Source organism: Rathayibacter tritici, assembly GCF_002932875.1.
In the GTDB taxonomy this organism is placed as follows: domain Bacteria; phylum Actinomycetota; class Actinomycetes; order Actinomycetales; family Microbacteriaceae; genus Rathayibacter; species Rathayibacter tritici.
In genome coordinates, this window is sequence record NZ_PSWS01000057.1 from 1 (window position 1) to 57234 (window position 57234).

Below are 57234 nucleotides of genomic sequence, written 5' to 3' on the forward strand. Positions count from 1 at the left end.
GGTGAGGAGGCGGCCGACGGGCGGGGCGGTGTCGGGGGTGATGCGGCGGCCACCGACCCAGGTGGCGGCGATGGCGCCGCGGAGGACGCGACCCTCGTAGGCCGAGACGGGGTTCTTGTGCGCGAGGGCGTCGACGTCGACGCGCCACTGCGCCTCCGGATCGAAGGCGACGAGATCGGCGTCCGAACCGGCGTGCAGCAGGCCCTTCTGCCCCAGCCCGGCGAACGCAGCGGTGGCCGTCGACATCCACGCCACGACCTGCTCCAGCGGGATGCCGCGTTCGCGCGCCCCGGTCCACACCGCGCGGAAGCTCAACTCGAGGCCCGAGATACCGCCCCACGCGACGCCGAAGTCGCCGCCCGCGGCGACCTTCAGCTCGGCTGTGGCGGGGGAATGGTCCGAGGCGATGATGTCGATCGTGCCATCGAGCAGGCCCTTCCAGAGCAGCTCGCGGTTGCGCTCGTCGCGGATCGGCGGGCAGCACTTGTACTGCGTGCCGCCGTCGGGGATCGAGCCCGCGTCGAAGGTGAGGTAGTGCGGGCAGGTCTCGGCGGTGATCCGAAGCCCCTCGGCCTTCGCCTCCCGTAGCAGCGGCAGTGCGTCGGCGGAGGAGAGGTGCAGGATATGCGCTCGGCAGCCGGTCTCGCGGGCCGACTCGATCACGTGCAGGATCGCGCTGCACTCGGAGGCGGGCGGCCGAGAGTCGACGAAGGCGCCGTAGGAGGTGCCGGGCTCGTTCGCGCTGGCCTCCAGCTCGGCCGGGTCCTCCGCATGCACGATCAGCAGTCCGTCGAAGGCGGCGATCTCGCGCATCGCCTCGACCAGCTGCTCGCGGTCGAGGTGCGGGAAGTCGTCCACTCCGCTCGGCGACAGGAAGCATTTGAAGCCGAAGACGCCCGCGTCGTGCAGCTCGCGGAGGGTGCCGAGAGTGGCGGGGATCACACCGCCCCAGAATCCGACGTCGACCTGCGCCTGCGGTCCCGCGGCCGCGCGCTTCGCCTCGAGCCCGGCCACCGTGGTGGTCGGCGGGATGGAGTTGAGCGGCATGTCGATGATCGTGGTGACACCTCCGGCGGCGGCGGCGCGGGTGGCGGAGGCGAACCCCTCCCACTCCGTGCGGCCCGGCTCATTGACGTGGACGTGCGTGTCGACGACGCCCGGGATGAGCACCTGGCCCTCGGGGAGGACGACCTCTTCCCTCGTCCGCCACGGGGCGTCCCTCTCGCCGACCGCGACGATCAGACCCTCGGCGATCGCGACGCTGGCGGGGCGCCGGCCGTTCTCGGTCAGCACATTGGAGGCGCGGATCACGAGGTCGAGGAAGGGAGCGTCGTCGGGCATGGATCGACCCTATACTCGGCATGTTTCCTGCGTGTGTGCGCCCGTCGGCGGCTCCGCCCCTCCGCCCAGCAGCCCCGGCGCCGTCGCCTTCCGACCGAGAAGAGGAGGCCGCCGTGCTCGAACTCGCCGCCGCCCTGCTCGAGCGCGTCGAAGCGGACGGGAGCGTCGCGGTCGTCACCGTCACGCACGTCTTCGGTTCGGCTCCGCGCGCGCTCGGCTCGTCGATGGCGGTCGACGCCCAGGGCTGCGCGATCGGCTCGATCTCGGGCGGTTGCGTCGAGGCGCAGGCGTACGCGCTGGCTCAGGAAGTGCTCGGCAGCTCGAGCAGCACGGCCGAGCACTTCGGCTTCGACGACGAGGACGCGTTTGCCGCGGGTCTCTCCTGCGGGGGCCAGCTGCGGGTGTTCGGCCAGGTCGTCGACTCCGGGTCCACCGCGGTGCTCGCCGAGCTGCGCGCCGCCCGGGCCGGTCGCTCGGCCGCGCTGGCGATCGTCGTCGGCGGCCCCTCCGAGCTGGTCGGCCTCGTCCTCACCGGAGCGACGCGCCTCCAGGATGTCGTCGGCCCGCACCTGGACGAGGACATGGCTCGGCGCATCCTCGCCGAGCGGGCCGGGCGCCTGGCCTCCGGGCGCTCAGCCACCGTCGAGATCCTGTGTCGTGACGCGGAACTCGAGATCGCGTACATCGTGCAGGCGGAGCGACCGCGGCTGCTGATCTTCGGTGCGGTCGACTTCTCGGCCGCGCTCTGCTCCGCCGGAGCGCTGCTCGGCTACCGGGTCACCGTCTGCGACGCGCGGCCCGTGTTCGCCACCGCCGAGCGCTTCGCCGGCGCCGACGAGGTCGTCGTCGCGTGGCCGTCCGACTACCTCGCCGCGACCGTCGTCGACTCCCGCACCGTGATCGCGGTGCTCACCCACGACGAGAAGTTCGACGTGCCGCTGCTCGAGACCGCGCTGGCCCTGCCGGTCGCCTATGTCGGCGCGATGGGCTCGCGGCAGACGCACGAGCGGCGGCTGGGGCTGCTGCGCGACGCGGGCGTGACGGAGGAGGCGCTGGCCCGCCTGCACTCGCCGATCGGGCTGGACATCGGCGCGTCGACCCCGGAGGAGACGGCGGTATCGATCCTGGCGGAGATCCTCGCGGTGCGCACGGGGACGACGGGGGAGCCGCTCGCGGGGCGTACGGGGCCGATCCACGCGGGGCGCTGACCGGGGGGCGTGCGCTGTGCAGGCCTTCGTGCGCTGTGCAGGCCCTGCTCGGATGTGCAGGACCTGGCGCGCTGTGCAGGCGTGCGATGTGCAGGCGTCTGTTCGATAAGCAGGGGATGCGGCCGGTTCACCGTCGATTGAGCGGGCAGACGGGCAGTCCGCCGCGGATCCCCTGCACATCGCACCTCGGTAGCCGCGTCCCGACCGATCGAGCCCGGGTAACGGCCCAGAAACACCGCCCTGCCATGCTCGAGCCATGCAGCGCTACGTCCTCACCGGAGCCCACGTCGCGACGGTCGACGAGCACGGCACCGAGCATCCCGCGGGCCACGTCGTCGTCGACGACTCCCGCATCGTCGCGGTGGGACCCGGCGCTCCGCCCGCGTGGGCCCTCGACGGCCGCGCCCCCACCGGTCTCCCCCCGCAGGAGCCGGTCACGCTCACCAGGGTCGACGGCCGCGGCCACCTGCTCACCCCCGGGCTCGTCAATACGCACCACCACCTCTACCAGTGGCTCACGCGCGGCTGGGCCCAGGACTCGATCCTGTTCGATTGGCTGGTTGCGCTCTACCCCGCCTGGTCCCGGATCGACGCCGATCTCACCCGCTCCGCCGCCCTCGGTGCGATGGGCGTCCTCGCCCGCTCGGGGTGCAGTACCGTCGCCGACCACCACTACGTCTTCCCGCGCGGCTCCGGCGACATCGTCGGCGGCATCGTGGACGCGGCCGGCACGCTCGGGCTCCGCCTGCACGCGACGCGAGGGTCGATGGACCTCGGGCAGTCGCAGGGCGGTCTCCCGCCGGATTTCGCTGTCGAGACCACGGCGGCGGCGATACAGGCGAGCGGAGAGGCTGTTGAGCGGTACCACGACGCCTCCGACGACGCGATGGTGCGGGTCGCGATCGCGCCGTGTTCGCCGTTCTCCGTGACCGCCGACCTCTTGCGCGAATCGGCCGTGCTCGCGAGGTAGCTCGGCGTGCGGCTGCACACCCACGGCTCCGAAACCCTCGAGGAGGACGCCTACACGCGGGAGGCGTTCGGCCTCTCGCCCACCGACTACCTGGAGTCCCTCGGCTGGCTCGGGGAGGACGTATGGATGGCGCACGGCGTGCACCTCGATTCTGCGGCGATCGCGAAGTTCGCCGCAACGGGCACCGGAGTGGCGCACTGCCCGTCCTCGAACGGCCGCCTCGCCGCGGGGATCGCGCCGATTCCGCAGCTGCTGGCCGCCGGGGCGCCGGTGGGGCTCGGCGTCGACGGTGCCGCCTCGAACGAGTCCGGCCAGCTCGGCTCCGAAATCCGCGCCGCCGTGCTGATGAACCGCCTCCGCGCCGGTGCCGACCGGATGAGCGCCCGGCAGGCCCTCTCGATCGCCACGATGGGCGGCGCGCGGGTGCTCGGCCGGCAGGACGAGATCGGCTCGATCGAGGTGGGCAAGCTCGCCGACCTCGCGCTGTGGCGGATCGACGGGATCGAGCACGCGGGCAGTGCGGACCCGATCGCGGCGCTGGCGCTCGGGGCGCAGCCGCCAGTGAGCCTCCTCCTGGTGCAGGGGCGACCGATCGTCCGGGAGGGGCGGCTGGTGAACGCGGACGAGGACGCGATCGCCCGTGAGGTGGCCCGCGCGAGCGCGGAACTCGCGTCGCGGCTCTGAGCGGCGGGCGGGTACTGCGCCGGATGGCGCCTCGACGACGACGCGCTCAGCCGGGCGGCGCCTCCGACTCGACGGTTGCGACCGGTGCCGCGTTCGGGTGCAGGAGTCGCCAGATACGGTCACGGGAGAGCGGCAGCTCGGTGGGACGGATGCCGATCGCGTCGCGGACGGCGTTCGCGAGCGCGGGAGCGACCGGGTTGTAGGGCGCCTCGCTCATCGACTTCGCCCCGAACGGGCCGAGCTCGTCGGCGGTGTCGGCGAAGTAGACCTCGGTCTCGGGCACGTCCGCCATCTGCGGGATGTGGTAGTTGCGGAGGATCGCCGTGGTGACGGTGCCCCCGCCGTCGAGGATCACCTCCTCGTAGAGCGCCGAGCCGATCGCCTGCGCAACCCCGCCCTCGACCTGCCCGCGGCACTGCGCCGGATTGATCACGAAACCCGCATCGGCCGCCTGCACCGACTGCAGGATCCGCACCTCGCCCGTCGGCTCGTGCACCGCCACGCGGAAGCCCTGCACGTTGAAGGCGAGCGAGCGCTGCGCTCCGTCTTCGCTGCCGGTCGCGGTGACCGGTCCCCCCGCCGCCCGCACCAGATCCGCGAAACCGACCCGGGTGCCGTCCGCGGCGAGCAGGCCCTCGTCGTCGGGTTCGAAGGTCTCGTCGTGCCCCGTGAGCCGCTTGGCGAGCGCCTGCAGATCGGCGAGCAGGCGTGTCGCGGCCGAGTACACGGCCTTGCCCGCCACGACCGTCCCCGCGCTGCCGAATGCGCCGGTGTCGTAGCGGGCCGCGTCCGTGTCGGACTGGCGGATCCGCACCCGGTCCGCCGAGGCACGGAACGCACTCGCGACCAACTGGGTGTGCACGGTCGTCGTCCCGTTGCCGAACTCCGCCGTGCCGACGCCGACACTCAGCACGCCCTCGGCATCGACGGTGACGCTCGCCTCCGAGAAGTGGCCCCGCGGAGGGATGGTGGCGATCATCGCGAGCGCGGTGCCCTGTCCCGTCCGCCAGCCGGGGCCCGCGGGCATGGGGGAGCCGGCTCCGCTGGCGAGGGCCGCCTCGGTGAGGTCGAGGCACTGGTCGAGCCCGTAGGAGGCGAAGCCGATGTCGTCGCCCTCGACGTGCGTGACCACCAGCGGCTCGCCCGGGCGCACCGCGTTGATCCGCCGCAGCTCGAACGGGTCGATCCCGAGCTCGCGCGCCAACTCGTCCATCGCCGACTCGATCCCGAAGATCACCTGCCCGAGCCCGTAGCCGCGGAAGGCGCCCGAGGGCAGGTTGTTGGTGTAGACGGCCTGCGCGTCGACGCGCTTGTTCGGCGCGCTGTAGACGGCGACCGACTCCGAGGTGCCGTGGAACATCACACCGGGGCCGTGGTTGCCGTAGGCGCCGGTGTCCGAGAGCACATCGACCGCGAGAGCAGTCAGCCGCCCGTCGCGCCGCGCGCCGAGGGTCACGCCGACGCGCATCGGGTGGCGGCAGGGTGCCATCGTGAATTCGTCGCTCCGAGTGAACTCGAACTGCACGGGACGGCCGGTGGCGAGCACGGCGAGGGCGACGACGTCCTCGGTCAGGATCTCCTGTTTGCCGCCGAATCCGCCGCCGACGCGCGCCGTGAAGACCCGGACGGTCGACGGGTCCCGGTCGAACAGCCGAGCGATCTCGTCGCGCACCAGGAAGGGAACCTGCGTCGAGGTCCGTAGCACCAGTTCCTCGCCCTCGAGCCAGCCGATCGTGCCGTGGGTCTCGAGCGCCGTGTGCGCCACCCGCGAGGTCGAGTAGCGCCCCTCCACGACCACGTCCGCCTCCGCCAGACCGCCGGCCAGATCGCCGTATTCGCCGTGCAGCTCGGCGACCACGTTCGCGTCGGGTCGGGCAATGCGCGAGGCGATCGGGTCCTTCTCCGCGTGCAGGAGCGGAGCGCCGGGCGAGCGCGCCTCCTCCGGGTCGAAGACGGCGGGCAGCACCTCGTAGTCGACCTCGATGGCGCGGCAGGCCGCCTCCGCCACAGCCACCGACTCCGCGACCACCACGGCCACCCGCTGGCCGCGGAACCGCACGACCGTGTCGAGCATGCGGGTGTCGTCGGGGTCGTCGAGCCGCGACTCGTGGCGGGCGGTGGAGTAGAGGACGTCCGGCACGTCGGCTGCGGTGAGCACCGCGACGACGCCCGGCAGAGCGCGGGCGGCCGCGGCCTCGATCGAGCGGATGCGTGCGTGCGCGTGGGGACTCTGCAGCACCTTCAGGTGCAGGAGGCCGGGGACGGCGACGTCGAGGGTGAAGGGCTCCCGGCCCTGCACGATCCCTCGCCCGGCCGGTGCGCCGAGCGACCGGCCCACCTGCGACTGCTCGACCGCGGGGCGCCCGGTCCTGCGCACAGGGGTGAGCCCTGCCGGCTGGGCCGCGTGCCGGCCGGCGCCCGACGCCTGCGGCCGGTCCGACCCCGACGGCTTAGCCGCGTGTGCCCCGTGCTCGGCGATGCACGCTCCGGTCACCGCCTCGCGGATCGGCCGGTAGCCCGTGCACCGGCAGAGGTTGCCCTTCATCAGCCGGGGCACGTCCTCGGCCCGTGCTCCCTCCAGCGCCGTGGCCGTGACCACCATGCCGGCCGTGCAGAAGCCGCACTGGAACGCGCCCGCCTCGACGAACGCCTCCTGCACCGCGCTCGGCTCCTCGAGCGAGCCCAGGCCGGCTGCCGTGGTCACGTCGCGCCCCTCGACGCGGTGGGCGGGGTAGAGGCAGGAGTGGAACGGCGTCCCGTCGACCAGGACGGAGCAGGCTCCGCAATCGCCGGCGTCGCAGCCCTTCTTGACCTCGAAGTGCTCGTGGTCGCGGAGGAGGGTCCGCAGCACCTGGCCGGGCCGAGGGGAGGCGTCGATCGGCTCGCCGTTGACGGTGAACCTCACGGGGTGCCTCCGCTCAGCTCGGCGCGGATCTCCTCGGCGAGCACACGGACGACGGCGTGCCGCCAGTCGGCGGCGCCGTGCGGGTCGGTGAACCAGCTGAGGACGCCGTCGATCGCCGCAGCGAGCTCCTCCGCGTTGGGGGCGGCGGCGAACCGGAGCAGCTCCGGTCGCACGGTCGCCGCGGTGATCGTGAGGACGAACGCGCCGTCGGTGTCCAGGCGGCCGATCACGACGGCCCCGGAGCGCCCGAGCGGCGAGAGCGCCGTCTTGCGGAACGCGGTCCGCGCCCGCAGGGAGGACCGCGGGACTTCGATCGAGCGGATGACGTCGTCGCGCGCGAGCGTCGTCGTCATGTTCCCCGTCACCAACTCGGCTACCGGCACGAGCGCGTCACTCCCGTCGGCCCGCCAGAGGAGGGCGGAGGCGTCGAGCGCCGCGGCGAGGCTGATCATCGGTCCGGCGGGGAGGGCGTTGGCGATGTTGCCGCCGACGGTCGCGACGTTCCAGATCTTGAAGGAACCCAGCAGTGCCGTGCAGCACTGGAAGAAGAGCGGATGCGCGGTGTCGCCCGTATCCGGCATCGCGGCGAGTTCGCTCAGCGTGCAGGTCGCCGCGATCGAGAGTCCGTCGTCCGTGCGGACGATCGGCTCCCACCCGAAGCCCTGCAGGTCGAGGAGCTCGTCGAGGTGGTCGTGGGGGAGGGAGAAGACCCAGGAGCCGCCTCCGATGACCGCGGATCGAGGCCCGCGGCTCGCCAGCTCGGACCGCTCACGCACCACCCGGACACTCTGAATCGTGTTCAGGTCCATGCCACCCTCCTGTCCTCCGCGCCCCCGCACTGCCGTCCCCTAGTGAACCCCACACCTGTGACACTCGTGTTTCTCCACCTGGTCCGTCCGGCACTTCCGCGCAGGTCGCGGACCCGACCAGGCTCAGGCTCAGGAGGGCGTGCTGAGCAGGAGCAACCCTTCGGTCACCCCACGCTCGCGACCCACTCCGAGCTGCCGTCGACGAACGACTGCTCCTTCCAGATCGGCACGCTCGCCTTAATGTCGTCCACCAGCGCCGCGCAGGCCGCGAACGCCGCCGCCCGATGGGCCGAGGCCACCGCGCAGGCGAGCGCGAGGTCGCCGACGACCAGTTCGCCCACCCGGTGCACGGCCGCGATGCGCACGTCGGGCCAGCGTTCCGCGATGCGCCGGGCGGAGGCGTGCAGCGCGGCGGGCGCGTCCGGGTGCGCCTCGTACGACAGGCGCACTACTCCGCGGCCCTCGTCGTGGTCGCGGACCACGCCCGCGAAGGTCACGACGGCGCCGTGCGTCGGGGATTCGACGGCGTGCTCGCACTCGTCCACCGTGATCGCCTCGGCCGCGAGGCGCGCGAGGGCGACGGGATCAGCGGGCATGGTCACCGCCGCCGAGCTGGTCGAGGAGGTGGCCGATCACCGGGTCGAGCACGTCGATCCCATCGCGGACGCCGCCGGGCGAGCCGGGAAGATTGACCACGACGGTGCGGCCGCTCACGCCCGCGAGCCCGCGGCTGAGCGCGGCCGTCGGCAGGTGGGCCGCGCCTCGCGCCCGGACCGCTTCCGCAAGGCCGGGCAGGGAGCGTTCCAGGAGGGGCGCGGTCTGCTCCGGAGTGACGTCGCTCGCAGCGACGCCCGTCCCGCCGGTGGTCACCACCACGTCCACCCCGCTGCCGATCGCGTCGGCGATCGCCTCGCCCACTGCGTCTCCGTCAGCGACGACGACCACTCGCGACTCCCAGCCCCGGCTCGCGAACCAGGCGTCGAGCGCCGGCCCCGTCCGGTCCTCGTACACGCCCGAGGCGGCCCGCGTGGAGGCGACGACCGCCACCGCCCGTCGTGCCGCCGCGCTCACTCGCTCGTCCACGAGCCGCTCCTCCCGCCCGCCTTCGCGAGCACCCGGATCCCGGTGATCGCGGCTGCGCGATCGACCGCTTTGATCATGTCGTAGACCGTGAGCGCGGCCACGCTGACCGCGGTCAACGCCTCCATCTCGACTCCGGTACGCCCGGTCGTGCGCACCCGCGCCTCGATCCGCACTCGGCCGTCCTGCGGCTCCAGGTCGATGTCGACGCCGTCCAGCGCCAGCGGGTGGCAGAGCGGGATGAGGCTCGAGGTTGCCTTCGCGCCGAGGATCCCGGCGATCCGCGCCACTCCGAGCGCCTCGCCCTTGGGCAGTTCCCCTTGCGCGAGCAGTCGTACCACGTCGGGCGACGTCTCGACGTACCCCTCGGCAACGGCGGTGCGCGCCGTCACCTCTTTCGCGCTCACGTCGACCATGTGCACAGCTCCATCGCCGCGCACATGGGTGAGCTGGTCGCTCTCAGTCATCGATCCTCCAGATCTCGACCGTATCGCCGGTCGCAGTGCGGTCGGTCCCCACGGGGACGTGGATGAGCACCGTCGAGCGCGCGTAGGACGCCAGCAGGTGCGAACTCGGGCCGCCGACGGGGTGCACGAGCCCCTCGTCGTCGAGGACGCCCCGGCGGATCTGGTGCAGGTGCGCGGGGGAATCGAGCGCCATACCGAGGCGAGCGCGCAGCCGCGGGCGCGCGGCCGGCACGCGACCCGCGAGCGAGCGCAGCACGGGTCGGAGGAACACCTCGAACGACACCAGCGCGCTCACCGGATTGCCCGGCAGCGAGACCACCGGCAGGTGCAGACCGTCGGCCACGCGCACGCGGCCCAGGCCCTGCGGCCCGCCCGGCTGCATCTCGACGTGGCCGAACTCCGAACCGATCGGTCCGAGCGCGTCGCGGACGACCTCGTAGGCGCCCGCGCTGACCCCGCCCACCGTGATCACCAGATCCGCTCCGCCCGCGTGCTCCTCGAGCAGCGCCAGCAGCTCCTCCGCCCGGTCGCTCGTGCAGGCGGCCACGATCGGCAGCGCTCCCGCCTCGCGCACGGCCTCGGCCAGCAGGGCGCCGTTGGCGTCGTGGATCTGCGCGTCCGCCAGCATGGCTCCGGGGGGACGGATCTCGTTCCCGGTCGGCACCACCAGCACCCGCAGTCGCGGCAGCACCTCCACCTCGGTCAGTCCGAGGGAGGCGAGGAGCCCGAAATGGGCTGAGCGGAGGACCGTGCCGGCCGGGAGGGCGAGATCGCCTGTCCGGGCGTCGCTGCCCCGCGCACGGACGAACGTCGCCGGTTTCACCGGATGCGCGAAGGCAACGCTCCCTGCGGCTGGGAAGCGCGGCGGGTCGACGCGCTCGACGGGGACGACGGCGTCTGCGCCCTCCGGCAGGGGGGATCCGGTCATGATCGGAGTCGCGGTGCCCGGCTCGTGTCGCGGCGCGCGGTCGCCGGCCGGGATCGGCGCCGATACGGGCAGGGTGACGGGGTGCTCGAGGGTCGCCGCGTCGAGGTCTGCCGCCCGCACCGCGAAGCCGTCCATCTGGGAGTTGTCGAAGCGTGGCAGGTCGAGGGGGGATCGGACGGAGCGGGCGAGCACGCGCCGGTCGTATGCGCCGGGATCGACAGCGACGGCGGCCGGATCCAGGTCCAGCGTCTCGCGCGCACCCCGCGTCGCGAGCGGCGCGAGCAGCGCCCGCACCCGGGCGGCGTGCAGGTCGATCGAGGTCATCGGGTCCTCTCGCGAGTGGTGGTTCCCGACCGGCGGCGGGACCGAGTCCATCTTGCCGGGTCGCGCCCGGTTCCGCGGCGTAGTGTGAGCAAATGAGTACAGCACTGGGGATCCCCGGCTTCCGGCCCCGACAGCGCAGCGCCGTCCTCCCGGCAGAGCGCCCGGCGACTCCGCTCCTCCTGGACAGCTACGGCCGCGTCGCCGACGATCTGCGGATCTCGCTCACCGACAAGTGCAACCTGCGCTGCACCTACTGCATGCCCGCCGAGGGCCTGCCGTTCCAACCGCCGGCGTCGCTGCTCAGCCGCGACGAGATCCTCCGCTTGGCCCGCATCGCCGTGGAGCAGTTCGGCGTCCGCCAGATCCGTTTCACCGGCGGGGAGCCGCTGCTGCGGAAGGATCTCGTCGACATCATCCGCGACGTCGCCTCCCTCGATCCGCGGCCCGAGATCTCACTCACCACGAACGCCATCGGACTCTCGGGGCGGGCGGTGGCGCTTGCCGAGGCGGGTCTGAACCGGGTCAACGTCTCGCTCGACTCGATCTGCGCCGAGACCTTCGCGAAGGTCACCCGGCGTCCCTTCCTCGACCGGGTGCTCGCCGGCATCGACGCGCTCGGGCCCGCCGGCCTGGAGCAGACCAAGATCAATGCGGTGCTGCTGCCCGGGATCAACGACCACGAGGCTCCGGAGCTGCTCGCCTGGGCTCTCGCCGGAGGCCACCAGCTCCGCTTCATCGAGCAGATGGCCCTCGACGCCGACCACGGCTGGGACCGGGCGACAATGATCACCGCCGCGGACATCCGCGCTCGTGTCTCGGAGCGCTTCGCGCTCAGCCCGCACGCAGCGCCGCGCGACGGGGCGCCCGCCGAGCTCTTCGACGTGCGCGAGGTCGGCGGCACCGAGGTCCTCGGGCAGGTGGGGATCATCGCCTCCGTGACCGAGAACTTCTGCGGCGACTGCCGCCGCACCCGGCTCACCGCCGAGGGGGGCGTCCGAAGCTGCCTGTTCTCGAACGAGGAGACCGATCTGCTCGGCCCGATGCGCGCGGGTGCCGACGACCACGAGGTCGCCCAGCTGTGGCGCGGCGCGATGTGGGCCAAGCCCGCGGGACACGAGATGAACCGGGCCGGTTTCGTCCAGCCCGAACGCACGATGAGCGCGATCGGCGGATGAGCGTGCGGGTCCGCTACTTCGCGGCGGCGAAGGCCGCCCTCGGCCGCGGCTCCGACGAGCTCACCGGCGTCGAGGACCTGGGCGCGCTCGAAGCGCGACTCGTCGCCTCCGCGCCCGACGCCGCTCCCGTGCTCGCGCGCTGCACGTTCCTCATCGGCGGCGTCTCGACGACTGACCGGGCGACCGCGCTGCCGGCGGACGCCACCGTCGACGTGCTGCCGCCTTTCGCCGGCGGCTGACCCGGTCCTTCGGCGTTCTGCTCGACTCAGGCGTCCCAGCCGCCCATGCCTCCCACGAGCGAGTCGACCGCGACCCCCGCTTCGGCCGCACGCTCCGCGGCCAGTCGTGAGCGGACGCCCGATGCGCAGTACAGGACCAGCGGGCCAGCGGGCAGCGCCCGCGGGTCGAAGCGGGACATCGGCATCCGTATCGCGCCCGGGACTGCCACCGAGCGGTTCTCGTGATCCTCCCGCAGGTCGACCACTGTCGGAGGCCGAGGTCCCGATAACCGCTCGCGCAGGTGCAGCGCCGTGACCGTGCCCGGCGTCGCCCGCAACTCAGCGATCGGAGGAACGCTCCGCGCCAATGCCAGCTCAGTCCACGACCCGTCCAGCGCGTCGTGCAGGAGCACCCGCCCGAACAACGGTGTTCCGACTCCGGTCACCAGCTTCACCACCTCGGCCGCCATCGCCGAGCCGATCGTCGCGCACAGTGCCCCGAGCACTCCGACGCTGGCACAGCTGTCCGCCGCGTCCTGGGCCTGGGGATGGAGGGCGCGCAGCGTGACTCCTCCGCCCGGCGCCTGCGCCCAGAACGTCGAGAGCTGCCCGTCGAAGCCCAGTGCTGATCCCCAGACATGCGGCACCCCGGCCCGAGTCGTCGCGTCGGAGGCGAGGTAGCGGGCGCCGAAAGTGTCGAAGCCGTCGACCACGACGTCCCAGTCCGCGACCAGCTCGTCGGCGCTGGCCGAGGTGAACGCGACGGGGAACGCCCGCGCATCGATGTCGGGGGAGAGCCGCCGCGCGGTCGCCGCCGCCGACTCGGCCTTCGACACGCCGATCGCAGAGTCGTCGTGCGCCGTCTGCCGCGCCAGGTTCGAGAGTTCGACCACATCTGCATCGACGATCCCCAGCCGTCCGATGCCCGCCGCGGCGAGCGCCGTGATCACGGGAGAGCCGATCCCGCCCGCGCCGAGCACGAGCACACGCGCGTTGCGCAGCCGCCGCTGTCCGTCCTCGCCCATCGGGGAGAGGCGGATCTGCCGCGCGAATCGCTCGCGCTCGGCGTCCGTCAGCGGGGGTCCGGGCCGCACCGGCACTGGCGCGGTCCGCGTCTGGGCGAGACGTCGCTGCGGGTCAAGAGCTCGGATCACCTCTCCAGTGTGCACGTCCAGCACCGGTCGCCGGGGTCGCCGGTCCCGTCTCTCAGCCCGTCGTGGGAGCCTGCCGCAAGATGAACCGAGGTCGAGAACGCCCCTTTCTCCGCCTTCTCAGCCTCGGTCGCGGACACAGCGGCCTCCTGCCACCCCATCGACTACCGTGGGAGCGTTGTGGACGGGAGCGAGGCGGCCGGGTGTACCTGAAAAGCCTGACCCTCAAGGGATTCAAGTCCTTCGCTCAGCCGACCACGTTCGCCTTCGAGCCGGGGGTCACCTGCGTCGTCGGCCCGAACGGCTCGGGTAAGAGCAACGTCGTCGACGCGCTTGCCTGGGTGATGGGGGAGCAGGGCGCGAAGACCCTCCGCGGCGGCACGATGGAGGACGTCATCTTCGCAGGCACCTCCACCCGCGGACCCCTCGGCCGGGCCGAGGTGGCGCTGACCATCGACAACTCCGACGGCGCGCTCCCCATCGAGTACACCGAGGTGACGATCAGCCGCACCCTGTTCCGCAACGGCGGCAGCGAGTACGCGATCAACGGTCGCGGTTGCCGACTGCTCGATGTGCAGGAGCTGCTGAGCGACTCCGGTCTCGGCCGGGAGATGCACGTGATCGTCGGGCAGGGCCAGCTCGATGCGGTGTTGCGCGCCACCCCGGAGGAGCGGCGCGGCTTCATCGAGGAGGCGGCCGGCATCCTCAAGCACCGCCGCCGCAAGGAGAAGACGCTCCGCAAGCTCGAGGCGATGCAGGCGAACCTGACGCGCCTCTCCGACCTCGCCGGCGAGATCCGCCGCCAGCTCAAGCCCCTTGGGCGCCAGGCCGAGGTCGCGCGGCAGGCGCAGACTATCGCCGCCGTGGTCCGCGACGCCCGGGCGCGGCTGCTCGCCGACGACGTGGTCGGCCTCCGCAACGCTCTGGACGGCTTCGCCCGCTCCGAGAGCGAGCGGCACAGCGAGCGGGTGGTGCTGCACCAGCGGCTCGAGCAGGCCACGCTCCGACGCGCGCGGATCGAAGCGGAGGTGGTCGGCGACGCGGTCGACGACGCGCGACGGACCGCGTTCGAGCTCGAGTCGGTGCAGGAGAGGCTCCGCAACCTGTCGGCGCTCGCCGGACAGCGCCTCGCGATGCTCGAGCTGGAGTCCGAGCAGCCGCAGATCCAGCCGCGTGTCACGCCGGTGCAGGTGGAGGAGGCGCGAGTCGAGCTGGAGCGCCTGCGGCAGGGGGTCCTCGACGCGGAGCTCGCCTGGGTGCAGGCGCAGCACGCGACACTCACCGCCCGCTCCGCCCTCGACGCCGTCGATGAGGAGATCGCCGCCCGAGCGGCCCTTGTGTCGCGCTACGACCTCGACCTCTCCACGCTGGCGGGGCGCGCCGACACCGCGGCCTCGCGCCTCGCCTCCGTCCGCGGTGAGGTGCTGCGCGCGCAGAACACGCTCGATTCCGCCGGTGCGCGTCGGGATGCGGCGCGCCGCGCGCTGGACGCCCTGGAGGTCGAGCTGGGCGATGCGGACCGCGGGCCCGACGGCACCCTCGACGAGGGCTACGAACTCGCCCAGTCCGCGGTCTCGGCCGCCGAGAGCGAGATCGAACGGCTGCGCGAGGAACTGCACGCCCTGGAGCGCGAGCGCGAGGCCCTCGCCGCTCGCACCGGAGCGCTCTCACTCGCGCTCGACGTCTCCGACGGCTCGGCCGAGCTGATGGCGGCGCGGATCGACGGGGTGCACGGGCGCGTCGCCGAGCGGATCCAGGTGCGGCCGGGTGCCGAGGCCGCCCTCGCCGCCGCCCTCGGGGCCGTCGCCGACGCCGTGCTCGTCGACTCGACCGCCCGCGCCGATGCTGCTCTGGACGCTGCCCTGGACCGCGACCTCGGTCGGGTCGAGCTGCTGGTCGCCGACTCGGCCCGCCCGCCGCTCGAACTCGCCGTGCCCGAGGGAGCTGTCCGCGCGGCCGAACTCGTGACCGCGCCGCCCGGCGTCCTCTCGCTCCTGGAGCGCGTGCTCGTGGTCGAGGATCTCGCCGTCGCGCGTCGGCTGCGTGCGAAGGTCGACCCCGGCGTCGTCCTCGTCACTCGCGACGGCGCCACCGTCTCGGACGCCGTGCAGAGCGCCGGGGCCGGCGGGCAGCGCAGCCGCATCGAGCTCATCTCCGAGCGCGACTCAGCGGCGGCCCGTCTGAAAGAGGTGGAGGGCGGGATCAATCGCCTCCGCTTCGAGCTGGCCGAGCAGACCGGCGCCCTCCGCGGTGCGAAGGAGCAGTCCGCGATCGCCCTCGCCGCCCTCCGAGAGCACGATGCCGCCCGTGCCGCGCACACCGAGCGGCTCGGCCGCGTGCGCGCCCAGCTCGAGGCGGCGACCGCGGAGCACGGCCGCGGCGTGAGCGCCCTGGCCGTCGCCTCCGATCGGGTCGGCGATGCCGAACGGGCTGCCGGTGACGCGAAGGCCGCCCTCGACGCTGCCCGTGCCCGGCCCCGGCCGGTCCTCGACGCGAGCGCCCGCGACGGGCTCCAGCGCGAGGTCGACGCCGCCCGAGAGCACGAGATCGAGACCCGCCTGGGCGTGGAGACCGCGAAGGAGCGGGTGCGGGCCGAGCAGTCCCGCGGCGAGTCGCTGGCGCGTCAGCTGGCCGCCGATCGGGCCGCCGCCGACGAGGCGGCCCGGCGCGCCGTGATCCGCCGCCGTCAACGCGACGCGGCGGCCGAGGTGACCGCCGCGCTCCCCGCCGTCCTCGCCTCCGTGGACCGCTCGGTACAGCAGGCGCGTGCCGAGCTCGTCACGGCCGAGGCCGCCCGGTCGCAGCAGAACGCCGAGCTGCAGGTTGTGCGCCGCGAGGAGGGGACCCTGCGCGACCGGCTCCAGTCGGTCACCGAGAGCGTGCACGGCCTGGAGCTGCAGATCTATGAGAAGCGGTTGCAGCTCACCGGGCTCCTCGAGCGAGCGGGCTCCGAACTCGGACTCACTGAGGACGTGCTCGTGGCGGAGTACGGTCCCGGCGTCGGCGTCCCCGATGAGACAGGCGAGCAGGAGGAGCCGCGGCCGTACGTCCGCGACGATCAGCGGCGGCGTCTGGCCAAGGCCGAAAAACAGCTCGCGCAGCTGGGCCGCGTGAATCCGCTCGCCCTGGAGGAGTTCGCCGCGCTGGAGCAGCGGCACGCCTTCCTGACCGAGCAGCTCGCCGACCTCACCGGCACCCGGCGCGACCTGCTCACCATCATCGAGGAGCTCGATGAGACGATGCAGACCGTCTTCGCCTCCGCCTTCGAAGACACGCAGGCGGCATTCGCGGACGTCTTCCCCGTCCTCTTCCCGGGCGGCACGGGCAGCATCCGCCTGACCGACCCGGAGAATCTGCTCACCACCGGCATCGAGGTCGCGGTGCGACCCGCGGGCAAGAAGATCGAGCGGCTCTCGCTGCTCTCGGGCGGTGAGCGCTCGCTCGCGGCGGTGGCGTTCATGGTCGCGATCTTCACGTCTCGGCCGAGCCCGTTCTACATCATGGACGAGGTGGAGGCTGCGCTCGACGACGCGAACCTCGGCCGACTGCTGAGTATCTTCGAGGGACTGCGCGCCTCCAGCCAGCTGATCGTCATCACGCATCAGAAGCGGACGATGGAGATCGCGGACGCCCTCTACGGTGTCTCGATGCGGCAGGACGGCGTCTCGGCCGTCGTCGGCCAGCGCGTCGCGGCGCCCCCTGCCTGAGCGGCGCGCCCTCCTCCGCCACCCCCGTGCGATTCGCAGGAACCCGTGCGATTCGCAGGAACCCGTGCGATTCGCAGGGGATGCTCGCGAGAGAGCGCGATCCTCCGCCTGATTCGCCGCAGACGGGCCCTCGATCCTGCACATCGCACCTCGGCAGCCCGCGCTGCCCCCCCGCCGGTAGCCTGGACGCATGGCAGAACGCACCTCCTGGTCGCTCGGTCGCGCACTGCGCGGCCTGTTCGAGAAGCGCACGATCGACGACCAGACCTGGGACGACCTCGAGACGGCGCTGATCACCGCCGATTTCGGCCCCGACATCACTGAGGAGATCGTCGACGACCTCCGCGCCAAGGTCGCCCGCTACTCCACCACCGACCCGCGCGACCTGCAGCGGATGCTCCGCGAGTCGCTCGAGGAGCGCCTGTCGAAGTACGACACGACCCTCAAGCTCAGCGAGCGCCCCGCCGTGATCCTCGTGGTCGGCGTGAACGGCGTCGGCAAGACCACCACCATCGGTAAGTTCGCCAAGTTCCTGCGTAACTACGGCCGCAGTGTCGTGGTCGGCGCCGCGGACACCTTCCGCGCCGCCGCCGTCGACCAGCTCGCCACCTGGGCCCAGCGCGCCGACGCACAGATCGTCCGCCCGCAGCAGGAGCGACAGGATCCCGCATCCGTCGCCTTCCAGACCGTGCAGTTCGCGAAGGACACCGGAGTGGAGATGGTCATCATCGATACGGCCGGCCGCCTGCACACCAAGGGCGGCCTGATGGACGAGCTCACCAAGATCAAGCGCGTCATCGAGAAGCAGGCGCCGATTTCCGAGATCCTGCTCGTGCTCGACGCGACCACCGGTCAGAACGGTCTGAGCCAGGCGGAGGCGTTCATCGAGCACGCCGGCGTCACCGGCCTGGTCATCACCAAGCTCGACGGCTCAGCAAAGGGCGGTTTCGTGCTGGCGGTGCAGGAGAAGACCGGCATTCCGATCAAGCTCGTCGGCCAGGGCGAGGGCATCGGCGATCTCACCGGCTTCACGCCCCACGTCTTCGCCCAGCAGCTGGTCAGCTGAGCCAGTCTGCGGGACATCGCCGCGCCGCTGACTGCACAACGTCAGCTGAGAGACCGTCTCATCCACCATCGTGGCTGAGACCCCCTCTCAGCTGACGTTGTGTCGGGGGCGCCGCGGGTTACACCGCCTGCGAGAAGCCCAGCGCCGCGTCGGCCAGGTGGCGCAGGTGCTCCGGCACCGGCAGCCCCTTCGACTCCATCGAGCGCGCCCAAAGGCGTCCGGCCCGGTAGGAGGAGCGCACCAGTGGCCCCGCGAGCACGCCGAGGAAGCCGATGTCTTCCGCCTCCTCCTTGATCGCCACGAACTCCTCCGGGTGCACCCAGCGGTCCACCGGCAGGTGGCGCGGAGTAGGGCGGAGGTACTGCGTGATCGTGACGATGTCGGTGCCCGCGTCGTAGAGGTCCTGCAGCGCCTGCGAGATCTCCTCGCGCTCCTCGCCCATGCCGAGGATAAGGTTCGACTTCGTGATCAGCCCAGCGTCCCGGCCCTGAGTGAGGACGTCGAGCGAGCGCTCGTAGCGGAAGGCCGGGCGGATGCGCTTGAAGATCCGCGGCACCGTCTCGACATTGTGCGCGAACACCTCGGGCTGTGCGTCGAACACCCGCTGGAGGTGCTCGGCGCGGCCGGTGAAGTCGGGGACCAGAATCTCGACACCCGTGCCCGGCGCCTGGGCATGGATCTGCCGGATCGTCTCGGCGTAGAGCCAGGAGCCTTCGTCCGGCAGGTCGTCGCGCGCGACTCCGGTGACGGTCGCGTAGCGAAGGTTCATCCGGGCCACCGATTCGCCGACCCGTCGTGGCTCGTCCTCGTCGTAGTCCGCGGGCTTCCCGGTGTCGATCTGGCAGAAGTCGCACCGCCGGGTGCACTGGGCTCCGCCGATGAGGAAGGTCGCCTCGCGGTCCTCCCAGCACTCGAAGATGTTGGGGCAGCCCGCCTCCTGGCAGACCGTATGCAGTTCCTCGCTCTTCACGAGGGACTGCAGCTTCCGGTACTCCGGGCCCAGTGAGGCCTTCGTGCGGATCCACTCGGGCTTGCGCTCGATCGGCGTCTCGGCGTTGCGGATCTCGAGTCGCAGGAGCTTGCGACCGCCGACGTCCGCGCTCACGCGACGGCCTCGGCGACGCGGGCGCAGAACGTGGGCGCCGCCTCCGAGAAGCGCGCCACGACCCGGGCCCGGACCACGGCCATCGGCGGACTGTCGCCGCGCTCGCGTTCGAGCGTGGTGACGCCGGCGTCGGCGATTCCGCAGGCGACGATGCGGGAGTAGGGCTCGAGGCTGTTCGTGACGTTGAGTGCGAAGCCGTGCATCGTCACTCCCGAGGCCACGCGGATGCCGATCGCCGCGATCTTGACGGCGCCGCCGTCGCGAGGGATCCACACCCCGGAGCGCCCCCGGACGCGCTGCCCCTGGACGCCCAGGTCCTCTAGCACGCCGATCAGCACGTCCTCCAGTGAGCGAACGTAGGCGACCACATCGACCGGTTCGCCCAGCCGCACGATCGGATAGCCGACGAGCTGTCCTGGGCCGTGCCAGGTGATTCGGCCGCCGCGGTCGACGTCGACCACCGGGGAGCCGTCGTTGGGGCGCTCGTGCGCTTCGGTGCGCTTGCCGGCGGTGTAGACGGAGGCGTGCTCGCAGAGCACGAGGGTGTCCGGTCGGCGGCCGGCCACCACCTCGGCGTGGAGGCGGCGCTGGAGCTCCCAGCCGTCGCGGTAGTCCAGGGGGTCGGCGGAGTCGCCCGCTACGAGTGTCTCGATCACCGGATCACCCTAACTCGCTTCTTGGACCCGAACCAGGTAATCATCGGCCGCGCGTCGGCGCCGATCCTGCCTCCGCTGGAGCCGCCCGCCCGCCGACCGGCCGGGGCTCCGGTAGAATTCCGGGCATCATGGCTACTTTCGGCACCCTCTCCGATCGACTCGTCGAGACCTTCAAGAACCTCCGCACGAAGGGCAAGCTGTCGGCCTCGGACGTCGACGGCACCGTCCGCGAGATCCGACGCGCCCTGCTCGACGCCGACGTCGCGCTCGAGGTCGTGAAGACGTTCACCGGCACGGTGCGTGAGCGCGCTCTCGGCGACGAGGTCAACAAGGCGCTCAACCCGGCGCAGCAGGTCGTCCAGATCGTCAACGAGGAGCTCGTCGCGATCCTCGGCGGGCAGTCGCGCCGTCTGGAGTTCGCCAAGCGCCCGCCGACGGTCATCATGCTCGCCGGCCTCCAGGGCGCGGGTAAGACGACCCTCGCCGGCAAGCTCGGCAAGTACCTCGGCAAGGACGGTCACACCCCGCTGTTGGTCGCGGCCGACCTCCAGCGCCCCAATGCGGTGCAGCAGCTGCAGGTCGTCGGCGAGCAGGCCGGAGTCGCGGTGTACGCACCCGAGCCGGGCAACGGCGTCGGCAATCCGGTGAAGGTCGCGCAGAACGCGATCCGCTTCGCGACCGACAAGCAGTACGACACCGTCATCATCGACACGGCCGGCCGGCTGGGAGTCGACGCCGACATGATGAAGCAGGCCGCCGACATCCGCCGCGTCACCAACCCCGACGAGGTGTTGTTCGTCATCGACGCGATGATCGGGCAGGACGCGGTCGCGACCGCGAAGGCCTTCCAGGAGGGAGTCGACTTCACCGGCGTTGTCCTCTCCAAACTCGACGGCGACGCCCGCGGAGGAGCGGCGCTGTCGGTCGCGTCCCTCACCGGCCGTCCCATCCTCTTCGCCTCGACCGGCGAGTCGCTGGACGACTTCGAGCAATTCCACCCCGACCGGATGGCGAGCCGGATCCTCGACCTCGGTGACGTGCTCACCCTCATCGAGCAGGCGCAGGCCGCGTTCGACGAGGACGAGGCGCGCGCGATCGCCGAGAAGATCATGGGCGACACGTTCACGCTCGACGACTTCCTCGGCCAGATGCAGCAGCTGCGCAACATGGGCTCGATCAAGAAGATGATCGGCATGCTGCCCGGCGCGAAGGGCATGCGCGAGCAGCTCGACCAGTTCGACGAGCGCGAGATCGTGCGCACCGAGGCGATCATCCAGTCGATGACGAAGGCGGAGCGGGTGAACCCGAAGCTCCTGAACGGCTCTCGGCGTCTGCGCATCGCCCGCGGCTCGGGCATGAGCGTCACCGATGTCAACCAGCTCGTGCAGCGCTTCGAGCAGGCCGCGAAGATGATGAAGACGGTGGCGAAGGGCGGCATGCCCTCCGTCCCCGGTATGGGCCCGGTGCCCGGCGCCGGCTACCAGGGCCGCCCGAAGCCGCAGAAGAAGAAGAGCAGCAAGTCCGGCAACCCGGCCAAGCGTGCTGCCGAGAACGCGGCGATCACAGCCGGACCCCGCGCGGGTGACGCCGGCGGCTCCGGCTTCGGCCTGGGCGGTGGCGGCGCGAAGGGCGCACAGCCCACGCCGGAGGAGCTGGAGCAGCTGCAGAAGCTCCTCGGCCGATGAAGCGGCGCGCGGGCGCGGTCCTCGCGGTCGCCGCCGTGCTCGGCCTCACCGGCTGCGCCGGGGGTTCCGGAAGGGAGGCGATGGCGCCTCCCTCGCCCGAGGAGCTCGTCGGCCGCTGGGTAACCGGCATGTCGTCCGATGCACCCGACGTGCCGTTTCTCCTGATCGCGGGGGACGGCACGTGGACGGGATCGGACGGCTGCAACGGCGCGCAGGGGCAGTGGTCGATCGATGGCGAGGGCGCGCTCTCGGTGTCGGCCGGCCCGAGCACCCTCATCGCCTGCGACGGTGTCGCGCTGCCGCGAATCTTCTCGGAGGCGGCGGCGGCCTCGCTCGACGGCGGGCGGTTGCGCCTGTTCGATGACGCAGGCGCCACCGTGGTCGCACTCGCCCGCTCTACGAGCGACGAGGCGCCGTCGGCCGCGCCGGACCCGGCGGGGGAGTAGGACCTCGCATGTGGAGGGAGGAGTGGGGTCCCCGTGCGTCGAACCGCTCGCTAGCGTGAAGGCATGACAACCGCACACGCGCGCCCCGTCCGCATCGGCGTCCAGATCGCCCCTCAGCACGTCCCCTACGAGGTCATCCGCGACACGCTCGCCGAGATCGAGGATCTCGGCGTCGACATCGCCTTCAACTGGGACCACTTCTTCCCGCTGTCGGGGGAGCCGAACGGCCTGCACTTCGAGGGTTGGAGCATGCTCGCGGCCTGGGCCGAGCAGACCAGCCGGATCGAGTTCGGCCCGCTGGTCTCCTGCAACAGCTACCGCAATCCCGACCTGCTCGCCGACATGGCCCGGACGGTCGATCACATCAGCGCTCACGGCGCCGAAGGCCGCCTGATCTTCGGCATCGGCTCCGGCTGGTTCGAGCGCGATTACGAGGAGTACGGCTACGAGTTCGGCACCGCCGGCTCGCGCCTGGACGGGCTCGCCGAGGCCATGCCGCGCATCCGCAGCCGCTGGTCGATGCTCAACCCCGCACCGACGCGTGACATCCCGGTCATGATCGGCGGCGGCGGCGAGAAGAAGACTCTGCGGATCGTCGCCGAGCACGCCGACATCTGGCACAGCTTCTCGGACGTCCCGACCCTCGAGCGCAAGCTCGGCGTTCTCGCGGAGTGGTGCGCCCGGGTCGAGCGCGATCCAGCCGCGATCGAGATCTCGACCGGTGCGGGCGTCCGCAGTGGCGTCGGCGACGCCTCCTTCGACGTGCTCGATCAGCAGTTCGACCTCGGTGCGAGCCTGTTCACGCTCGGCCTCACGGGGCCGGACATCGACCTCGCACCCGTTCGGGACCTGCTCGGCTGGCGCGACGGGAAGAACAGCACCGCTCGCTGACTCGGCGGGGCGTCGTCGTCCGGCGGCGCCCCGACTCCGCGTCAGTCCGCCGGAGCGTCCGTCGCGCGCTGGTCGGTCGGCACTGGGCGGGCCAGCCCCGACTTCTCTGCGGCGACCTCGAACGCGTGTGCGAGGGCCCGGTGGCCCTCCACCGTCGGATGCACGCCGTCATCGCCCAGCAGTCCGTCCTCACTCAGCGGGTCCGGGTATTCCAGCGCACCTCCGTCGGCGGCCGTCACTGCGTCGATCAGACTCACGTCGTACTGGTCGAGATCCGTCGGCCGCGGGTCAGGACCCCAGACCGAGTCGATCGCGATCAACCGCGCAGAGGGCGAGGCGGCCGCGATCGCATCGACGGCGGACACGATCGCGGCATCGACCTCTTCCGGGGCCCAGCCCAGGTCGTTGCTGCTGGCGATCAGCACGATCGCGTCCGGCTGCGTGTCCGCGATCTCCTCCGCCCGGTCGCCGATCGCCTGGCCGCAGTCGCCCGGTTCGATGAACCCGCCTCCGTCGCAACCGAGGTCGGTGACGTCCCAGCCGAAGTTGTCGCCCACGAGAGCGGGCCAGGCCTGCTCCGTCTCGACGTTCAGACCGCGCACGATGCTGTCGCCGACGACTGTGACGCGGGAGCCGGCGGGCAGCGAGGTGCCGAGGGGAAGCGGCACCGGATCCGCGGAGACCTTTGCGGGAGGAGTGGCTGTGCCGGTCGGGGTCGGCGAACTGATCGGCGAGGACGGCGCGGAGCAGCCGGTGAGTCCGAGCGCGAGCCCGCCGATCGCGGCGGCGGTGAGCAGGGCGGGCCGCCTCATGCTCGCGGGTCCTGGAGTCCGTCGCGCAGCTCCCCCGCGAGTGCGCGCACGACCGCCTTCAGGTCGCCGTCGTGCGTCGCGGCGGTGCGCAGCTGGCGCTGGTAGCTCGCGCCCGCGACCAGGATGAGCTCCACGTCGGCCAGCTCCTGCACGCAGCTGAGTCGCTCGGCGACCGGCGCGAGGGTCACGAGGAGGTCGCGGATGTCGTCGGTAACCAGGCGCTCCGCTCCGGACGCGTCCAAGATGATCTCGGCGTCGAGCCCGTAGCGGGCCGCGCGCCACTTGTTCTCGCGCACATACCAGGGCTGCATCGTCGGCAGATCCTCGCCGGCGTCCAACCGCGAGGACAGGTGCTCGACGAGGCACTGGATCAGCGCGGCGACCGCTCCGATCTCCTCGGCAGAGGAGAGGCCGTCGCAGGCGCGCATCTCGAGCGTCCCCCACTGCGGCGAGGGGCGGATGTCCCAGCGGACTTCGGTGTGGTCGTCGATGACGCCGGTGCGCATCATGTCGTCGACGTACTCCTCGTAGTTCGCCCAGGCGCCGAACTGCGGGGGCAGGCCCGCTGTGGGCAACTGCTGGAACATCAGTGCCCGGTTCGACGCATAGCCGGTGTCGACTCCGCCCCAGAACGGGCTCGACGCCGAGAGCGCCTGCAGGTGCGGGTAGTAGCCGAGCAGCGAGTTCAGGATCGGCAGCACCTTGTCGCGGTGTTCGATGCCGACGTGCACATGAATGCCCCAGATCATCATGTTCCGCCCCCACCACTGGGTACGGTCGATGAGGCGGTGATAGCGCTCTTTGTCGGTGATGGTCTGGTCGAACCACTGCGCGAACGGATGCGTACCCGAGCAGACCAGATCCAGTCCCATCGGGTCGGTGATCTCGCGTACCTGCCGCAGCTGGTCTCGCAGATCGGCGACCGCGTCGCGGACTCGAGTGTGCACGCCCGAGACCAGCTCGACCGTGTTGCGCAGGAGCTCGCCCGTGATCTGCGGATGCGGGGCGTCGCCCTCGCCGCGTAGCGCGTCCAGGACCACGTCGGCGACGTTGGCCAGATCGCCCGTCTGACGGTCGACGATCGCTACCTCCCACTCGATCCCGAGAGTGGAGCGGTCGGACGCGGCGAAGCTGATCTTCATGGCGAGGTCCTCATCGGATCCGGGCGTCCGCCGATCGGGACGCGCTCCGCCATCCTCGCACCTGCGAGCGGAGCGGACGCCGAACGCCGCCACGCCCGCTCTCAGCCCGTCCTAGGCTTACGCGGGCGACCGGCGAGGAGCGGCGGCGTGCCGGGCCCGCACCGGCGCGGTTTTTCTGGCAGAATGATCCGTCGGGTCCGAGGCGGTCGACCCTCTACTCACCGCCGACGAAACCCCCTCGAGCTTTCGCCGGGTGTGCCCCCACGCTCACGGCTCAGTTCATCCATCATCGACCGGACACCGGTCAACGACCACACAGGAGAATTGTGGCTGTCAAGATTCGTCTGAAGCGCCTCGGCAAGATCCGGGCGCCCTACTACCGCATCGTCGTCGCCGACTCGCGCACCAAGCGCGACGGTCGCGTGATCGAGGAGATCGGCAAGTACCACCCCACCGAGCAGCCCTCGTTCATCCAGGTCGACTCGGAGCGCGCGCAGTACTGGCTCGGAGTCGGCGCGCAGCCGACCGAGCAGGTCGCCGCGATCCTCAAGCTGACCGGAGACTGGGGCCGCTTCCAGGGCGACGCCGATGCCGTCAACACCGTGCAGGTGAAGGAGCCCAAGGCTCCGTTCGTCGTCGACGCGAAGAAGAAGCCCGTCCTCAAGCCGAAGTCCGAGGCTCCGGCCAAGGCCGCCCCGGTCGCGGACACCGCCGACGAGACCTCCACCGAGGCATAGTCCGTGCTCGCTCCCGCCGTCGAACACCTCGTTAAGGGGATCGTCGAGAACCCCGACGAGGTCCGTGTCGTGGCGACGAGCTCCCCGCGCGGAGAGGTCCTCGAGGTGCGCGTGCACCCCGAGGACCTCGGCCGCGTGATCGGACGCTCCGGTCGCACCGCCAAAGCCGTCCGCACTCTCGTTGCCGCTCTCGCCGACGGGCGCCGAGTGCGGGTCGACGTCGTCGATACCGACAAGTAGAGGTGTCGGTCACCGGACCGGGCACGACGCAGCTCCGCGTCGCCCGACTCACCAAGGCTCACGGACTCAAGGGCGCGATCAAGCTCGAGCTCTACACCGATGAGCCCGATAAGCGCTTCACCCCCGGATCCACGTTCACGTTGCAGGTGCCCCGCACCTCCGAGTGGCACGGGAAGAAGCTCGAGCTCGTCGAATTGCGCTGGTACAACAGCCACCCCGTTGCCTTCTTCCGGGGCGTGGCGGACCGCAGTGCCGCGGAAACCCTCCTCAAAGCGATCCTCTGGATCGACGAGGAGGTGCAGACGCAGCCGGGCGAGGACGACTCCTGGTACGACTACCAGCTGGTCGGTATGAAGGTCGTGCGCGACGGCGTCGAGGTCGGCACCGTGCGCCGCGTCGACCACTTCCCGGCGCAGGACCTGCTGATCGTCGGCACCCCCTCGGGTGAGGTGATGGTGCCGTTCGTGAACGCCATCGTGCCCTCCGTCGACGCCGTCGCAGGGATCGTCACGGTCACCCCTCCGATCGGCCTCTTCGAGGACGCTCCGGAGGAGGAGCCGGCCGCGATCGACCTCAGCGGTGTCGACCTCACCGATCCGGCGCTGAGCGCGGCTGCGCCCATCGGCGACCCCGCATCCTCCGAGGAGGAGCCCCGGTCGTGAGGATCGACATCCTCACGATCTTCCCGGAGTTCTTCGGCGTGCTCGACATCAGCCTGCTCGGCCGCGCGCGGCGGAGCGGGCTGATCGACCTCGACGTGCACGACCTGCGCGACTGCACCCATGACCGGCATCGCACCGTCGACGACACGCCGTACGGCGGCGGCGCCGGCATGGTGATGCGCCCGGAGCCGTGGGGCGAGGCTCTCGACTCGATCCTCGTGTCGGCGGAGGACCCGGTGGTGATCTTCCCCTCGCCCGCCGGCGAGCTCTTCACCCAGGCGACCGCCCGCGAGCTGGCCGAGGAGTCCACGCTGGTGTTCGGCTGCGGCCGCTACGAGGGGATCGACCAGCGCGTCATCGACCACACCGCAGAGCGCGCCCGGGTGCGGATGATCAGCCTGGGCGACTACGTCCTCAATGGGGGAGAGGTCGCCGTCATGGCGATGATCGAGGCCATCGGACGCCTCGTCCCCGGTGTCGTCGGCAACCCGGCGAGCCTGGTCGAAGAGAGCCACTCCGACGGGCTCCTGGAGTACCCGAGCTATACCAAACCGGCCTCGTGGCGCGGGTTCGACGTCCCTCCGGTGCTGCTGAGCGGCGACCACGCAGCGATCGCCGCCTGGCGTCGCGAGCAGAGCGTCGAGCGCACGCGCCGCGTCCGACCCGAACTGCTGCCCTGACCTCGCACCCCGCCCCCTCCTCCGCGAGATGCCACTTGTGACGCCTCGCTCCGGCGTGTCGTCATCATAAGTGGCATCTCGCGGAGGGGGGCGAGGGGGGCGAGGGGCATGAGGGTGCAGTTTCAGTCGCGGGCGGAGAGGACGATGTTGCCCGTCTCGGTGATCGCGATCGTGTGCTCCATGTGCGCGCCTCGCGATCCGTCGCGGCTGCGCAGCGTCCAGCCGTCTTTATCGGTGTAGATCTCGTCCGTGCTCTGGAGGAACCACGGCTCGATCGCGATCACCAGGCCCGGGCGGAGGGGGAAGCCGCGACCGGCGCGGCCGTCGTTGGGGATGTGCGGGTCGCCGTGCATGGTGCGGCCCACGCCGTGACCGCCGAAGTCGGTGTTGATGCTGAGCCCCTCGGCACGCGCGATCGCGGCGATGGCCGCAGAGATGTCGCCGATCTTCTTGCCGGGCTGCGCGGCGGCGATGCCGGCCTCGAGCGCCCGGGTAGTCGCGTCGATGAGCGCGAGGTCCTCGTCGCGGGGTGTGCCGACGACCACGCTGATCGCGGAGTCGGCCACCCAGCCGTCCACGGAGGCGGCGAAATCCAGGGTCAGCAGGTCGCCGTCCTTCAGCCGGTAGTCGAACGGTAGGCCGTGCAGCACGGCGTCGTTCACAGAGGTGCAGAGGACCTTGCCGAACGGGCTCGCGCCGAAGGAGGGGTGGTAGTCGATGTAGCAGGACTCGGCGCCGGACGCGCGGATCATGTCGTGAGCGAGCCGGTCGAGCTCCAGCAGGTTCACACCCACGGCGGCGGCGGCGGACGTGGCCGTCAGGACCTCTCCGACGAAGCGCCCGGCGGGACGCATCTCCTCGATTTCGGCGGGGGTGCGTAGCTCGATCATCCTGATCCTCTCGGCGTCCGCTGAGCCGTCGCTCAGCGGTGGTGGGTATGGTCGGTGCATGCGCACGCGACGGGCATTCGGTTCCTGGCAGTTTCCGGCGGCGATCGTGCTGCCCCTGTGGATCCTCATCGGCTACGGCCTCTTCGGAGGGTCGAGCGGGTGGACCGTCCTCGGTCTGTTGATCGCCCTCCCCATTCTGGCGGTCGCGCTGGCTGTCGTGGCGGGGATCGTCGCATTCCGGGTGACTGTGCGACCGACCCGGACCCCCTCCTGGAGCGACGTGGCCGTCGTGGGGGCGTGGCACCTATCCCTGATCGCCGTCGGATTCTTCGCTCCCGGCGCCGCAGCCCTGGGGCTGCTCTCGGTGATCCTCGGGGCTGCCGCCTTCTGGCACTCGACCTGGCGCTTCCTGGCCGATGCTCGGGCGACTCTGCTCGCCTTCTCCCAGTCGGCCGCCGTGCCGACGGAGGGCGGCACACGACCTGTCGCGGAGGAGCGCTTCGACCCCGAGCGCCCGCAGGACGGACAGACGATCGTCCTTTGACCGGGTGGATGATCGGCCACTGACCGGCGCAGCCCGTTTTGACGCGGATCAGCGCGGCATGGCAGAATGAGCGCTTGTGCCTCGCGCAGGCTCTGCCACAGGGGAGCCGCGACGACGTGGGCGCGCCACCGACTTCCATCAACGAAACGGTGCTCGACCTGTGGCGGGCACGGAGAGCGATACAGCATGCACATCCTCGATTCGGTCGATGCGGCGTCCCTCCGCAGCGATGTCCCGGACTTCCGTGCCGGCGACACCGTCAAGGTCCACGTCAACATCGTCGAGGGCAACCGCTCGCGTATTCAGGTCTTTCAGGGTGTCGTCATCGGCCGCTCGGGCGAGGGCATCCGCGAGACTTTCACCGTCCGCAAGGTCAGCTTTCAGGTCGGCGTCGAGCGCACCTTCCCGGTGCACTCTCCGGTCATCGACCACATCGAGCTCGTCACCCGTGGCGACGTACGTCGCGCGAAGCTCTACTACCTCCGCAACCTGCGTGGCAAGAAGGCCAAGATCAAGGAGAAGCGCGACGCCTGAGCGGCATCCGCACGGCTTTTCGGGAACCCCGGTCCACCTATGATGGACCGGGGTTCCTCCCTTTCCCGGGGGCGATCCGTCCGGGAAGTCCACCCGGTGATGCACAGTAGGGGCGACGGCGAGCGATGACAGACAGCACGGCTCCGGTCCGCCTGCCCGGCGACGACGACGAGCACGCGCGGCACTCCGCGGATCCGTCGGAGAACCGCCCCCGCAAGCGCCGAGGCGTCCTGCTCTTCCTCCGCGATGTGCTGATCATCGTCGTGGTCGCGGTGCTGGTCTCCTTCCTCGTGAAGACTTTCCTGGTCCGCTCCTTCTACATCCCGTCCTCCTCGATGGAGCAAACACTCGTCGAGAACGACCGCATCCTCGTCAACGAGCTCGTGCCCGGAGTCGTGCCGATCTCGCGCGGCGATGTCGTCGTCTTCCGCGACCCCGGCGGGTGGCTCTCGCCGAGCTCCGAGGCCTCGCTGCCGCCGCTCCAAGCCGCCGTCGATTCCGCTCTCGCCCTGGTCGGACTCACTGCCCCCGACAGCAACGACCACCTGATCAAACGGGTGATCGGCCTACCCGGCGACCACGTGACCTGCTGCACTCCGCTAGGCCAGGTCGAGATCAACGGCAACCCGATCACCGAGCCCTACGTGAAGCTCCCGGAGGGCGTCCAGGCTGTCTCGGCCACCCCCTTCGACGTGGTGGTGCCCGCGGGCTCTCTCTGGGTGATGGGCGACAACCGCTACAACTCCGCCGACTCCCGCTACAACACCGACAAGCCCGGCGGCGGCTTCGTGCCCATTGACCACGTCGTCGGGCGCGCGGTCCTGGTGACCTGGCCCGTGCAGCACTGGGCCTGGCTCGACGACTACCCGTCGGTGTTCCGCGGAGTCGAGACGGACGCGTCCGAGGAGAACTCGGACGACACGCAGAGCGGGCAGGGCTAGGTGGTCGTCGCCGAGCCGACACTGCTGCAGGAGCGCCGACTGTTCCGGCAGGGCTACGAGACGGTGATCGGCTGCGACGAGGTCGGCCGCGGTGCGATCGCGGGCCCGGTCTCGGTCGGAGTGGTCTCGATCGGGCGGCGGTGCGGGCGCTTCCCCGAGGGTCTCCGCGATTCCAAGATGCTGGCGCCTGCTCGTCGTGAGGCACTCCGGCCCGCGGTGGCGACCTGGGTCTCGGCATGGGCGATCGGCGAGTCCGCCGCCGACGAGATCGATGAGACTGGGATCATCGCCGGACTCGGCCGCGCCGCCTCGCGGGGCATCGAGCGGCTCGCCGACCAGGGTGTCGACCTCGCCACTGCGGTCGTCCTCCTTGACGGCAGCCATGACTGGCTGACGCCGGCACTGGGCCCCTGGGCTGCGGAGCTCACCATCGTCACCCGAGTGAAGGCCGACCGCGATTGCGCCGCGGTCTCGGCTGCCTCCGTCCTCGCAAAGGTGGGCCGCGATGGACAGATGGTGCGGCACCACGAGGACTTCGCCGACTACGCCTGGCACAGCAACAAGGGCTACGGCAGCGCGGCGCACTGGGCGGGGATCGAGCGGGTCGGACCCTCGCCACTGCACCGGGTGACCTGGCTGTCGAAGTCGCGCGCATCGGCCGAGGAGCCGCTCCCGGCGTTCACGTCCGCCGGCTCGGCGTAGGATTGTCCAACAATGGATGAGGACGAATTCGAGGACTACGACCGCGAGGTCGAGCTGGCACTGTACCGGGAGTATCGCGACGTCGTCTCGCAGTTCTCGTACGTCGTCGAGACCGAGCGGCGCTTCTACCTCGCCAACGAGGTCGAGCTGGTCCGTCGCGACACCGAGCACGACTTCTACTTCGAGCTGACCATGCGCGACGTGTGGGTCTGGGACGTCTACCGTTCGGACCGCTTCGTCAAGTCGGTCCGAGTGCTGACCTTCAAGGACGTCAACGTCGAGGAGCTCTCCCGCAAGGAGTTCGAACTCCCGAAGGAGCTCGCGCTCGACGAGTAACACGCGGCGCGAGTGCCCGTAGCGACATCGGTCCTGCGGATGGCGTGCGCGCTCGAGCAGGCGAGGTCGAGTCGCGCGGTGCCTCGATGCGGCGATGAGTCGCTGCGCCCAGCTCTCCTGCACCGGGACGTTTGCCGGGTGCACGTCGACGGGGCCCCCAAAGACGGCGTTTGTCTACCCCGTCTCTTCTTGGACACGTCATCCTTTCTCTCGGGCTGGTTCACTTCTCCGCCGCTGAGTGGACATTCCGTCCCTTTTCTCGCGGGTCGAGAAGCATTCTGCGTGCGCGGGTACTGCTGCCGTGCGCCACCGTCTGCATGATCGCGCCGGTCAGTCCTCTCTCAGTGAGAACGACTTACCGTGTGCTTGTCGGCTCACTACTCGGCGTCAAGGCCACGTCTTATCCTGAGCGTATTCGTATCCTGAGCGTTTCCTCGGGTAGTGAAGGGTTGACTCTGAAGAAAGGGAGTTTCTCATGCTGTCTGTAGCAACCGCACAATCAGGACCCGGAGTAAAACAGCGACGCCGACGAGTGGTGGCGGCGCTGATCGTGACACTGTCGGCCGCCGCTCTGGCGACGCCGGCGGTCGCGGCCGAGGAAAGCAATCGATGCGACTCCGCCACCGTCATTGCTGTCCGGGGAAGTGGCGAGCCGGCCGGCAACGGCTCGGCACACGGTGATCGAACGTATGCGTCAGGAGGCCTGGGGGGACTCCTCCAGAAGCTGGCAAGCGGTCTCCAGGGCGACCCGCACGTTCCCGTCACCGCGGAAGGTCTGAAGTATCCCGCGACCATAGTCAATCCCGACAACTTCGGCCCCTATTTCGAGAGCGTCAACACCGGCGCCAAGAACCTCGTGCTCGAGGTGCAGGACCGGGCCCGGTCCTGCCCGAATTCCCCGATCGTTCTTGCCGGTTACTCGCAGGGTGCCGAGGTCATCCGAGCCGCGATCACCGGCACGGACTACGAGGGGCGGCACTACGGACTCACTGCGGATGACAAGAAGCACCTCCGGTCCGTCGTCCTGTTCGGTGCGCCGTCCTACCACGGAGGCGAGCCGTGGAACGCGCCCGACAGCGGGCCTAAGAACGGAATGACCGGTTGGGACGGTAATCCCTACGAGTCATTGACAGTCGCAGCATCGTCGCCTTCCTCTCACTCGAAGAACGACAAGTCCTCCATTGTAAGGTCCTACTGCTTGACTGATGATTACTTCTGTCAGTCGAACTACACCGACAAGGGGATGGACATCCACAACAGCTATGCGAATTCCGTCATGGTGGGTGAGTCGCGCTCCTTCGTGATGTCACTGCTCTCGAGGAAGGCCTAGTCTTCCTCGCGACCATGCGGCCCGCCGTTCCAGGAGCAGGTCGTCGGGAAGTCGCGTCATCGGAGCCTTGATCACGAGCTCTCCGAGTCGCGGCTCGTAGGGGACGGGTTGCGCGCTGTCGTCCGTCGTTCGAGGGACTCTTCAGCTGTCGCAACCCCTCCTCCACAGGAGAAGAATCGCCTTTTTCCTCCCCAGAACCGCCGTCGCCTCTGCACCAGTAGCGCGGTATCCGGCACGGTTCTCTCAGGAGGACGCATGGACAAGGACGAATTGGGGCGGCGCGGCGAGGAGATCGCTGCGGCACACCTGAGAGATAACGGATTCGAGATTCTCGACCGCAACTGGCGGGTCCGCGAGGGTGAGCTCGACATCGTCGCCCGAGACGGTACAGCGCTGGTCGTGGTCGAGGTCAAGACGCGCTCATCGACGCGGTACGGGCTGCCGGTCGAGGCCATCACGCGCGCCAAGGCGCAGCGGCTGCGCCGCCTGGCCTACGCCTGGGCCGACGAGCACCACGAGCGCTCCCGGCACCTGCGGATCGACGCGGTCGGCATCGTGGCGCCCGGCGGAGTCCCGTCGCAGATCCGACACCTGAGGGCGGTGGCCTGATGGGCCTGGGGAGGACATCGGCCGTCGGCCTCGTCGGCTTCACGGGCGCTGTGGTCGGAGTGGAGGCGCACTCGGCGGACGGGACCCCCGGCATGGTCATCATCGGTCTGCCGGACGCGGCCCTCGCCCAGGCGAAGGAGCGGGTGCGCTCGGCCGCGATCAACTCCGGCAGCACGATCGCCGAGTACAAGATCACGGTCAACCTCTCACCGGCCGCGATGCCCAAGCACGGCTCCGCCTTCGACCTGGCGATCGGCCTCGCCGCTCTCGCGGCCCTGCACGAGGTGGACGCCGAGTCCGTCGCCGGGGTCGTGCATATCGGCGAGCTCGGCTTGGACGGCCGGTTGCGCTCCGTGCCCGGAGTCCTTCCCGCGGTGCTCGCCGCCGCGCGCGAGGGCCGGCGCCGAGTGATGGTGCCCGTCGAGGATCGGCTCGAGGCCGAGCTGGTCGACGGCGTCGAAGTGATCGCTGTCTCCTCGCTGGCCGCCGCCGCGGTCTGGCACGGGGCGCAGTGGGAGGTGCCGGTGCTCCCGGAGGTCTCGGCCGCGCCCGCCGCCGCCCCCGAGCCGGAGCCAGGCGGCGACCTCTCCGACGTGGTCGGCAACGAGGAAGCGGCCGAGGCAATGGTGGTCGCAGCGGCGGGAGGACATCACGTGTTCCTGCTCGGTCCGCCGGGGGCGGGGAAGACGATGCTCGCGTCGCGACTGCCGGGCATCCTGCCCGACCTCGATGACGAGGCCGCGCTGGAAGCCACCTGCATGCGCTCGCTCGTCGGCGCAGCCACCGGTGGTGCCCTGGTACGCAGGCCGCCGTTCGAGAGCCCGCATCACTCCGCCTCCTCCGCCGCGATCGTCGGCGGCGGCAGCGGACGCATCCGTCCCGGCGCCGTGGCCCGCGCCACCCGCGGAGTACTGTTCCTCGACGAGGCCCCGGAATTCTCCTCCGTGGCCCTCGACGCCCTGCGTCAGCCGCTCGAGTCGGGCGTCATCCGCATCCACCGTGCGAACGCCGTCGCCGAATTCCCGGCGCGGGTGCAGCTCGTTCTCGCCGCGAACCCCTGCCCGTGCGGCCGCTTCGGCATCCCCGGCGAGACCTGCACCTGCGCCCCCGCGCTGCGGCGCCGCTATCTCGCGCGGCTCAGCGGCCCGCTGCTCGATCGGGTCGACATCCGCCTCACGGTCCGTCGTATCGGCGCAGCCCAGCTCGCCGCCCGCCGCGACTGCGCCGGGATGTCGACGGCGCAGGCACGGAACCGCGTCACCTCCGCCCGCAGGAGAGCCGCTGCCCGCCTGGCCTCGACGCCGTGGATGCTCAACTCGGAGGTCGCCGGCGCGTGGCTGCGCTCGGACGCCCGACGCCCGACGATCCTCGAATCCCGCACGCTCGACCAAGCCCTGGAGCGCGGTCTCGTGACGATGCGGGGCTACGATCGCGTCCTGCGCCTGGGGTGGACCCTCGCCGATCTCGACGGAGCCGACCGCCCGACGGCCGCCCACCTGGCACGCGCCCTCATCCTGCGCGGGGGTGCCGCATGATCCGGCCCGAGGCGTTTTTCGACGCCGCGGAGCTGCGGGCTGTCCGGCGTCTGCTGCCGACGGAGCTCCTCGACGGCGGCGCGCATGCCCGCGTCGTCGGGGTCGAGTCGGAGGGGGTCGACGCTGCCTCCGCCTCGGTCGCTGCCTCCGGCACGGGCGGTGGCGCGGTCCCCGTGCCGGACGTGCTGATCGATGCCGCCGCTCGGTGCGCCTGGAGTTCGCTGACCGAGCCGGGCGACTCCGCGGCCGCCCTCCTCATTGAGCGGGTCGGAGCCGCGGAAGCCTTCGCTCACGTCGTTTCCGCCTCCTCGGCCGCTGACATCCTGGCGGCGTCACCGATCGGCTCCTCAGCCCAGGGGACCGACCAGGTGGCGCCCCTCGACTCGGAGGTCGCAGCTCTGCACTCAGGGCTGGCTCGGTGGCGCCCACGCCTGGATCGCAGACTCCTGTTCCGTCGGGTAGAGATCGCCGGACGCCTCGGCGCCCGCCTGCTCCTGCCCGACACTCCCGGCTGGCCCGGCTCGCTCGACGACCTCGGGCCGCACGCGCCGCTACTGCTCTGGCTGCGCGGCGACCCCGCCGCGTTCGACCCCCCATACCGTCTCGCTCTCGTCGGCGCCCGCGCCGCGACCGGCTACGGCGAGCACATCGCCGCCGAGCTCGCCGCCGGCGTCGCGATCCGCGGCGTCTGCGTCGTCTCGGGTGGTGCCTTCGGGATCGACGCCGTCGCGCACCGCGCCGCCCTCGGCTCCGGAGGGCGTACCGTCGCCTTCCTCGCCGGAGGAGCGGACCGCCTCTACCCGACGGCCCACGCGGACCTCCTCCAGCGCATCATCGCGACCCCCGGGTGCGCCGTCGCGACCGAGGTCCCTCCCGGCACCACCCCCACCCGCTGGCGTTTCCTGCAGCGCAACCGCCTCATCGCCGCCTCAACCGCCGCCACCGTCGTCGTCGAGGCGGGCGCGCGCTCCGGCTCGCTGAACACCGCCGGCCACGCGGCCGCCCTGGGGCGCCCGCTCGGCGCGGTGCCGGGCCCGGTCACCAGCGCCTCCTCCACGGGCTGCCACCGCCTCCTGCGCGAGTACGCGGCGACCTGCGTCACCTCGCCGGCGGATGTCCTCGAACTGCTCGGGTCCGACGCGGCGGAGAACCCGATGCGGGCCGTAACGGGCTGTGAAACGAGAGTCTTGGAAGCACTGACGGGCGGCGCTGTCCGCGACGCCGCGACAGTGGCTCGCACCTCCGGCGAGACTCTCGACGACACGCTGGCGGCGTTAGGAACGCTTCTCGCCGACGGCCTGGTCAGGCGATCCGAGAACGGGGAGTGGACCCGGTCACCCGGGTGACCGGCCGCGCTACAGCGGCGCTGTCGGCGGTCCGCCCTACGCTGAAGACGCATCGGCGAGGGGAGCGGCATGGACGCCACGGCAGCAGGACACGATGCGGAGCGCCCGCAGCTCGGGCACTTCCGCGCGGCGGATAGGGTGATCGCCCACCTCAGCGATACGCATCTGCTGGCCGAGGGGCTGCCCCTCTACGGGAAGGTCGACACGGTCGCCCGGCTCTCGCAGGCGGCGGAGCGGCTCGTCGAGCGCGGCGGACGTCTGGACGCGATCGTGGTCACCGGGGACGTCGCGGACCGGGGCGAAGAGGACGCCTATCGGCGGGTGCGCGCACAGCTCGACCCCGTGGCGAAGCGGCACGGGTGCCCGATCGTCTGGGTGATGGGCAATCACGACGAGCGCGGAGCATTTCGCCGGGTGCTGCTCGACCAGGACCCGGCCGGAGCGGGGCCGGTCGATCAGGTCGTGGACCTGGGCGGACTCCGGCTGATCGCGCTCGACAGCGCGGTCCCCGGGTTCCACCACGGCGACCTCACCGACGCGCAGCTCGCCCGGCTGAGGGACGAGCTCGCCGCTCCCGCGCCGCTCGGCACGATCCTCGCCCTGCACCATCCGCCGCTGCCCACTCCGCTGGGCGCGATGACGGTACTCGAACTGCGCGGGATCGACCGGCTGGAGGACGTCGTGCGCGGCACGGACGTCCGCGCGATCCTCGGCGGGCACCTGCACTACCCGACTGCGGCCATCTTCGCGGGCGTGCCCGTCTTCGTCGCCGGCGCCACCAGCTACACGATGGACCTCGGAGCACCCGAACGGGAACTCACCGGCGTCGACGGCGCGCAGAGCCTCTCCCTCATCCACGTCCACCCCGAAACCGTCGCTGCGTCGTTCGTCCCCTCCGCGGCAGCGCCGATCGCGACCCGTTTCGGCTCCGACCTGACGGAGCGACTCGAAGGCCTCGACGAGCAGGGGCGGATCGACCTGTGGTCGCGGATGCCGGAGGGCTCATGAGCGACGAGACGCTCACCGACTCGGTCGAGCACTTCCTCCGCTACGTCCTCGACGAGCGCTCGCTCTCTCCCGCAACGGCGAAGGGCTACCGCTCCGACCTCGTGCGGCTCGTCGCCCACGCGGCGGAGAAAGGGCAACTCCTCACCGCCGAGCTCGACCTGGAGCTGCTGCGGGACTGGCTCTGGCGCGAGTCGGAGTCGGGCGTCGCGCGGGCGACGCTCGCCCGGCGCACGGCCGCTGTCCGCTCCTTCTCCTCCTGGGCGCAGCGCACGGAGCGGCTGCCGATCGACGTCGCCGCCCGGCTCAAGTCTCCCAAGGCCGGCCGGACCCTCCCGCGGGTGCTGACCCTTCCGCAGGCGGAGCAGGTGCTGGACACGGTCGCGGCACGCGGGGCGACGGAAGATCCGGTGGCACTGCGCGACCTGGCGATCATCGAGTTGCTGTACGCCTCGGGCATTCGCGTCTCGGAGCTGGTCGCTGTCGACCTGGGGGACGTCGACCTGAGTCGGCTGACCGTGCTCGTCACCGGCAAGGGCGCGAAGCAGCGGGTCGTCCCGTTCGGCGTGCCCGCGAAGGAGGCTCTGGTCACCTACCTCGAGCGCGCCCGGCCCGCGCTCGCCACCGGTGACGGCATCCGCGCCCTCCTGCTCGGACGTCGAGGCGCTCGGCTGACCCCGCGCACGGTCTACGGGATCGTGGCGCGCCTGCTCGACGGCGGCCAGGGCTCCGGCCCCTCCGGCCCGCACACCCTCCGCCATACCGCGGCGACCCATCTGCTCGACGGGGGAGCGGACCTGCGTGCCGTGCAGGAGCTGCTCGGTCACGCGAGCCTGGGTACCACGCAGATCTACACCCACGTCTCGACCGAGCGCATCCGCGACGCCTACCGCCTGGCCCACCCCCGCGCCTGACCCGGACCCCGCGCCTGAGCCGCCGCCCGACCCCTGGCTCAACCCCGCGACCGAGCAGACCACCACCCTCGCGCCCGCCCTGACGGACCCCCTCGCCTCCCCGTCCATCGGCAGCAGCACCGCCCTCGGGATCCCGCCGAAGAACCGCATCGGCGACACGTACTCCCCGCCTTCGCGCACCCCGAGGTGCACGCACCGCTCGGAGCAGTGGCCGCCGGTTCCCACCACGCCGACTGCCTGCCCCGCCGCAAGGACCTGCCCCGCGCTCACCGACGTGTCCACCGGCTCGAGCGACGAGACCAGCCCGCCGGCGTGCGCGATGCTCAGCACGGGCCGGTCCGCCACCTTTCCCGCGTACACCACCGTTCCCGCCGCGACCGCGACCACCGGCTGCCCCGGCATGGCCGACAGGTCGACCCCGCGATGGCCCGCGGCGTAGCGGTGCGCAGGAGCGTTCCACGGAGCGACGAGCGAGAAGCCCCCGACCGGCGAGCTCCACCGGACGGCGGTCGCGTCGGTGGACAGGGCGTGGACGGGTGCGCCGGAGAGCAGCGCGACGAGCGCGAACACGCCCGGGCGCAGGAGACGAGAACTGATCATGAGACCACCCTCCAGGGCCCATTGACGCTCCGGGCGGGAGTCGTCCTGACCGGGGGAGAAGCGGCGGAAGAGCAAGGCTGTGGAGGGAGGTCATCCGCTTCAGGGAGCGCACCCCGTCTCACCGCATGCCGGGCGGGGAGTAACGTGCCGGTGATCCGGCTCGGGAGCGGTACCCTGCACCCACCGGCGGCGAGAATCGGAGACGACCATGACCAGCGGACAAGCTGACACGACCAGTGGGAGAGCGGACATCCCGAATCCTTCGGCGGCGAAGCTGAAGAGGAAGGTGATCGGCCTCGCGATCGCGGCGGCGGTCGGTGGCTTCCTCTTCGGCTTCGACTCCTCGGTAGTCAACGGAGCCGTGGAAGCGATTCAGGGGGATTTCTCCCTTTCGGCAGCGCTGATCGGCTTCGCCGTCGCCTCCGCACTACTCGGTTGCGCACTCGGCGCCTACCTCGCCGGCCGCCTGGCCGACCGTTGGGGCCGCATCAGGGTCATGCTGCTCGGCGCCGCCCTGTTCTTCATCTCTTCCATCGGCGCCGGCGTGGCGGTCGCGGTCTGGGACCTCGTGCTCTGGCGCGTCGTCGGGGGCCTGGGCATCGGCATCGCCTCGGTGATCGCGCCGACCTACATCTCGGAGATCGCGCCGAAGGCGATCCGCGGCGCGCTCGCCTCCCTGCAGCAGCTGGCGATCACGCTCGGCATCTTCGCCGCCCTGCTCTCGGACACTCTCATCGCGACCGGCGCGAACGGCGCGTCGGAGCCGTTCTGGTTCGGCGTGGCCGCCTGGCGCTGGATGTTCATCGCCTGCGCCGTGCCCGCGGTGATCTACGGTCTCCTGGCGCTGACTCTCCCGGAGTCGCCCCGCTACCTCGCGACGCGCGGCCGCTCCAAGGACGCCCGCGCGGTGCTCGCTACGGTCACCCCGCGCGACGAGGTCGACGAGGCCCTCGCGGACATCCAGAAGAAGATCGACGAGGACGCCGAGAACGCCAAGCGCTCCAGCCTGCGCGGACCCGCGCTCGGCCTGCTTCCCGTGGTCTGGGTCGGAATCCTGCTCTCGGTGTTCCAGCAGTTCGTGGGCATCAACGTGATCTTCTACTACTCCACCTCGCTCTGGAGCGCGGTCGGCTTCGACGAGTCGAACTCGTTCGCGATCTCGGTCTTCACCTCGGTGGTCAACGTCGTCGTGACCTTCGTGGCGATCTTCCTGGTCGACAAGGTCGGGCGAAAGCCGCTGCTCCTGGTCGGCTCGGCGGGCATGGCGATCTCGCTCGCGCTGATGGCGATCGCCTTCAGCCAGTCGACGATCAGCGGCGAGGATGTCTCGTTGCCCGGCGCCTGGGGTCCGATCGCCCTGGTCTCGGCGAATGCGTTCGTCGTGTTCTTCGGCGCCACCTGGGGCCCGCTGGTCTGGGTGCTCCTGGGTGAGATCTTCCCCAACCGGATCCGCGCCGCGGCGCTCGGCCTCGCCGCCTCCGCCCAGTGGATCGCGAACTTCGTCATCACCGTGACCTTCCCGATCCTCTCGCAGGACGTGTCGCTCACCCTCGCCTACGGCCTCTACGCGGCGTTCGCGGCGATCTCGTTCGTCTTCGTCTTCATGTTCGTCCCCGAGACCAAGGGCCGCTCGCTGGAGGAGATGGACACGCTGCACATCCGCACGGTGATGAAGTCGGCGCGCAAGTAGCGCCCGGCTCCAGGCTCCTACGGCCGCCCTCCGCAGCAGCGGGGAGGCGGCCGTTCTGGTGCTAGAGTGCACGGAGCACCTCGCTCGTCGGGGTGACTACGCGCGCCCATTCGGCCTCCGCTTCCCACGGTCCCTCTCCGCTCACGCGGCGGGGGCGGGAGTGCGCCGGGCGCCAGGGCGATGTGCCGACCGGCCGTCGCAGACAACCGAACGGGAGTTCGGCGCCGTCGTGCGCCCGGGCCCCGAGACAAGGAGAACGACTCATGGCAGTCGTCACCATGCGCCAGCTGCTCGACAGCGGCGTCCACTTCGGGCACCAGACCCGTCGCTGGAACCCGAAGATGAAGCGCTTCATCCTGACCGAGCGCTCGGGCAGCTACATCATCGATCTCCAGCAGTCGCTGGCCTACATCGACAAGACCTACGACTTCGTCAAGGAGACGGTCGCCCACGGCGGCACCATTCTCTTCGTCGGTACCAAGAAGCAGGCGCAGAACGCGATCTCGGAGCAGGCCACCCGCGTTGGCCAGCCGTACGTGAACCAGCGCTGGCTCGGCGGACTCCTGACCAACTTCCAGACGGTCTCGAAGCGCCTCGCCCGCATGAAGGAGCTGGAGGAGCTCGACTTCGACGACACGTCGAAGAGCGGCTTCACCAAGAAGGAGCTCCTCATCAAGAAGCGCGAGCTCGACAAGCTGCACAAGTCACTCGGTGGAATCCGCAACCTTTCGAAGACGCCGTCGGCCCTCTGGGTCGTCGACACCAAGAAGGAGCACCTCGCGATCGACGAGGCCAAGAAGCTGGGCATCCCGGTGATCGGCATCCTCGACACGAACTGCGACCCGGACGAGGTCCAGTACCCGATCCCGGGTAACGACGACGCGATCCGCTCGGTGAGCCTGCTCACCCGCATCGTCGCCGACGCCGCGGCCGAGGGCCTCATCCAGCGCCACCAGAAGCCCGAGGCCGAGGGCAATGTCTCTGCCGTGGAGCCGCTGGCGGAGTGGGAGCAGGAGCTGCTCGCCACGGGCGCCGACGCGCCCGCTGCCGACGCCCCCGCCGTTGACGCCCCCGCTGCCGCCGAGGTGCAGGAGCCGAACGAGCAGGCCGGAGCGGAGACCGAGAAGGTCGCCGACGCCGAGGCCGCGACGGCTGACGAGGCCGTCGCCGAGGCCGAGACCCCCGCCGCGGAGGAGGCCCCCGAGGCCGACGCCGCCGCGACCTCGACCGACGAGACCGCCGCCGTCTGACCTCCCGTTCCGTGACGGGGGTCGGACGCCGCGTTCGCGGTCGTCCGGCCCCCGCTCGGTCGGTACACGTTCACCACGAGTAAGAACCGTCGTCACCTCGGCGTGCTGGGCTTTTCGAGAGTCCGCCGCCCCGCGTGAGGGCGCCGCAGAGTTTCCGAACCAAGAGGAGTTCCGAGAACATGGCTAATTTCAGCCTCGCTGACGTCAAGACGCTGCGCGAGCAGCTCGGTACCGGCATGGTCGACACGAAGAATGCGCTCGTCGAGGCCGATGGCGACCTGGACAAGGCGGTCGAGATCCTCCGCCTCAAGGGCGCTAAGGGTAACGCGAAGCGCGCCGACCGCTCCACAAGCGAGGGCCTCGTCGCCGCCGCCGAGAAGGACGGCGTCGCCACGATGATCGAACTCGCCTGCGAGACCGACTTCGTCGCCAAGGGCACCAAATTCATCGCCCTCGCCGACGCCGTGCTCGCCGCGGTCGTCGCCGCCGGCTCCACCACGGTCGAGGAGGCCCTCGCGGCCCCCGCCGACGGCAAGACCGTTGCCGACCTCATCAACGACGAGGCCGCGATCCTCGGCGAGAAGGTGGAGCTGCGTCGTGTGGCCGTCGTCTCGGGCGAGCACTTCGCGATCTACCTGCACAAGACCAACAAGGACCTGCCTCCGCAGGTCGGCGTGGTCGTGGGCTACGCGGGTGAGGACGCCGAGACCGCGCGCTCCGTCGCTCAGCACATTTCGTTTGCGAACCCGTCCTACCTCTCGCGTGAGGACGTCCCGCAGTCCGAGGTCGACACCGAGCGCCGCATCGTCGAGGAGATCTCGCGCGGCGAGGGCAAGCCCGAGGCGGCCCTGCCGACGATTATCGAGGGACGCGTGAACGCGTACTTCAAGCAGGTCGCGCTGTTCGACCAGGAGTACGCGAAGGACAACAAGCTGTCCATCAGCAAGGTCCTGAGCGACGCGGGTCTGAGCGTTTCGGGCTTCGCCCGCTTCAAGGTCGGCGCCTGACAGCACCGCAGGAGGGAGTCCGGGTCGTTCAGTCGACCCGGACTCCCTTCGCTCTGCCCGGGCCGTCCGCGGCGCGGTCGCGGGCCGTGCTCCGGGCGGGATAAGTTTGTACGGGTCTACGGGAGGAAACGTCCATGACGCAGACGGATGCGATGACGACGGGCAAGCGCCGCAGGGTGCTGCTGAAGCTGTCGGGGGAGGCGTTCGGCGCCGGCACGCTCGGCGTGAATCCTGATGTGATCAGCGCCCTCGCCCGCGAAATCGCCGATGCCGCCACCGAGGTCGAGGTCTCGGTGGTCGTGGGCGGCGGCAACTTCTTCCGCGGAGCCGAGCTCTCCCAGCGCGGGATGGACCGCGGTCGGGCCGATTACATGGGCATGCTGGGCACGGTGATGAACGCCCTCGCGCTCCAGGACTTCCTCGAGCAGGCGGGCGCCGAGACCCGTGTGCAGTCGGCGATCGCGATGACACAGGTCGCCGAGCCCTATATCCCCCGTCGAGCGATTCGGCACATGGAGAAGGGGCGCGTCGTGATCTTCGGTGCCGGCGCCGGGCTTCCGTACTTCTCGACCGACACGGTCGCCGCCCAGCGTGCACTCGAGACGCACGCCGACGTGGTGCTCGTTGCGAAGAACGGAGTGGACGGCGTGTACGACGCCGACCCGCGCACCACGCCCGAGGCGAAAAAGCTGGACACTCTGACCTATCTGGAGGCGCTCCAGCGCGGCCTTAAGGTCGTCGACTCCACTGCGTTCAGCCTGTGCATGGACAACGGCATGCCGATGCAGGTCTTTGGGATGGAGCCCTCAGGCAATGTCGCGAAGGCCATCCGCGGCGCCGATCTCGGCACCCTCGTCTCGAACTAGACTGACCACTTCCCTCTCTTAAGGAGTTCCCTGTGATCTCGGATGTACTGGCCGACGCGAAGACCAAGATGGGCAAGGCCGTCGAGGTCGCCAAGGAGGACTTCTCCACGGTCCGCACCGGGCGGGCGAACCCCGGCATGTTCCAGAAGGTGCTGGTGAGCTACTACGGAACGCCGACGCCGCTCTCGCAGCTCGCCTCGCTGCAGAACCAGGAGGCCCGCACCCTCCTCGTCACGCCGTACGACAAGGGCTCGCTGCGCGACATCGAGCAGGCCATCCGGGACATGCCGAACCTCGGTGCGAACCCGACGAACGACGGCACGCTGATCCGAGTGACCCTGCCGGAGCTCACCGCCGAGCGCCGCAAGGAGTTCGTGAAGATCGTGCGCACGAAGGCCGAGGACGCGAAGATCGCGGTGCGCAACATCCGCCGGAAGGGCAAGGACGACCTCGACGCACTGAAGGGCGACATCGGCGACGACGAGCTCTCCCGCGGCGAGAAGGAGCTCGAGGCGCTGACGAAGCAGCACGTCGACGCGATCGACGAGGCGCTCAAGCGCAAGGAATCCGAACTGCTCGAGGTGTAGCGGTGGGCGAGATCCCCGAAGGACCCGTGGGCGGCCAGAAGAGCGTGGACGGCCAGAAGAGACCGTCTCCGCGCGTCCCGGGTGCCCGGGGGTCCCGGATGGTCACCAGGGACGCGTTGCGCGCGCGTGCCCAGCAGGGCCGGGCCGATGTCGAGCGCCAGCTCGAAGCGACCCGGGCTCAGCTCGAGGCGACGAACGACCGCCTGACCGCGCGCTCCGGCCGGAACCTCGTGTCGGCGACCGCCATCGGTCTGATCGGCGGTGGCGCGATGGTCGTCAGTCTGCTGGTGGTCAAGGAACTCTTCATGGTGCTCGCGGGCGCTCTGGTGCTCCTCGCGGCGCTGGAGCTCTCGAACGCGCTCCGCCACGCCGGCCGTGACATCCCGCGCATCCCTACCGGAATCGCGGCGGTCGCCGCAGTGCCGGCCGCCTACTACGGGGGTCTCGGAGCGGCGTGGGCGGCGGTGCTCGGCGGCTCGATCCTCGTCGGCGTCTGGCGTCTGGGCGAGCAGCTGTTCCGGCGCACGGCCTCCAGTCGGCGCGACCTCGCCCTCGACATCGGCCTCGGCGCCTTCGTGCAGGGTTACACCACCTTCCTCTGCGCCTTCGCGATCCGCTTGGTCGCCGAGCCGGGCGGCCAGCTCTGGGCCTTCGCGTTCCTGGTGCTGGTGATCGTCGTGGACACCGGCGCCTATATCAGTGGGCTGACCTGGGGCAAGCACCCGATGGCGCCCCGGATCAGTCCGAAGAAGACCTGGGAGGGTTTCGCCGGCGCGGCGGTCGCAGGCATCGTCGTCGGTGTTCTTCTCGCCCTGCTGATGCTTGGTCAGCCGTGGTGGGTCGGTGCGGTCTTCGGGGCGGTCGTGCTGCTGACGGCGACGCTCGGGGACCTGGCGGAGTCGCTGATCAAACGTGACATCGGCATTAAGGACATGAGCTCGTGGCTGCCAGGGCACGGGGGAGTGCTCGACCGCCTCGACTCGATCCTGCCCTCGGCCGCCGCGGCCTACGTGCTGTACTTCCTCTTCGGGCACTGAGCCGACTCGGAGGTCCGGCGGGGCGCGCCGATTCCTCTCCCGACCCGCGGCTTGGCATGATGTCGGGATGACCGCTCCCTTCCCCCGTGCCCGCGAGTCCCGTCCTGGCTACGACACGGGTGAGGTCGACTCCTTTCTCGCTTCCGCCCGAGAGGCCTACTCGCAGCTGTCCGGGGGACCGGCGGATCTCCGGGCGGCCGACCTGCGCCACGCCGCCTTCACCCTGCGCAAGGGCGGCTATTCCGCGCCGCACGTGGACGCGGCACTGGAGCGACTCGAGGACGCCTTCGCGATGCGCGAGCGGCAGTACGCCATCGCGGCGCACGGGGAGGAGGCGTGGCTCGCGGATGCGCGAGCGAGGGCCCAGGAGATCGTGAACCGGTTGGCCCGGGCTCCCCGCGAACGCTTCACGCGAGCGGGCGTGCTGACGACCGGGTACAACATTCGCCAGGTCGATGCCTTCGCCGATCGGATCTCGGGCTACTTCCGTGACGGCTCGGTGCTGACTGTGGACGATGTGCGCACCGTCTCCTTCGCTCCGCTGCGCGGGGGCTACGCTGAACCGCAGGTCGATCTGCTGCTCGACACGGTGGTCGACGTCATGCTCGCGGTCCGCTGACCGATTGACGCTGCCGGTCGGCCGCGGATCTGCTGGCCGATCAGGACGTCGTCCGTTATGCTTTCGTCATCGTGGCTCAGCATTCTCAGACTTCCGTCGCCCGCCCGCCCGCGTACCGTAGCAGCGGTCGCCCGGCGGTCCCGCGTCAAACCCCGGTGCGGCGCTCCTGGGCCCGGGTTCCGGTGGCGGTTCTGGCCTTCATGGCCTCGATCGCGTTCGCGATGGTGAACGTCGTCGATCCGTCCAGCGGCGCGGTCGCCTCCCCGTACTACCAGGCACCGGCGCGTTTCAACGGCGATGCGGCACAGCGACTCGTGGTGGCCGACGCCGCAGAGCGTACCGTTCAGCGCGACTCCTTCGGTGCCGAGGCGAAGCCCAAGCCCACCCCGACCCCGACCCCCACTCCGGCGGCGATCCCCGCCCAGGCGCAGCCCGCCCCGGGTGGCGTCGAGGAGGAGTCGGGCTCTTCCGCCCAGGCCGCAGCACCCGTCGCGCGCGCCGCCGCTCCGGACCCGGGCTCGGCCAAGGCCATCGCCTACGACATGATCGTGCAGCGGGGCTGGGCCGACAGCGAGTACGACTGCCTCGTCCTGCTGTGGAACCGCGAGTCCGGCTGGAACGTGTACGCCGAGAACAAGTCCAGCGGTGCCTACGGCATCCCGCAGGCGTTGCCCGGCAGCAAGATGGCCACGTCCGGGTCGGACTGGGCAACGAATGCCAGCACGCAGATCGTCTGGGGCATCGATTACATCTCGGGCCGCTACGGATCGCCGTGCGGTGCGTGGGGGCACTCGCAGTCACTGGGCTGGTACTGAACCGACGCGGCTGAACGTCTCGCTACCCTGGAGCCGTGGATGACGCGCTGCTCGGGATCGTCGGGATCATCACCGTCGTTACGGTCGCGCGATTCTCGAGCCGCCTCGGCATCGCGGCGCCGCTGCTTCTCGTCGTCATCGGCATCGGCGCGTCCTACCTTCCCGGCGTCCCGGCCATCGAGGTCGAACCGGAGCTGATCCTCGCCGGGGTGCTGCCGCCGCTGCTCTACTCGGCGGCGATCCAGGTTCCGCTCACCGACTTCCGGCGGAACCTGCGATCGATCTTCGGGCTCTCGGTGCTGCTGGTCGTGGTGACGGCACTGGTCGTCGGTGGCTTCCTCTATCTCGTCTTCCCCGATCTCAGCCTGCCCGCGGCGATCGCTCTCGGCGCCGTGGTGAGTCCGACGGACGCGGTGGCAGCGACGTCGATCGGCAAGAAGCTCGGCCTGCCGCCGCGGCTGGTCACGGTGCTCGAGGGCGAGAGCCTGGTCAACGACGCGTCCGCGCTGGTGCTGTTGCGGGCAGCGACGGCGGCGGCCGCGGTGGTCGGTGCCTCCGTCACCGCCGACGCGATTGACGTGGGCGAGGTGAGCGTCCTCTTCGTCTACTCCGTCCTGATGGCGATCGCCCTGGGCGTGGCGATCGGGGTGATCACCGTCTTCGTGCGCTCGACGCTGCGCGACCCGGTGCTCGACACGGCCGTATCGTTCGCCGTACCCTTCCTGGCCTACATCCCGGCGGAGGAGATGGGCGCATCCGGCGTGCTCGCCGTCGTCGTGACCGGGATCTACACGGGGCACAACAGCGCGCGCTTCCTCTCGCCGCAGTCGCGGATCAGCGAGCGGGTGAACTGGCGGACCGCGCAGTTCCTGCTCGAGAACGGCGTCTTCCTGCTGATGGGAGCCGAGATCAAGGCCATCATCAGCGGGGTCGTCGACCCAGGGGAGTTCGGGGTGGGCACGGCGGTGCTGCTGGGACTGGCGACGGTGGTCATCCTGATCGCGCTGCGCACGCTGTTCGTCTTGCCGCTGTTGCTGTGGTTGCGCAGCTCCGGGCGCCGCGCCGAGCGGATCAACCGGCGGCTCGCGGTCGGAGTGATGCGGCTGCGCAACAGCGCGACCAGCGACGAGCGCTTCCGGCGCCGGCAGGTCCGGGCGGAGCGGCTGTACCAGCGGCGCGAGACCGACCTGGCCGCGACGACGAGCGAGGCGTTCGGCTGGCGGGGCGGAGTCGTCCTCTCCTGGTCCGGAATGCGCGGCGTGGTCACGCTCGCGGCGGCCCAGTCGCTCCCGGGGGAGACGCCGTATCGTTCTCAGCTGATCCTGATCGCGTTCACCGTCGCCGTGGTGACTCTGCTGCTTCAGGGCGCGACGCTGCCGGCCCTGATCCGCCTGACCGGCATCCAGGGCTCCGACGGTGAGGCCGACCGCCGCGAGCTGGCGACGCTCCTGGACGAGGTCGCGGCCACGGGCATCCAGGCGCTGCCGGAGGCGGTCGCCGAGCTTCCCGACGGCGAGGCGGGTGAGCGCGTGGTCGAGCGGGTGCGCCGGGACACCCTGACCCGCTCGCAGGTGGCGTGGGAGCAGGTGGGGCGGGCGGAGGATGCGCCTCCGGGACCGCATGCGCAGTACCTTCGGCTGCGCCGCGCGGTGCTGCTGGCTGAGCGCGAGGCGCTGCTGGAGGCGCGGGGCCGCGGCGTCTACTCCTCGAGGACCCTGCGGCGTGCCCAGCTGATGCTCGACGCCGAGGAGACCCGCCTGGAGATGGACGACAGCTCGCACTGACGGGAGCCCAGGACGGCGGCCTTCTCGAGCGGCTTCTAGACTGGGTGGATGCCGCGCAGCAATCGACCCCGGGGCAGCCGTCGTGATGACGACGAGGAGTCGCGCGACCTCTCGCAGATGCTCGCTGGATTCCGACGCACCGAGTCGCACGCCGGCCGGGAGTGGAACGTGCAGCCTGTCTCCGCGGCCCGCGCGGTGAAGAGCTACCTCTGCCCGGGCTGCGGTCTCACGATCGACATCGGCCAAGCCCACCTGGTCACGTGGCGCGCGGACGGCGCTCTCGGCGACGCCGCCGACCTGGCCGGCCGACGCCACTGGCACACGCACTGCTGGAGAATCCGAGGAGCACGATGACCCACGAGATCCGCGGAGGCGTCGTCCTCCCCGCCCGCCGCGAGGACGTCGAACTGCTGACCGCCGACGGGCTGACGCTGGTCGGCGAGCTCGCGCTGCCGTTGGAGCGCGAGCCGGTCGCGACGCTGGTGACGCTGCATCCACTGCCGACTCACGGCGGCTTCATGGACTCGCACATCCTGCGCAAGGCCGCCGCGCGGCTGCCCGCTCTCGCCGATCTGGCGGTCCTGCGTTTCAATACGCGCGGCACGGCATCGGCACGCGGCACGAGCGAGGGCGCGTTCGGACACGGTACCGAGGAGCGGGCCGACGTCGCCGCGGCGATGGCGTTCGTCGCGGAGCGCGTTCTGCCTCGCCCCTGGCTGGTCGGCTGGTCGTTCGGCACGGAACTGGCGCTGAAGTGGGGCAGGGAGCATCCGGTTGAGGGTGCGATCCTGCTCTCGCCGCCGCTGCACCGCACGAGCGCGGACGAGGTGGCCGCCTGGGGCGAGGACGGCCGCCCGCTCGTCGCACTGATCCCGGAGTTCGACGATTACCTGCGACCGGACGCGGCCGCCGAGCGCTTCGCGAGCGTGCCGCAGCTGGATCTCGTCGCGGTGGCGGGCGGCAAGCACCTCTGGGTCGGCGAGGCGCAGACGCGCCGGGTGCTCGAGGAGATCGTGCGCGTCGTCGCCCCGGCCTCCGCACCGCTGCCGACCCAGTGGGAGGGCGAGCTCGGCTGAGCCCGCCCGCGCGGCGCCCGACTAGCGCCCGGAGGAGGAGCGGCTGCGCTCGGTGTTCACACCGGAAGCCTCCTCCGAGCTGCTGTCGGAGCCGTCGGGGGAGCCGGTGCCGTCGTCGTCCTTGTCACTGCGGGAGTCACTGCCGGAGTCGCTGCTCGCGTCGTCGGCGGAGTCGTCGTCGGCCAGATCATCGATGTGCCCGATCAGGCCGCGCAGCCCCGAGACGTACCCGGCGATCGCGTCGCGCTCGGTCCGGATCTCATCGAGGCGCCGCTCGGCCGTGTCCATCAGCTCGCGGCTACGACGCTCCGCGTCCGCGATGAGCGTCTGCGCCCTGTCGCGCGCGTCGTCGAGCAGGGCATCGGAGTCGTCCTGGGCTTTCCGGCGCAGGCGGGTCGTCTCGTCGAGAGCGTCGCTGCGGAGGGCATCGGCCTCGAGGCGCTTGTCGTTCGCGCGGCGGATCGCGTCGGCGAGTTGCAGGTTCGATTCGTCGAGGTATCGCTGCGTCTGCGCGACCGCCTCCTGGTGTCGGAGCAGGTCGTCGCGGTCGGCCTCCTCGCGGCGCGCGGCCAGCTCGACGACCAGGTCGATACGGGCCTGCTCGACCTCGCGCGCGAGTGCAGCGGCCTCGTCGGCGGAGGCGGCCCGCAGGCCGGCCAGCTCGGCGTCCAGGACGGCGACGGCCTCGGCGCGCTCCTGAGCCAGACGGGTGCGCTGGTCCGCGACCTCCCTGGCACCCTCGGCGCGGATGCCGGCGACCTCGGCGTCGAGCGCGGCGCGGGTCGAGAGCAGCTCGGCCTCGAGCGCCGCGCGCCCCTGCGCGACCTCGGCCTCGACGGCCGCGCGGAGGTGATCGACCTCGGAGGCGACCTCGGCCCGCAGCAGCTCGTTCGCCTGGGCGAGGCGGGCGGCCTCGGCGCGGGCGACCTCGATCTCGCGGGCAGCGACGGCGCGCATCTCCGCGGCCTCGCGCTCGGCCTCGGAGCGGATCGCGGCGGCCTCCCGCTTGGCAGTGGCGCGCGTTTCGGCGGCCTCGGTTGCGACGGTGCCGCGGATCGCGGCGGCCTCGCGGACCGCGTCCTGGGTCATCACGTCGCGGTCGTCCGCGGCCTTGCCGAGGGTCGCGGCGGCCTGCGCCTCGGACTCGTCGCGGGTGCGATCAGCGCGGCGGCGGGCCTGAGTCACGAGGCGCTCGGCCTCGTCACGGGCTTCCTGGAGCAGGCGATCGCCGTCGTCGCGAATGGAACGGCGGAGGGCGGAGGCGTCGTTCTCGGCTTGCGCGATGATCCGCTCGGACTGCTCCTCGGCGACGCGCAGGGTGTGCTCGAGCTTGGCGCCCAGACCCGCGTAGGTGGGAGCACCGACCTGCTGGAGCTCCTTCTCGAGTCCCTCGATCCGCGAGGAAAGGCGCTTCACCTCCCGGCCGCTCTCGGCCGCCTGGGTGTTCGAGTGGATGAGCTCGCGGCGCAGGCCCTGGATGGCCTTGTCGACCTCGTCCCGGTCGTAGCCACGGAACACCTGGGTGAATTCGGCCTCGTCGTTCGCCACGTCGTCTCCTTCAGAGCAGGACCGCGGGGGGGCTCGCGGCACTCCGAAAGTGTATTCAGCGAGAGGGCTTCGGCCGGGGCGACACCCGCGCCGCGCGCCGCTTCGGCCGCACTCTCGGCTTCTGCCGGGTATCGAGCCGAGGGCATCGGCTATCGTGGACTGTCTTTGTCTGTTGCCGTCGCGTCCCGGTCCGGCTGCGTACCCCGAGCCGGCCCCGGCCGTCACCCCGATCCGGCAACGCAGGAGGAGTTCTTTCGTGCGGTTCGTCTTCGCCATCATCGCCACCGTCATCGCTGCCGCGATGATCGTGCTCGGCATCGGTCAGCGGACGGTCTGGGCTCCTCCGGAGTCCCTCACCGCCCAGACCTCCCTGGACTCTTCCGCCCCCTACGCGGTGATCGACGGCAGCACCCTTGGTGCGAATCCGGGTCGGCAGACCATCACGATCGAGGGGAGCGGCGACCTCGTCGTCGCCTACGCCCCTACCTCCGACGTGCTCGGCTGGGTGGGTCGTTCCAGCTACGACGCGGTCGGCTACGAGCCGGTCGGCGACACCCTCACCGCCGAGGAGGAGACAGGCCAGCGCGTCCGGTTGGCCTCCGACGTCGAGACCGCCGATGCGGCCGTCGTCGACCCGAGAGGCTCCGACCTCTGGCTGGAGCAGTTCGAGGGCAGCGGCAGCGTCACGGTGGCGCTCGACGTGCCCGAGGACGTCTCCATCCTCATCGCGAGCGACGGCACTGCGCCTGCCGCCGACTCCGTGCGGGTCACCTGGCCCGTCGACACCTCGACTCCGCTCGCCGGTCCGCTTCTGCTCGGCGGGGCCGTCTTTCTCCTGCTCGGCCTCATCCTCTACATCTGGGCGTTCGTGCACCTGCGTCGCCAGCACGGTCCGCGGCGGAAGGGTCCGCAGGGGAGGATCCCGCGCGGCGCCCGCCGGCCTCGACCGCGCGCCGGCATTCAGGCCTCGGTCGCGTCCCCGACGCCGACGCGCCGTCGTGCCGCCCTGGTGCTGCCGGTGGTGCTCGGTTCCGCTGTCCTGCTCTCGGGGTGCAGCTCCGACTACTGGCCCGACCTCGCGGCAGGTGCGAGTGAGGCGCCCACTGTCACGGCCACGGCTACCGCCGGTGCGGAGCCGGTCTCTGCCGCGCCGACCCCGGTTGTCACAACGCAGCAGGCGGAGGCGATCGTCGCCGCGGTCGCCGATGTCGCGTCCCGAGCGGACGCGGCGCGCGATGCCTCGATCCTCGCCGAGCGCTTCCAGGGCGAGGCGCTGACCGAGCGGACCACCAACTACGAGGTCACCGCCAAGGGCGGCACGATCGACCCGCCGCAGACCATCCCGGCCTCGCCGGTGAGCCTCGTGCTCCCGCAGGACACGGAGTCGTGGCCGCGTCTGGTGACCGCCGTCGTGCAGAACTCGGCGGACAGCACTCAGGCACCGATCGCTCTGATGCTGAGTCAGGCCAGCCCGCGAGTGGGCTACAAGGTCGATTACGCGATCTCGCTCGAGGCCAACGCCCGCATCCCCGACGTCGCCCCGGTGACCGTCGGAACGTCAATCGTGGCTCCGGATTCACGGTTGATGAAGCTCGCGCCGCAGACCGTCGGATCCGCTTACGCGGACGTGCTCGCCAACGGCGATGCGAGCCAGTATGCCGGGCTGTTCGTGGCCGACGGCGACACGCTGCGCGGGCAGGTCGGCGTCGAGAAGAAGAACGCCGACCGCCAGGCGCTGCCCGACACCGCCTCGATCGAGTTCTCGAACGCGGCTGGCACGTCGCCGACGATCGCCCTCGCGACGAATAACTCGGGAGCCCTGGTCGCGGCGAGCATCGCCGAGACGTCCACCGTCCGCCCCACCGCCGAGGGCTCGACTGTCTCGACCTCCGGCGCCTCGCAGACGCTGCTGGGGACGGATAAGTCGACGACCGGCATCCAGACCACCTACGGCTACCAATTGCTGTTCTACGTACCGCCTGTCGGATCGGAGGAGAAGATCGTGATGCTCGGATGGAGCCAGGGACTCGTTTCGGTGGTGCAGCTGCCGTGAGCACCGTCCCGCCCCTGCCCGGAAACCTCCGCGGCGCCGTCGACCTGTCATCGCTGGTGAACCGCCGGACTCCGCCCGCCGGCGGTACCGCCGCCCCGGCGCCTGCCTCCGAGGCCGCGCCCGGCGCGAATCCGCTGCTGCTGAGCGCGGGCGACGCCGAGTTCGACCACGTGGTACAGCTCTCTTCGCGGGTCCCGGTGATCGTCGACCTGCGCGGCTCCTGGTCGGATCAGAGCCAGAGTATGACCGCGCTGCTCGAGAAGGTGGTCGTCTCGTACGCCGGTGCGTTCGTTCTGGTCGGGGTCGACGTGGAGTCGAGCCCGCAGCTGGCCCAGGCGTTCCAGGTGCAGTCCGTGCCGACCGTGGCCGCGATCATCGGCGGCCGCCCGGTTCCTCTGTTCAGCGGCCTCGTCGCCGAGGAGCAGCTGCGCGATCTGCTGGAGCAGGTGCTCCAGCTCGCGGCGCAGAATGGCGTGACGGGCACGGTACCGGTGGAGGGAGCGGCTCCCGCCGAGGGCGCCGAGTCCGAACCGGAGCCGCTGCCGCCGCACCACCAGGAGGCCTACGACGCGATCGATCGGGGCGATTACGCTGCGGCGATCACCGAGTACGAGACGGCGATCGCGCAGAACCCGCGCGACGACCTCGCCGTCGCCGGTCTCGCCCAGGTGAAGCTGCTGGCGCGCCTGCAGGGCCACACGCTCGACGACATCCGCTCGACGGCCGCGGCCGAGCCTTCGAACCTCGACGCGCAGCTCGCCGTGGCCGATCTCGATGTCTCCGGCGGTCACGTCGAGGACGCCTTCGACCGGCTGCTCTCGATGTTCCCGCGCCTGGACGCCGACGGGAAGGCCGCCGTTCGAGCGCGCCTGCTGGAGCTGTTCGAGATCGTCGGGCAGACCGATCCCCGCGTGAACAAGGCTCGCGCCCGCCTCACCGCCCTGCTCTACTGAGCCTGGTCCACTGAGGACGGCCGGAACCTCGGGAGGCCGCCCGCTCGTGACGATCGTCGCGGCGGACGGCCTCTCTCGTGCGGTGTCTGCTCAGGCGGCGGGGCGCAGGTAGAGCACGGCGAGCGGGGGGAGCACCAGCTCGGCAGAGGCGGGTCGACCCGCCCACGGCTCCTCGCGCGCCTCGACGGCGCCGAAGTTGCCGACTCCGCTACCGCCGTAGATCTCGGCGTCGGTGTTGACGAGTTCCTCCCAGCGGCCGGCCGTGGGCAGGCTCACGCGATAGCCGTGCACAGGAGACCCGGAGAAGTTCGCGATGACGGCGATCGGGCGACCCTCGCTGTCCTTCCGCAGGAACGAGACGACGTTCGGTGCGGCCGCGCCGCCGTCGATCCACTCGAAGCCCGACTGCTCGTGATCCAGCTCCCACAGCGGCGGCGAGTCGCGGTACACGCGATTCAGTTGCCCGACGAGGCTCCACAGGCCGCGGTGGCTCGGCTGGTCGAGGATCCACCAGTCCAGGCCGCGCTCCTCGCTCCATTCGGAGTACTGGCCGAACTCCTGGCCCATGAAGAGCAGCTGCTTGCCGGGGTGCGCCCACATGAAGGCGAGGTACGCGCGCACGTTCGCGAGCTGCTGCCAGTGGTCGCCGGGCATCTTCTGGATCAACGAGCCCTTGCCGTGCACGACCTCGTCGTGGCTGATCGGCAGGACGAACTTCTCGCTGAAGGCGTAGACGAAGGAGAAGGTGATCTCGCCGAGGTGGTACTGGCGCCAGAGCGGGTCGTTCGCCATGTAGTCGAGCGAGTCGTGCATCCAGCCCATGTTCCATTTGAGCCCGAAGCCGAGTCCGCCGGAGCTGGTGGGCTGCGTGACGCCGGGCCAGCTCGTCGACTCCTCGGCAATCATCATGATGCCGGGGTGCAGCCTGTAGGCCGTGGCGTTCACCTCCTGGATGAAGCTGATCGCCTCGAGGTGCTCGCGTCCGCCGTACTGGTTCGGCAGCCACTCGCCCTCCTTGCGGGAGTAGTCGAGGTAGAGCATCGAGGCGACGGCGTCCACGCGCAGGGCGTCCACGTGGAACTCCTCGAGCCAGAACAGCGCATTCGCGACGAGGAAGTTGCGCACCTGAGTGTGACCGAAGTCGAAGACGTAGGTTCCCCAGTCCATCTGCTCACCGCGACGCCAATCCGGGTGCTCGTAGAGCGGCTCACCGTCGAAGCGGGCGAGGGCGAAGTCGTCCTTGGGGAAGTGCCCGGGGACCCAGTCGACGATGACGCCGATGCCGGCCTGGTGCAGGCGGTCGATCAGATACTTGAGGTCGTCGACCGTGCCGAAGCGGCTCGAGGCCGCGTAGTACCCGGTGACCTGGTAGCCCCAGGACCCGCCGAAGGGGTGCTCGGCGAGCGGCATGAACTCGACGTGCGTAAAGCCGAGCTCGGTGACGTACTCGATCAGCGGGTCCGCGAGGTCGCGGTACCCCAGGCCGGGCCGCCAGGAGCCGAGGTGCATCTCGTAGACGCTGAGCGGCTGCGTGTGCGGATCGACGGAGGCGCGCTTCTCCATCCAGGCGGAGTCGCCCCACTGATGGTGCGAGACGGGGACCTTCGACGCGGTCGCGGGCGGCACCTCCGTGGCGCGGGCCATCGGGTCGGCCTTGCGGACCCAGTGGCCGTCGCGCGAGAGCAGGTCGAACTTGTAGGACGCGCCGGGCTCGATGCCGGGCACGAAAATCTCCCACACGCCGGTCGTGCCGAGGTTGCGGAGGGAGTGGCCCTCGCCACTCCAGTCGTTGAAGTCACCGACGACGCGCGCGGCCTGCGCGTGCGGTGCCCAGACGGCGAAGCTGGTGCCCCAGACACCCTCGTGCTCGCGGTGGCGGGCGCCGAGCGCTTCCCAGAGTCGCTCGTGACGCCCCTCGCCGATCAGGTAGAGGTCGACGTCGCCCACCGTCTTCGAGAAGCGGTACGGGTCCTCGGCCGTCCACTCGCTGCCTCCGCCGTAGCGAGCCTGGACCGTGTAGGCCTGCGGGCCGAGGACGTGAAAGCCCTGCCAGATGCCGTCGCTGAGGTGGCTGAGCTCGACTCGGGCACCGGTGTCGAGCACCACGGCCACCTTGTCGGCGAGCGGACGGCGCACGCGTACGACGGTCACGGGGTCCGCGACGCCGGGGGCCGAGACGAGGTGCTGTCCGAGGACGTCGTGGGGGAGAGCGTTGCTGCCGGTGGCGAGCTGCTGCAGGACCCACTCCGGGATGTCGGGAAGCGCGAGGGCGGCGGTGCCGTCGATCGGACCGGAGGCGGGAGCGGCGGGGGCCGCGGTGCCAGCCGCGGCGGTCTCGCCCGCGACGGTCTCGCCCGCGACGGTCTCGCTCGAGGAGCCGACGCCGACCGCGCCTGGGTCCGCGGCGACCCACTGCGGCGCCTCCGGGACCGTCTCGACCGCGTAGCGACGCGCGTTCTCACCGTCGGCTCCGGGGTGCTCGGGAGCGTCGGGCGCCGTGTCGGCGGCGTGCGCACCGTGTGCGGAGGTGGTCGCCGAGCTGGTGCCCGTCGTGGGCACCGTGTCGGCGTGCGCGGCGAGGCCCGCCTCGTCGGCCGGGCTCGTGCCCTCGGGCATGGTTCCGCTCATCGTCCGTCCGCCTTCACGCTCAGGATGTGCACGGGCTCGACGAACGAGTCGAGCCGCACGTAGTCGTCGCTGCCCCAGGTCCAGACGGCGCCCGTGATCAGATCCTCGACCTCGAAGCTCGCGCCCCAGTCGAGCCCGATCGCGGGCAGGTCGAGGTGGACCGTGGTCTCGCGGGCCGAGTGCGGGTCGGTGTTGACGACGACGATGATCGTGTCGTCGGCTCCGGTGCCCGTGAACGCCGCCTGCAGGTGCTTGGAGTAGACCAGGATCGCGTCGTCGTCGCTGCCGTGCACGTGCAGGTTCCGCAGCTGTCCGAGCGCGGGGTGCGCCCGGCGGATCTCGTTCAGACGCGTGAGGAATGGCGCGAGCGAGCTTCCGGTCTCCTCGGCGCCGGCCCAGTCCCGGGTCTTGTATTCGTACTTCTCGTTGTCAATGTTCTCTTCGGCTCCCGGGCGCGCGACGTTCTCGACCAGCTCGTAGCCGGCGTAGACGCCCCAGAGCGGCGACGCGGTCGCGGCCAGCGCGGCCCGCACCTTATAGGCCGAACGCCCGCCGTACTGGAGGTACTCGGTGAGGATGTCGGGGGTGTTCACGAAGAGGTTCGGCCGCATGTAGTCGGCCGTCTCCTGCGAGATGCTCGTGAAGAACTCGCTGAGCTCCTCCTTGGTGTTGCGCCAGGTGAAATACGAGTAGGACTGCTGGAAGCCGACCTTGCCGAGCGCGCGCATAATCGCGGGCCGGGTGAACGCCTCCGCGAGGAAGACGACCTCCGGGTGCTCGGCGTTGACCTCGTGGATGATCCACTCCCAGAAGTCGAGCGGCTTCGTGTGCGGATTGTCGACGCGGAAGATCCGCACGCCCAGGTCGATCCAGTGCCGCAGGACCCGCAGCGCCTCCTGACGGATGCCCTCGGGGTCATTGTCGAAATTGATCGGATAAATGTCCT

The 57234-nt window shown here is 70.9% G+C and carries 52 protein-coding genes and 2 pseudogenes (1 of these 54 only partly in view); 37 read left to right on the forward strand and 17 right to left on the reverse strand.

Features of this window, described 5'->3' with window-relative positions; translation table 11 throughout:
* Nucleotides 1–1341: allantoinase AllB (allB, locus tag C5D07_RS10090; protein ID WP_104259294.1), on the reverse strand; the 1341-nt coding region annotated here is incomplete at its 3' end.
* 113 nt (nucleotides 1342–1454) lie between these two features.
* Between allB and C5D07_RS10095 the strand changes: the two genes are divergently transcribed.
* On the forward strand, nucleotides 1455–2549 hold the full coding sequence (locus C5D07_RS10095) for an XdhC family protein (protein WP_249028221.1): 1095 nt from the start codon (nucleotides 1455–1457) through the stop codon (nucleotides 2547–2549).
* A gap of 256 nt (nucleotides 2550–2805) precedes the next feature.
* Nucleotides 2806–4203 (forward strand): annotated as a pseudogene (locus tag C5D07_RS16155) (8-oxoguanine deaminase).
* A 46-nt stretch (nucleotides 4204–4249) separates the two neighbouring features.
* Here C5D07_RS16155 and C5D07_RS10105 read toward each other — a convergent pair.
* The 6 genes from C5D07_RS10105 to C5D07_RS10130 all read right to left on the reverse strand — a co-directional run bounded on the left by C5D07_RS10105 (nucleotide 4250) and on the right by C5D07_RS10130 (nucleotide 10716).
* A complete protein-coding gene (locus C5D07_RS10105; RefSeq protein WP_104259296.1) occupies nucleotides 4250–7108 on the reverse strand; it encodes a molybdopterin-dependent oxidoreductase in 2859 nt (952 codons plus the stop codon).
* The gene (locus C5D07_RS10110; protein WP_104259297.1) at nucleotides 7105–7917 is read right to left on the reverse strand and encodes an FAD binding domain-containing protein; all 813 of its coding nucleotides are present in this window, start codon (nucleotides 7915–7917) and stop codon (nucleotides 7105–7107) included. Before C5D07_RS10110 ends, C5D07_RS10105 begins: the two co-directional genes overlap by 4 nt.
* Nucleotides 7918–8081: 164 nt before the next feature.
* Nucleotides 8082–8513: a molybdenum cofactor biosynthesis protein MoaE gene (locus C5D07_RS10115; RefSeq protein ID WP_068253489.1), complete on the reverse strand. Its 432-nt coding sequence runs from the start codon at nucleotides 8511–8513 to the stop codon at nucleotides 8082–8084.
* Complete coding sequence (locus tag C5D07_RS10120) at nucleotides 8503–9000, reverse strand: molybdenum cofactor synthesis domain-containing protein (RefSeq protein ID WP_084415888.1); 498 nt, start codon at nucleotides 8998–9000, stop codon at nucleotides 8503–8505. Before C5D07_RS10120 ends, C5D07_RS10115 begins: the two co-directional genes overlap by 11 nt.
* Entirely contained in the window at nucleotides 8985–9464 is a 480-nt protein-coding gene (gene moaC / locus C5D07_RS10125) for a cyclic pyranopterin monophosphate synthase MoaC (protein WP_068253486.1), read from the reverse strand. The genes C5D07_RS10120 and moaC overlap by 16 nt, the downstream gene beginning before the upstream one ends.
* Complete coding sequence (locus C5D07_RS10130; protein ID WP_068257315.1) at nucleotides 9457–10716, reverse strand: molybdopterin molybdotransferase MoeA; 1260 nt, start codon at nucleotides 10714–10716, stop codon at nucleotides 9457–9459. The genes moaC and C5D07_RS10130 overlap by 8 nt, the downstream gene beginning before the upstream one ends.
* A gap of 92 nt (nucleotides 10717–10808) precedes the next feature.
* Between C5D07_RS10130 and moaA the strand changes: the two genes are divergently transcribed.
* Both moaA and C5D07_RS10140 read left to right on the forward strand, forming a co-directional pair.
* Nucleotides 10809–11891 carry a GTP 3',8-cyclase MoaA gene (gene moaA / locus C5D07_RS10135; RefSeq protein ID WP_068253484.1) on the forward strand — a complete coding sequence of 361 codons (1083 nt, stop codon included), beginning with the start codon at nucleotides 10809–10811 and terminating at the stop codon, nucleotides 11889–11891.
* On the forward strand, nucleotides 11888–12130 hold the full coding sequence (locus C5D07_RS10140) for a MoaD/ThiS family protein (protein ID WP_068253481.1): 243 nt from the start codon (nucleotides 11888–11890) through the stop codon (nucleotides 12128–12130). The genes moaA and C5D07_RS10140 overlap by 4 nt, the downstream gene beginning before the upstream one ends.
* Nucleotides 12131–12156: 26 nt before the next feature.
* Here the strand turns inward: C5D07_RS10140 and C5D07_RS10145 are convergent, their stop codons facing one another.
* A complete protein-coding gene (locus C5D07_RS10145; RefSeq protein WP_237358141.1) occupies nucleotides 12157–13263 on the reverse strand; it encodes a ThiF family adenylyltransferase in 1107 nt (368 codons plus the stop codon).
* A 200-nt stretch (nucleotides 13264–13463) separates the two neighbouring features.
* Between C5D07_RS10145 and smc the strand changes: the two genes are divergently transcribed.
* Nucleotides 13464–16967, forward strand: a complete 3504-nt coding sequence (gene smc / locus C5D07_RS10150; protein WP_104259298.1) for a chromosome segregation protein SMC — start codon at nucleotides 13464–13466, stop codon at nucleotides 16965–16967.
* 190 nt (nucleotides 16968–17157) lie between these two features.
* Nucleotides 17158–18033 carry a signal recognition particle-docking protein FtsY gene (ftsY, locus tag C5D07_RS10155; RefSeq protein WP_068253475.1) on the forward strand — a complete coding sequence of 292 codons (876 nt, stop codon included), beginning with the start codon at nucleotides 17158–17160 and terminating at the stop codon, nucleotides 18031–18033.
* A gap of 118 nt (nucleotides 18034–18151) precedes the next feature.
* On the opposite strand, the gene lipA is transcribed toward ftsY, so the two are convergent.
* Entirely contained in the window at nucleotides 18152–19138 is a 987-nt protein-coding gene (gene lipA, locus C5D07_RS10160; RefSeq protein WP_068253473.1) for a lipoyl synthase, read from the reverse strand.
* Entirely contained in the window at nucleotides 19135–19794 is a 660-nt protein-coding gene (lipB, locus tag C5D07_RS10165) for a lipoyl(octanoyl) transferase LipB (RefSeq protein ID WP_104259299.1), read from the reverse strand. The genes lipA and lipB overlap by 4 nt, the downstream gene beginning before the upstream one ends.
* Nucleotides 19795–19922: 128 nt before the next feature.
* Between lipB and ffh the strand changes: the two genes are divergently transcribed.
* The 3 genes from ffh to C5D07_RS10180 all read left to right on the forward strand — a co-directional run bounded on the left by ffh (nucleotide 19923) and on the right by C5D07_RS10180 (nucleotide 22816).
* Nucleotides 19923–21479 carry a signal recognition particle protein gene (gene ffh, locus C5D07_RS10170; protein WP_068253462.1) on the forward strand — a complete coding sequence of 519 codons (1557 nt, stop codon included), beginning with the start codon at nucleotides 19923–19925 and terminating at the stop codon, nucleotides 21477–21479.
* Entirely contained in the window at nucleotides 21476–21925 is a 450-nt protein-coding gene (locus C5D07_RS10175) for an META domain-containing protein (RefSeq protein ID WP_104259300.1), read from the forward strand. The genes ffh and C5D07_RS10175 overlap by 4 nt, the downstream gene beginning before the upstream one ends.
* A gap of 63 nt (nucleotides 21926–21988) precedes the next feature.
* Nucleotides 21989–22816 (forward strand): LLM class F420-dependent oxidoreductase, encoded by an 828-nt coding sequence (locus C5D07_RS10180; RefSeq protein WP_104259301.1) that lies wholly within the window; start codon nucleotides 21989–21991, stop codon nucleotides 22814–22816.
* A 41-nt stretch (nucleotides 22817–22857) separates the two neighbouring features.
* Here the strand turns inward: C5D07_RS10180 and C5D07_RS10185 are convergent, their stop codons facing one another.
* Both C5D07_RS10185 and C5D07_RS10190 read right to left on the reverse strand, forming a co-directional pair.
* On the reverse strand, nucleotides 22858–23628 hold the full coding sequence (locus C5D07_RS10185) for an SGNH/GDSL hydrolase family protein (protein ID WP_068253454.1): 771 nt from the start codon (nucleotides 23626–23628) through the stop codon (nucleotides 22858–22860).
* Nucleotides 23625–24770 (reverse strand): glutamate--cysteine ligase, encoded by a 1146-nt coding sequence (locus C5D07_RS10190; protein ID WP_104259302.1) that lies wholly within the window; start codon nucleotides 24768–24770, stop codon nucleotides 23625–23627. The genes C5D07_RS10185 and C5D07_RS10190 overlap by 4 nt, the downstream gene beginning before the upstream one ends.
* 326 nt (nucleotides 24771–25096) lie before the next feature.
* Between C5D07_RS10190 and rpsP the strand changes: the two genes are divergently transcribed.
* The 4 genes from rpsP to trmD are packed head-to-tail and all read left to right on the forward strand — an operon-like array spanning nucleotide 25097 to nucleotide 27089.
* A complete protein-coding gene (rpsP, locus tag C5D07_RS10195; protein ID WP_104259303.1) occupies nucleotides 25097–25507 on the forward strand; it encodes a 30S ribosomal protein S16 in 411 nt (136 codons plus the stop codon).
* A gap of 3 nt (nucleotides 25508–25510) precedes the next feature.
* Nucleotides 25511–25747 carry an RNA-binding protein gene (locus tag C5D07_RS10200; protein ID WP_055792605.1) on the forward strand — a complete coding sequence of 79 codons (237 nt, stop codon included), beginning with the start codon at nucleotides 25511–25513 and terminating at the stop codon, nucleotides 25745–25747.
* Between the two features lie 2 nt (nucleotides 25748–25749).
* Complete coding sequence (gene rimM, locus C5D07_RS10205; RefSeq protein ID WP_068253445.1) at nucleotides 25750–26409, forward strand: ribosome maturation factor RimM; 660 nt, start codon at nucleotides 25750–25752, stop codon at nucleotides 26407–26409.
* Nucleotides 26406–27089: a tRNA (guanosine(37)-N1)-methyltransferase TrmD gene (trmD, locus tag C5D07_RS10210; protein ID WP_104259304.1), complete on the forward strand. Its 684-nt coding sequence runs from the start codon at nucleotides 26406–26408 to the stop codon at nucleotides 27087–27089. Before rimM ends, trmD begins: the two co-directional genes overlap by 4 nt.
* Nucleotides 27090–27211: 122 nt before the next feature.
* Here the strand turns inward: trmD and map are convergent, their stop codons facing one another.
* Entirely contained in the window at nucleotides 27212–27979 is a 768-nt protein-coding gene (gene map / locus C5D07_RS10215; protein WP_068253440.1) for a type I methionyl aminopeptidase, read from the reverse strand.
* A gap of 58 nt (nucleotides 27980–28037) precedes the next feature.
* Between map and C5D07_RS10220 the strand changes: the two genes are divergently transcribed.
* The 11 genes from C5D07_RS10220 (at nucleotide 28038) to C5D07_RS10270 (ending at nucleotide 37775) form a co-directional block, all read left to right on the forward strand.
* Nucleotides 28038–28523 (forward strand): hypothetical protein, encoded by a 486-nt coding sequence (locus C5D07_RS10220; protein WP_068253438.1) that lies wholly within the window; start codon nucleotides 28038–28040, stop codon nucleotides 28521–28523.
* A gap of 186 nt (nucleotides 28524–28709) precedes the next feature.
* Nucleotides 28710–29057, forward strand: a complete 348-nt coding sequence (gene rplS / locus C5D07_RS10225) for a 50S ribosomal protein L19 (RefSeq protein ID WP_068253437.1) — start codon at nucleotides 28710–28712, stop codon at nucleotides 29055–29057.
* A 125-nt stretch (nucleotides 29058–29182) separates the two neighbouring features.
* Nucleotides 29183–29998 (forward strand): signal peptidase I, encoded by an 816-nt coding sequence (gene lepB, locus C5D07_RS10230; protein ID WP_068253435.1) that lies wholly within the window; start codon nucleotides 29183–29185, stop codon nucleotides 29996–29998.
* Nucleotides 29999–30700 (forward strand): ribonuclease HII, encoded by a 702-nt coding sequence (locus tag C5D07_RS10235; RefSeq protein WP_104259305.1) that lies wholly within the window; start codon nucleotides 29999–30001, stop codon nucleotides 30698–30700.
* A 12-nt stretch (nucleotides 30701–30712) separates the two neighbouring features.
* A complete protein-coding gene (locus C5D07_RS10240) occupies nucleotides 30713–31036 on the forward strand; it encodes a DUF2469 family protein (protein ID WP_056044100.1) in 324 nt (107 codons plus the stop codon).
* 535 nt (nucleotides 31037–31571) lie between these two features.
* Nucleotides 31572–32366, forward strand: coding sequence for a cutinase family protein (locus C5D07_RS10245; protein ID WP_068253430.1), 795 nt, complete (start codon nucleotides 31572–31574; stop codon nucleotides 32364–32366).
* A gap of 255 nt (nucleotides 32367–32621) precedes the next feature.
* On the forward strand, nucleotides 32622–32975 hold the full coding sequence (locus C5D07_RS10250; protein ID WP_068253427.1) for a YraN family protein: 354 nt from the start codon (nucleotides 32622–32624) through the stop codon (nucleotides 32973–32975).
* Complete coding sequence (locus tag C5D07_RS10255; RefSeq protein ID WP_068253424.1) at nucleotides 32975–34510, forward strand: YifB family Mg chelatase-like AAA ATPase; 1536 nt, start codon at nucleotides 32975–32977, stop codon at nucleotides 34508–34510. The genes C5D07_RS10250 and C5D07_RS10255 overlap by 1 nt, the downstream gene beginning before the upstream one ends.
* Nucleotides 34507–35856, forward strand: a complete 1350-nt coding sequence (dprA, locus tag C5D07_RS10260) for a DNA-processing protein DprA (RefSeq protein ID WP_211286379.1) — start codon at nucleotides 34507–34509, stop codon at nucleotides 35854–35856. Before C5D07_RS10255 ends, dprA begins: the two co-directional genes overlap by 4 nt.
* 69 nt (nucleotides 35857–35925) lie before the next feature.
* Nucleotides 35926–36864, forward strand: a complete 939-nt coding sequence (locus C5D07_RS10265) for a phosphodiesterase (protein ID WP_104259306.1) — start codon at nucleotides 35926–35928, stop codon at nucleotides 36862–36864.
* Entirely contained in the window at nucleotides 36861–37775 is a 915-nt protein-coding gene (locus C5D07_RS10270; RefSeq protein WP_068257303.1) for a tyrosine recombinase XerC, read from the forward strand. Before C5D07_RS10265 ends, C5D07_RS10270 begins: the two co-directional genes overlap by 4 nt.
* Nucleotides 37776–37937: 162 nt before the next feature.
* On the opposite strand, the pseudogene C5D07_RS16455 reads toward C5D07_RS10270, so the two are convergent.
* Nucleotides 37938–38375 (reverse strand): annotated as a pseudogene (locus C5D07_RS16455) (peptidoglycan DD-metalloendopeptidase family protein); the annotation flags it as partial.
* Between the two features lie 208 nt (nucleotides 38376–38583).
* Between C5D07_RS16455 and C5D07_RS10280 the strand changes: the two are divergent.
* The 11 genes from C5D07_RS10280 to C5D07_RS10330 all read left to right on the forward strand — a co-directional run bounded on the left by C5D07_RS10280 (nucleotide 38584) and on the right by C5D07_RS10330 (nucleotide 49106).
* A complete protein-coding gene (locus tag C5D07_RS10280) occupies nucleotides 38584–40065 on the forward strand; it encodes a sugar porter family MFS transporter (protein ID WP_084415885.1) in 1482 nt (493 codons plus the stop codon).
* 263 nt (nucleotides 40066–40328) lie between these two features.
* Entirely contained in the window at nucleotides 40329–41315 is a 987-nt protein-coding gene (rpsB, locus tag C5D07_RS10285) for a 30S ribosomal protein S2 (protein WP_068253418.1), read from the forward strand.
* A 179-nt stretch (nucleotides 41316–41494) separates the two neighbouring features.
* Nucleotides 41495–42322, forward strand: coding sequence for a translation elongation factor Ts (gene tsf / locus C5D07_RS10290; protein WP_068253414.1), 828 nt, complete (start codon nucleotides 41495–41497; stop codon nucleotides 42320–42322).
* 152 nt (nucleotides 42323–42474) lie between these two features.
* Entirely contained in the window at nucleotides 42475–43188 is a 714-nt protein-coding gene (gene pyrH, locus C5D07_RS10295; RefSeq protein WP_068257297.1) for a UMP kinase, read from the forward strand.
* 32 nt (nucleotides 43189–43220) lie between these two features.
* Nucleotides 43221–43775 carry a ribosome recycling factor gene (gene frr / locus C5D07_RS10300; RefSeq protein WP_068253412.1) on the forward strand — a complete coding sequence of 185 codons (555 nt, stop codon included), beginning with the start codon at nucleotides 43221–43223 and terminating at the stop codon, nucleotides 43773–43775.
* 98 nt (nucleotides 43776–43873) lie between these two features.
* A complete protein-coding gene (locus C5D07_RS10305) occupies nucleotides 43874–44812 on the forward strand; it encodes a phosphatidate cytidylyltransferase (protein WP_084416173.1) in 939 nt (312 codons plus the stop codon).
* A gap of 67 nt (nucleotides 44813–44879) precedes the next feature.
* Nucleotides 44880–45431: a DivIVA domain-containing protein gene (locus tag C5D07_RS10310; protein ID WP_068253411.1), complete on the forward strand. Its 552-nt coding sequence runs from the start codon at nucleotides 44880–44882 to the stop codon at nucleotides 45429–45431.
* A gap of 71 nt (nucleotides 45432–45502) precedes the next feature.
* Nucleotides 45503–46246: an aggregation-promoting factor C-terminal-like domain-containing protein gene (locus C5D07_RS10315; protein ID WP_249028222.1), complete on the forward strand. Its 744-nt coding sequence runs from the start codon at nucleotides 45503–45505 to the stop codon at nucleotides 46244–46246.
* Nucleotides 46247–46281: 35 nt separating this feature from the next.
* A complete protein-coding gene (locus C5D07_RS10320) occupies nucleotides 46282–48030 on the forward strand; it encodes a cation:proton antiporter (RefSeq protein WP_068253408.1) in 1749 nt (582 codons plus the stop codon).
* 48 nt (nucleotides 48031–48078) lie between these two features.
* Nucleotides 48079–48384 carry a hypothetical protein gene (locus C5D07_RS10325; RefSeq protein WP_068253406.1) on the forward strand — a complete coding sequence of 102 codons (306 nt, stop codon included), beginning with the start codon at nucleotides 48079–48081 and terminating at the stop codon, nucleotides 48382–48384.
* A complete protein-coding gene (locus C5D07_RS10330; RefSeq protein ID WP_068253404.1) occupies nucleotides 48381–49106 on the forward strand; it encodes an alpha/beta hydrolase in 726 nt (241 codons plus the stop codon). The genes C5D07_RS10325 and C5D07_RS10330 overlap by 4 nt, the downstream gene beginning before the upstream one ends.
* Nucleotides 49107–49127: 21 nt before the next feature.
* On the opposite strand, the gene C5D07_RS10335 is transcribed toward C5D07_RS10330, so the two are convergent.
* The gene (locus tag C5D07_RS10335) at nucleotides 49128–50654 is read right to left on the reverse strand and encodes a DivIVA domain-containing protein (protein WP_104259307.1); all 1527 of its coding nucleotides are present in this window, start codon (nucleotides 50652–50654) and stop codon (nucleotides 49128–49130) included.
* 256 nt (nucleotides 50655–50910) lie between these two features.
* On the opposite strand from C5D07_RS10335, the gene C5D07_RS10340 reads away from it, so the two are divergent.
* Together C5D07_RS10340 and C5D07_RS10345 are read left to right on the forward strand one after the other, a co-directional pair.
* Complete coding sequence (locus tag C5D07_RS10340; RefSeq protein ID WP_068253399.1) at nucleotides 50911–52707, forward strand: DUF8094 domain-containing protein; 1797 nt, start codon at nucleotides 50911–50913, stop codon at nucleotides 52705–52707.
* The gene (locus C5D07_RS10345; protein WP_068253398.1) at nucleotides 52704–53660 is read left to right on the forward strand and encodes a tetratricopeptide repeat protein; all 957 of its coding nucleotides are present in this window, start codon (nucleotides 52704–52706) and stop codon (nucleotides 53658–53660) included. Before C5D07_RS10340 ends, C5D07_RS10345 begins: the two co-directional genes overlap by 4 nt.
* A gap of 90 nt (nucleotides 53661–53750) precedes the next feature.
* On the opposite strand, the gene glgB is transcribed toward C5D07_RS10345, so the two are convergent.
* On the reverse strand, nucleotides 53751–56288 hold the full coding sequence (gene glgB / locus C5D07_RS10350) for a 1,4-alpha-glucan branching protein GlgB (protein ID WP_249028223.1): 2538 nt from the start codon (nucleotides 56286–56288) through the stop codon (nucleotides 53751–53753).
* Nucleotides 56285–57234: the final stretch of an alpha-1,4-glucan--maltose-1-phosphate maltosyltransferase gene (locus C5D07_RS10355; RefSeq protein WP_373408366.1), read on the reverse strand. Its footprint extends 1162 nt past the window's final position; the window shows 950 of its 2112 coding nt (coding positions 1163–2112); the start codon falls outside the window, past its right edge — the gene reads right to left on this strand; the stop codon is at nucleotides 56285–56287. The genes glgB and C5D07_RS10355 overlap by 4 nt, the downstream gene beginning before the upstream one ends.

Bases quoted from the DNA above. Each gene is read 5' to 3' on its own strand.
- C5D07_RS10110 (WP_104259297.1), bottom strand. From the start codon at position 7,917: ATGGACCTGAACACGATTCAGAGTGTCCGGGTGGTGCGTGAGCGGTCC.
- C5D07_RS10115 (WP_068253489.1), bottom strand. From the start codon at position 8,513: ATGCCCGCTGATCCCGTCGCCCTCGCGCGCCTCGCGGCCGAGGCGATC.
- moaC (WP_068253486.1), bottom strand. From the start codon at position 9,464: ATGACTGAGAGCGACCAGCTCACCCATGTGCGCGGCGATGGAGCTGTG.
- C5D07_RS10130 (WP_068257315.1), bottom strand. From the start codon at position 10,716: ATGACCTCGATCGACCTGCACGCCGCCCGGGTGCGGGCGCTGCTCGCG.
- moaA (WP_068253484.1), top strand. From the start codon at position 10,809: ATGAGTACAGCACTGGGGATCCCCGGCTTCCGGCCCCGACAGCGCAGC.
- C5D07_RS10140 (WP_068253481.1), top strand. From the start codon at position 11,888: ATGAGCGTGCGGGTCCGCTACTTCGCGGCGGCGAAGGCCGCCCTCGGC.
- ftsY (WP_068253475.1), top strand. From the start codon at position 17,158: ATGGCAGAACGCACCTCCTGGTCGCTCGGTCGCGCACTGCGCGGCCTG.
- ffh (WP_068253462.1), top strand. From the start codon at position 19,923: ATGGCTACTTTCGGCACCCTCTCCGATCGACTCGTCGAGACCTTCAAG.
- C5D07_RS10175 (WP_104259300.1), top strand. From the start codon at position 21,476: ATGAAGCGGCGCGCGGGCGCGGTCCTCGCGGTCGCCGCCGTGCTCGGC.
- C5D07_RS10180 (WP_104259301.1), top strand. From the start codon at position 21,989: ATGACAACCGCACACGCGCGCCCCGTCCGCATCGGCGTCCAGATCGCC.
- C5D07_RS10185 (WP_068253454.1), bottom strand. From the start codon at position 23,628: ATGAGGCGGCCCGCCCTGCTCACCGCCGCCGCGATCGGCGGGCTCGCG.
- C5D07_RS10190 (WP_104259302.1), bottom strand. From the start codon at position 24,770: ATGAAGATCAGCTTCGCCGCGTCCGACCGCTCCACTCTCGGGATCGAG.
- map (WP_068253440.1), bottom strand. From the start codon at position 27,979: ATGATCGAGCTACGCACCCCCGCCGAAATCGAGGAGATGCGTCCCGCC.
- C5D07_RS10220 (WP_068253438.1), top strand. From the start codon at position 28,038: ATGCGCACGCGACGGGCATTCGGTTCCTGGCAGTTTCCGGCGGCGATC.
- rplS (WP_068253437.1), top strand. From the start codon at position 28,710: ATGCACATCCTCGATTCGGTCGATGCGGCGTCCCTCCGCAGCGATGTC.
- lepB (WP_068253435.1), top strand. From the start codon at position 29,183: ATGACAGACAGCACGGCTCCGGTCCGCCTGCCCGGCGACGACGACGAG.
- C5D07_RS10240 (WP_056044100.1), top strand. From the start codon at position 30,713: ATGGATGAGGACGAATTCGAGGACTACGACCGCGAGGTCGAGCTGGCA.
- C5D07_RS10250 (WP_068253427.1), top strand. From the start codon at position 32,622: ATGGACAAGGACGAATTGGGGCGGCGCGGCGAGGAGATCGCTGCGGCA.
- C5D07_RS10255 (WP_068253424.1), top strand. From the start codon at position 32,975: ATGGGCCTGGGGAGGACATCGGCCGTCGGCCTCGTCGGCTTCACGGGC.
- dprA (WP_211286379.1), top strand. From the start codon at position 34,507: ATGATCCGGCCCGAGGCGTTTTTCGACGCCGCGGAGCTGCGGGCTGTC.
- C5D07_RS10265 (WP_104259306.1), top strand. From the start codon at position 35,926: ATGGACGCCACGGCAGCAGGACACGATGCGGAGCGCCCGCAGCTCGGG.
- C5D07_RS10270 (WP_068257303.1), top strand. From the start codon at position 36,861: ATGAGCGACGAGACGCTCACCGACTCGGTCGAGCACTTCCTCCGCTAC.
- C5D07_RS10280 (WP_084415885.1), top strand. From the start codon at position 38,584: ATGACCAGCGGACAAGCTGACACGACCAGTGGGAGAGCGGACATCCCG.
- rpsB (WP_068253418.1), top strand. From the start codon at position 40,329: ATGGCAGTCGTCACCATGCGCCAGCTGCTCGACAGCGGCGTCCACTTC.
- tsf (WP_068253414.1), top strand. From the start codon at position 41,495: ATGGCTAATTTCAGCCTCGCTGACGTCAAGACGCTGCGCGAGCAGCTC.
- pyrH (WP_068257297.1), top strand. From the start codon at position 42,475: ATGACGACGGGCAAGCGCCGCAGGGTGCTGCTGAAGCTGTCGGGGGAG.
- C5D07_RS10305 (WP_084416173.1), top strand. From the start codon at position 43,874: ATGGTCACCAGGGACGCGTTGCGCGCGCGTGCCCAGCAGGGCCGGGCC.
- C5D07_RS10310 (WP_068253411.1), top strand. From the start codon at position 44,880: ATGACCGCTCCCTTCCCCCGTGCCCGCGAGTCCCGTCCTGGCTACGAC.
- C5D07_RS10325 (WP_068253406.1), top strand. From the start codon at position 48,079: ATGCCGCGCAGCAATCGACCCCGGGGCAGCCGTCGTGATGACGACGAG.
- C5D07_RS10330 (WP_068253404.1), top strand. From the start codon at position 48,381: ATGACCCACGAGATCCGCGGAGGCGTCGTCCTCCCCGCCCGCCGCGAG.
- glgB (WP_249028223.1), bottom strand. From the start codon at position 56,288: ATGAGCGGAACCATGCCCGAGGGCACGAGCCCGGCCGACGAGGCGGGC.